This window comes from Streptomyces sp. NPDC030799, from assembly GCF_055572255.1.
On sequence record NZ_JBVIDS010000018.1, the window covers coordinates 167,001 to 215,509 of the forward strand.

The 48,509-nt window shown below is 73.7% G+C and carries 48 protein-coding genes and 2 tRNA genes; 31 read left to right on the top strand and 19 right to left on the bottom strand.

Translation table 11 applies throughout. The features are described 5' to 3' along the window. Positions 1-39 precede the first annotated feature (39 nt). From ACZ41I_RS36890 to ACZ41I_RS36925, 8 genes are all read left to right on the top strand, one after another. A complete protein-coding gene (locus tag ACZ41I_RS36890) occupies positions 40-735 on the top strand; it encodes a helix-turn-helix transcriptional regulator (RefSeq protein ID WP_363217417.1) in 696 nt (231 codons plus the stop codon). 194 nt (positions 736-929) lie between these two features. Then, positions 930-4,130 (top strand): hypothetical protein, encoded by a 3,201-nt coding sequence (locus ACZ41I_RS36895; RefSeq protein WP_468516202.1) that lies wholly within the window; start codon positions 930-932, stop codon positions 4,128-4,130. Further along, positions 4,127-4,831 (top strand): Pvc16 family protein, encoded by a 705-nt coding sequence (locus tag ACZ41I_RS36900; RefSeq protein WP_363217419.1) that lies wholly within the window; start codon positions 4,127-4,129, stop codon positions 4,829-4,831. The genes ACZ41I_RS36895 and ACZ41I_RS36900 overlap by 4 nt, the downstream gene beginning before the upstream one ends. Further along, positions 4,828-6,978 (top strand): ATP-binding protein, encoded by a 2,151-nt coding sequence (locus tag ACZ41I_RS36905; protein WP_468516203.1) that lies wholly within the window; start codon positions 4,828-4,830, stop codon positions 6,976-6,978. Before ACZ41I_RS36900 ends, ACZ41I_RS36905 begins: the two co-directional genes overlap by 4 nt. Positions 6,979-7,571: 593 nt before the next feature. Further along, positions 7,572-9,134: a phage tail sheath family protein gene (locus tag ACZ41I_RS36910; protein ID WP_363217423.1), complete on the top strand. Its 1,563-nt coding sequence runs from the start codon at positions 7,572-7,574 to the stop codon at positions 9,132-9,134. Between the two features lie 35 nt (positions 9,135-9,169). Beyond that, positions 9,170-9,610: a phage tail protein gene (locus tag ACZ41I_RS36915; RefSeq protein ID WP_363217424.1), complete on the top strand. Its 441-nt coding sequence runs from the start codon at positions 9,170-9,172 to the stop codon at positions 9,608-9,610. Next, complete coding sequence (locus ACZ41I_RS36920; protein ID WP_468516204.1) at positions 9,607-10,098, top strand: hypothetical protein; 492 nt, start codon at positions 9,607-9,609, stop codon at positions 10,096-10,098. Before ACZ41I_RS36915 ends, ACZ41I_RS36920 begins: the two co-directional genes overlap by 4 nt. Continuing rightward, positions 10,095-10,253, top strand: a complete 159-nt coding sequence (locus ACZ41I_RS36925; RefSeq protein WP_363217426.1) for a DUF6760 family protein — start codon at positions 10,095-10,097, stop codon at positions 10,251-10,253. Before ACZ41I_RS36920 ends, ACZ41I_RS36925 begins: the two co-directional genes overlap by 4 nt. Positions 10,254-10,866: 613 nt before the next feature. On the opposite strand, the gene ACZ41I_RS36930 is transcribed toward ACZ41I_RS36925, so the two are convergent. Continuing rightward, the gene (locus tag ACZ41I_RS36930; protein ID WP_468516205.1) at positions 10,867-11,529 is read right to left on the bottom strand and encodes a hypothetical protein; all 663 of its coding nucleotides are present in this window, start codon (positions 11,527-11,529) and stop codon (positions 10,867-10,869) included. 586 nt (positions 11,530-12,115) lie between these two features. Between ACZ41I_RS36930 and ACZ41I_RS36935 the strand changes: the two genes are divergently transcribed. The 9 genes from ACZ41I_RS36935 to ACZ41I_RS36975 are packed head-to-tail and all read left to right on the top strand — an operon-like array spanning position 12,116 to position 21,469. Then, the gene (locus ACZ41I_RS36935; protein ID WP_468516206.1) at positions 12,116-13,717 is read left to right on the top strand and encodes a hypothetical protein; all 1,602 of its coding nucleotides are present in this window, start codon (positions 12,116-12,118) and stop codon (positions 13,715-13,717) included. 24 nt (positions 13,718-13,741) lie between these two features. Beyond that, the gene (locus ACZ41I_RS36940; protein ID WP_360083165.1) at positions 13,742-14,167 is read left to right on the top strand and encodes a phage tail protein; all 426 of its coding nucleotides are present in this window, start codon (positions 13,742-13,744) and stop codon (positions 14,165-14,167) included. 36 nt (positions 14,168-14,203) lie between these two features. Beyond that, positions 14,204-14,926 carry a CIS tube protein gene (locus ACZ41I_RS36945; protein ID WP_363220307.1) on the top strand — a complete coding sequence of 241 codons (723 nt, stop codon included), beginning with the start codon at positions 14,204-14,206 and terminating at the stop codon, positions 14,924-14,926. Further along, positions 14,923-16,749, top strand: coding sequence for a VgrG-related protein (locus ACZ41I_RS36950; protein ID WP_468516207.1), 1,827 nt, complete (start codon positions 14,923-14,925; stop codon positions 16,747-16,749). The genes ACZ41I_RS36945 and ACZ41I_RS36950 overlap by 4 nt, the downstream gene beginning before the upstream one ends. Positions 16,750-16,809: 60 nt before the next feature. Then, positions 16,810-17,127, top strand: a complete 318-nt coding sequence (locus ACZ41I_RS36955) for a PAAR domain-containing protein (RefSeq protein ID WP_399765572.1) — start codon at positions 16,810-16,812, stop codon at positions 17,125-17,127. Further along, positions 17,127-17,549 (top strand): GPW/gp25 family protein, encoded by a 423-nt coding sequence (locus ACZ41I_RS36960; RefSeq protein ID WP_363220304.1) that lies wholly within the window; start codon positions 17,127-17,129, stop codon positions 17,547-17,549. The genes ACZ41I_RS36955 and ACZ41I_RS36960 overlap by 1 nt, the downstream gene beginning before the upstream one ends. Beyond that, on the top strand, positions 17,549-19,507 hold the full coding sequence (locus ACZ41I_RS36965) for a putative baseplate assembly protein (protein ID WP_468516208.1): 1,959 nt from the start codon (positions 17,549-17,551) through the stop codon (positions 19,505-19,507). The genes ACZ41I_RS36960 and ACZ41I_RS36965 overlap by 1 nt, the downstream gene beginning before the upstream one ends. Further along, positions 19,504-20,067: a phage tail protein gene (locus ACZ41I_RS36970; RefSeq protein ID WP_399765578.1), complete on the top strand. Its 564-nt coding sequence runs from the start codon at positions 19,504-19,506 to the stop codon at positions 20,065-20,067. Before ACZ41I_RS36965 ends, ACZ41I_RS36970 begins: the two co-directional genes overlap by 4 nt. 4 nt (positions 20,068-20,071) lie before the next feature. Continuing rightward, a complete protein-coding gene (locus tag ACZ41I_RS36975; protein WP_468516209.1) occupies positions 20,072-21,469 on the top strand; it encodes a zinc ribbon domain-containing protein in 1,398 nt (465 codons plus the stop codon). 72 nt (positions 21,470-21,541) lie between these two features. Here ACZ41I_RS36975 and ACZ41I_RS36980 read toward each other — a convergent pair. Continuing rightward, positions 21,542-21,615, bottom strand: a tRNA-Pro gene (locus ACZ41I_RS36980). Between the two features lie 115 nt (positions 21,616-21,730). Between ACZ41I_RS36980 and ACZ41I_RS36985 the strand changes: the two genes are divergently transcribed. Beyond that, positions 21,731-22,237: a DUF309 domain-containing protein gene (locus ACZ41I_RS36985; RefSeq protein ID WP_468516210.1), complete on the top strand. Its 507-nt coding sequence runs from the start codon at positions 21,731-21,733 to the stop codon at positions 22,235-22,237. A gap of 101 nt (positions 22,238-22,338) precedes the next feature. After that, positions 22,339-23,112 carry a precorrin-6A synthase (deacetylating) gene (cobF, locus tag ACZ41I_RS36990; RefSeq protein WP_468516211.1) on the top strand — a complete coding sequence of 258 codons (774 nt, stop codon included), beginning with the start codon at positions 22,339-22,341 and terminating at the stop codon, positions 23,110-23,112. Positions 23,113-23,131: 19 nt separating this feature from the next. On the opposite strand, the gene ACZ41I_RS36995 is transcribed toward cobF, so the two are convergent. After that, entirely contained in the window at positions 23,132-23,878 is a 747-nt protein-coding gene (locus ACZ41I_RS36995; protein ID WP_399765589.1) for a cobalt-precorrin-6A reductase, read from the bottom strand. A 69-nt stretch (positions 23,879-23,947) separates the two neighbouring features. Here ACZ41I_RS36995 and ACZ41I_RS37000 point away from each other — a divergent pair, with 69 nt between their 5' ends. Beyond that, a complete protein-coding gene (locus tag ACZ41I_RS37000) occupies positions 23,948-24,727 on the top strand; it encodes a TIGR01458 family HAD-type hydrolase (protein ID WP_468516227.1) in 780 nt (259 codons plus the stop codon). On the opposite strand, the gene ACZ41I_RS37005 is transcribed toward ACZ41I_RS37000, so the two are convergent. The 3 genes from ACZ41I_RS37005 to ACZ41I_RS37015 all read right to left on the bottom strand — a co-directional run bounded on the left by ACZ41I_RS37005 (position 24,716) and on the right by ACZ41I_RS37015 (position 28,382). After that, positions 24,716-25,492, bottom strand: a complete 777-nt coding sequence (locus ACZ41I_RS37005) for a sulfite exporter TauE/SafE family protein (RefSeq protein ID WP_468516212.1) — start codon at positions 25,490-25,492, stop codon at positions 24,716-24,718. The two genes, ACZ41I_RS37000 and ACZ41I_RS37005, sit on opposite strands and share 12 nt — an antisense overlap. A gap of 83 nt (positions 25,493-25,575) precedes the next feature. Then, positions 25,576-27,090 (bottom strand): long-chain-fatty-acid--CoA ligase, encoded by a 1,515-nt coding sequence (locus ACZ41I_RS37010; RefSeq protein ID WP_468516213.1) that lies wholly within the window; start codon positions 27,088-27,090, stop codon positions 25,576-25,578. A gap of 104 nt (positions 27,091-27,194) precedes the next feature. Beyond that, complete coding sequence (locus tag ACZ41I_RS37015; RefSeq protein ID WP_468516214.1) at positions 27,195-28,382, bottom strand: thiolase family protein; 1,188 nt, start codon at positions 28,380-28,382, stop codon at positions 27,195-27,197. A gap of 162 nt (positions 28,383-28,544) precedes the next feature. Between ACZ41I_RS37015 and ACZ41I_RS37020 the strand changes: the two genes are divergently transcribed. From ACZ41I_RS37020 to ACZ41I_RS37035, 4 genes are all read left to right on the top strand, one after another. After that, positions 28,545-29,354 (top strand): alpha/beta hydrolase, encoded by an 810-nt coding sequence (locus tag ACZ41I_RS37020; protein WP_468516215.1) that lies wholly within the window; start codon positions 28,545-28,547, stop codon positions 29,352-29,354. 134 nt (positions 29,355-29,488) lie between these two features. After that, complete coding sequence (locus ACZ41I_RS37025; protein ID WP_363219206.1) at positions 29,489-29,980, top strand: Dps family protein; 492 nt, start codon at positions 29,489-29,491, stop codon at positions 29,978-29,980. Positions 29,981-30,009: 29 nt separating this feature from the next. Further along, positions 30,010-30,351, top strand: a complete 342-nt coding sequence (locus ACZ41I_RS37030) for a DUF3140 domain-containing protein (RefSeq protein WP_363219205.1) — start codon at positions 30,010-30,012, stop codon at positions 30,349-30,351. A gap of 17 nt (positions 30,352-30,368) precedes the next feature. Continuing rightward, the gene (locus ACZ41I_RS37035; protein ID WP_363219204.1) at positions 30,369-31,016 is read left to right on the top strand and encodes an endonuclease; all 648 of its coding nucleotides are present in this window, start codon (positions 30,369-30,371) and stop codon (positions 31,014-31,016) included. A gap of 396 nt (positions 31,017-31,412) precedes the next feature. Here ACZ41I_RS37035 and ACZ41I_RS37040 read toward each other — a convergent pair whose 3' ends face one another. Further along, positions 31,413-32,267 (bottom strand): Cof-type HAD-IIB family hydrolase, encoded by an 855-nt coding sequence (locus ACZ41I_RS37040; RefSeq protein WP_468318977.1) that lies wholly within the window; start codon positions 32,265-32,267, stop codon positions 31,413-31,415. A gap of 184 nt (positions 32,268-32,451) precedes the next feature. On the opposite strand from ACZ41I_RS37040, the gene ACZ41I_RS37045 reads away from it, so the two are divergent. From ACZ41I_RS37045 to ACZ41I_RS37065, 5 genes are all read left to right on the top strand, one after another. After that, positions 32,452-33,261 carry an SAM-dependent methyltransferase gene (locus ACZ41I_RS37045; protein ID WP_468516216.1) on the top strand — a complete coding sequence of 270 codons (810 nt, stop codon included), beginning with the start codon at positions 32,452-32,454 and terminating at the stop codon, positions 33,259-33,261. A gap of 52 nt (positions 33,262-33,313) precedes the next feature. After that, on the top strand, positions 33,314-34,717 hold the full coding sequence (locus tag ACZ41I_RS37050; protein ID WP_468516217.1) for a type I glutamate--ammonia ligase: 1,404 nt from the start codon (positions 33,314-33,316) through the stop codon (positions 34,715-34,717). Between the two features lie 2 nt (positions 34,718-34,719). After that, positions 34,720-35,901, top strand: a complete 1,182-nt coding sequence (locus ACZ41I_RS37055) for an amidohydrolase family protein (RefSeq protein ID WP_468516218.1) — start codon at positions 34,720-34,722, stop codon at positions 35,899-35,901. A 7-nt stretch (positions 35,902-35,908) separates the two neighbouring features. After that, positions 35,909-36,445, top strand: a complete 537-nt coding sequence (locus ACZ41I_RS37060; RefSeq protein WP_363219199.1) for an NUDIX hydrolase family protein — start codon at positions 35,909-35,911, stop codon at positions 36,443-36,445. A 234-nt stretch (positions 36,446-36,679) separates the two neighbouring features. Next, positions 36,680-37,525: a putative RNA methyltransferase gene (locus tag ACZ41I_RS37065; RefSeq protein WP_468516219.1), complete on the top strand. Its 846-nt coding sequence runs from the start codon at positions 36,680-36,682 to the stop codon at positions 37,523-37,525. Positions 37,526-37,640: 115 nt separating this feature from the next. Here the strand turns inward: ACZ41I_RS37065 and ACZ41I_RS37070 are convergent. Further along, positions 37,641-37,714 (bottom strand) — tRNA-Pro (locus ACZ41I_RS37070). Positions 37,715-37,852: 138 nt separating this feature from the next. Here ACZ41I_RS37070 and ACZ41I_RS37075 point away from each other — a divergent pair. Next, positions 37,853-38,560, top strand: a complete 708-nt coding sequence (locus tag ACZ41I_RS37075) for a transketolase (protein ID WP_468516220.1) — start codon at positions 37,853-37,855, stop codon at positions 38,558-38,560. Between the two features lie 54 nt (positions 38,561-38,614). Next, positions 38,615-39,517, top strand: a complete 903-nt coding sequence (locus ACZ41I_RS37080) for a transketolase family protein (RefSeq protein ID WP_468516221.1) — start codon at positions 38,615-38,617, stop codon at positions 39,515-39,517. A 59-nt stretch (positions 39,518-39,576) separates the two neighbouring features. On the opposite strand, the gene ACZ41I_RS37085 is transcribed toward ACZ41I_RS37080, so the two are convergent. The 11 genes from ACZ41I_RS37085 to ACZ41I_RS37135 all read right to left on the bottom strand — a co-directional run. Next, a complete protein-coding gene (locus tag ACZ41I_RS37085) occupies positions 39,577-39,936 on the bottom strand; it encodes an MmcQ/YjbR family DNA-binding protein (RefSeq protein WP_399765625.1) in 360 nt (119 codons plus the stop codon). A 30-nt stretch (positions 39,937-39,966) separates the two neighbouring features. Continuing rightward, a complete protein-coding gene (locus ACZ41I_RS37090) occupies positions 39,967-40,482 on the bottom strand; it encodes a GNAT family N-acetyltransferase (protein ID WP_468516228.1) in 516 nt (171 codons plus the stop codon). Positions 40,483-40,484: 2 nt separating this feature from the next. Then, the gene (locus ACZ41I_RS37095) at positions 40,485-41,066 is read right to left on the bottom strand and encodes a helix-turn-helix domain-containing protein (protein ID WP_468516222.1); all 582 of its coding nucleotides are present in this window, start codon (positions 41,064-41,066) and stop codon (positions 40,485-40,487) included. 46 nt (positions 41,067-41,112) lie between these two features. Continuing rightward, positions 41,113-42,018 carry a LysR family transcriptional regulator gene (locus ACZ41I_RS37100; protein ID WP_399765631.1) on the bottom strand — a complete coding sequence of 302 codons (906 nt, stop codon included), beginning with the start codon at positions 42,016-42,018 and terminating at the stop codon, positions 41,113-41,115. Between the two features lie 31 nt (positions 42,019-42,049). Then, the gene (locus tag ACZ41I_RS37105; RefSeq protein ID WP_399765634.1) at positions 42,050-43,243 is read right to left on the bottom strand and encodes a glycine C-acetyltransferase; all 1,194 of its coding nucleotides are present in this window, start codon (positions 43,241-43,243) and stop codon (positions 42,050-42,052) included. 38 nt (positions 43,244-43,281) lie between these two features. Continuing rightward, entirely contained in the window at positions 43,282-44,310 is a 1,029-nt protein-coding gene (gene tdh / locus ACZ41I_RS37110) for an L-threonine 3-dehydrogenase (RefSeq protein ID WP_468516223.1), read from the bottom strand. A 189-nt stretch (positions 44,311-44,499) separates the two neighbouring features. Then, a complete protein-coding gene (locus tag ACZ41I_RS37115) occupies positions 44,500-45,075 on the bottom strand; it encodes a GAF domain-containing protein (RefSeq protein WP_399765639.1) in 576 nt (191 codons plus the stop codon). Between the two features lie 61 nt (positions 45,076-45,136). Further along, positions 45,137-45,736: a GTP-binding protein gene (locus ACZ41I_RS37120; RefSeq protein ID WP_363219847.1), complete on the bottom strand. Its 600-nt coding sequence runs from the start codon at positions 45,734-45,736 to the stop codon at positions 45,137-45,139. Next, on the bottom strand, positions 45,714-46,085 hold the full coding sequence (locus ACZ41I_RS37125; RefSeq protein WP_363219846.1) for a DUF742 domain-containing protein: 372 nt from the start codon (positions 46,083-46,085) through the stop codon (positions 45,714-45,716). Before ACZ41I_RS37125 ends, ACZ41I_RS37120 begins: the two co-directional genes overlap by 23 nt. A gap of 2 nt (positions 46,086-46,087) precedes the next feature. After that, positions 46,088-46,522 carry a roadblock/LC7 domain-containing protein gene (locus ACZ41I_RS37130; protein WP_363219845.1) on the bottom strand — a complete coding sequence of 145 codons (435 nt, stop codon included), beginning with the start codon at positions 46,520-46,522 and terminating at the stop codon, positions 46,088-46,090. A 95-nt stretch (positions 46,523-46,617) separates the two neighbouring features. Next, a partial coding sequence (locus ACZ41I_RS37135; RefSeq protein ID WP_468516224.1) for an ATP-binding protein occupies positions 46,618-48,509 on the bottom strand: 1,892 nt, incomplete at its 5' end.

The following is a 48,509-nucleotide window of genomic DNA, read 5'->3' on the forward strand; positions in this document are numbered from 1 at the left end:
CTCCTCTCCGTGTCCCCCGTCATGAATCAGGAATCCGCCATGTCCCGCTCCGCAGAAGAGAACGCTCTCAAGACCACCGGCACGCCGCGTCGTACCGCCCCCGCCGTCCACCCGCACCGGGTGACCGTCGCCGTCTACGCGCAGGATCTCGTGCTGCGCCTCGGCGTCGTCCACCAGTTGCGCCAGCGCCCCGAGGTGGAGCTCGTCACCGACGCCGAGGCGGACCGGGCGCGGACATCGCTCGTCGTCGTCGACTCGGTGGACGACGAGGTGATGGCCCTGCTGCGGCGGCTGCAGCACAACGGCGCCACCCGCACCGGCCTCGTGGTCGGCACGTTCGAATCGGCGGCGCTGCAACGGGTCATCGAGTGCGGGGTCGCGGCGGTGCTGCGGCGCGCCGACGCGGACCAGGACCGGCTGCTCCATCTGGTGCTCGCCCTGGTCAACGGCGAGGGAGTGCTCCCCGGTGATCTGCTCGGCAAGTTACTGAGCCACGTGGGCAGCCTCCAGCGTTCGGCGCTCGATCCGCGCGCTCTGGCCCTGTCCACGCTGACCCCACGCGAGGCGGACATGCTGCGCCTGGTGTCGGAGGGGTTCGACACCTCGGAGATCGCACAGAAGACCGCGTATTCCGAACGGACCGTCAAGAACGTGCTGCACGAGATCACCACACGGCTCCAGCTGCGCAACCGGGCACACGCGGTCGGCTACGCGCTGCGCAACGGGCTCATCTGAGGTCCTCCCCGCGGCACGTCCGGCGGGTGTCCGGCCCGGGGGCCCGACCGCCGCACGGGCGGCCCGGCCCCGGCCGCTGCCCGAAAGCGCACCCCGCACTTCCCCCGGGCACGGCCCCGCCGCCCTGACGTGCGCCGCGCCGACCGGCGCACAGTGGCGGGGCGACCCTGGTGTTCGAGACTGCGAGGTGGACCGTGAACGGCACCGCTGGCCCCGGCGGGCAGCGCCGGCTGGGGAGATTCGGCGCGTCGTTGCTCCTGCTGGCTCCCCTGCTCGCGGTGACGGCGGCCTCGGGGCCGGGCAGCGCGGCCCCGGCGCCGCGGGCAGCCGCCGCCCCCGCCACCCGCATCACCTACGCGGGCACCGGACACCGCAGCCTCGGCCGGGTCGCCACCACCACCTCCAGCAAGCCGCTGTTCGGCGCGGGCCCGGCGCACTACGACGTCCAGCCGTCCGCACGGGGCGATGCGCTGGTGTTCGCGAGCCGCCGCGACGACAAGCGCCCGCAGATCTATCTGCGGGCCCCCGACGGTGCGGTGCGCAAGCTGACCAGCGGCCGGGACGCGGCGCACCCGCGGCTGACCCCGGACGGCAAGGCGGTGGTGTTCGACTCGGCCGAGCCGGGTGGCCCGGACGGGAAGAAGCAGCGCGACCTGTGGCTGGTGCGCACCGACGGCACGGGGCTGACCCGGCTGACGGACACCCCGGCCGACGAGATCAGCCCCACCGTGTCACCGGACGGCACCCGTCTGGCGTACGCCGGTGACGGCGATGGGACGGCCGGGCAGCAGATCTATGTACGGCCGCTGGCCGGGGGCACCGCGGCCCCGGTCACCGGCGCGCTCGGCGGCACGGCGGCGGAACCCGTGTGGAACCCGGTGAACGACCCGGCGCACCGGGACCTCATCGCGTACACCTACACCGCCGACAAGGCGACGGGCCCGCGGCTGCGGGTGACCGGCACACCGGCCGGCGACCAGCCGCTGCTGGCGGGGGCGCAGGCACAGTGGCGGACCCACGGGGCAGCCTGGCTGCCCGACGGGGACGGGCTGCTGTTCCTCAGCCCCGACCGCACCTGCAACTGCGAGGGCGACTGGGACCATGTGTTCCGGGTGCCCGCCCACTCCGCGGACACCCCGCAGCTGGTGCTCAGCGAGGACCGCGCGGTCGGCTCGCCCACCTGGCTGGGCCCGCTGAACGGCGGCCAGGCGGTGGTGGACCGTACCTCGGCGGCCGGTCCGCACGTGGTGACCCTGCAGGACGTCCGCCTGGACGGCGCCGACCCGCGCGACCTCGGGCTGACCGTCCTGAAGGAGGACCCGGCGGCGGACACCAACACCGACCCGGCGAAGGATCCGCTGTTCAACCCGGCGGCCGGGTACGACCCGTGGACCGAGCGGCAGAACTACACGCCCGACGGCCGCCGTATCGTGGTGACCCGGTTCGAGGACGGCCCCGCCGGGCGGATCGAGCGGATCTGGACGGTGGACGCCGACGGCTCGGACCCGGCGCCGATGCCGCTGGCCGGACGCGGCCCGAGGAACTGGGACACCGACCCCACCTTCTCGCCCGATGGCAAGTACCTTGCCTTCACGCGGACTTCACCGGGTGGGGTCGGATCCGCCTCGGGTCCCGGCCGTATCCTGATCGCCGACGCCACCACCGGCGCGCTCGTCCACGAGATCGTGCCGCCGGCCGGGCAGCAGGCGGGCGGCGACGCCCAGCCCACCTGGTCCTCCGACGGCACCACCCTCGCCTTCACCCGCAACGAGGTGATCGACGGGGGCGGCGGCAACAAGCACATCTGGACCGTGCCGGTGAACGCCCTGGACCAGCAGCGCGATCTGAGCGCGCGGATCTGTCCGGGCACCTGCGCGGTCATCGACGACAGTCCCGCGTTCTCGCCGGACGGGCGCTCGATCGCCTTCAACCGGAAGAACGGCGGCGGCCGCATCGACGAGCACAACGGGCTGCTGGTCACCTCCGTGTCCGGCGACGACTGCCGGGCCCTGCTGCCCGCGGCTGCCCGGAACACCGCCGACGCCTGCCACCAGGAGCTGCCCGACACCTCGGTCACCGGCCCGCACCAGCCCCGCGACGCGGCCTGGACGGCCGACGGCACAGGGATCGTCTTCAGCTCGCGCAGCGATCTGCCCGCCGACTGCCCGGAAAAGCTCCTCCTGCTGAAGATCGCGACCGGCCGTCTGTCGCCGCTCACCACCCAGCTGCCGGGACGTCAGAAGGAGCCGGGCGTGCAGCAGTCGGTGAACCTGGCGGTGCACGCGCCGGGCACGGCGCCCGCGGTCACCGTCGGCACGGCCACGACGATCCGCGTCGACATCGTCAACAACGGCCCCGCCGCCTCTCCCGGCACCCGGCTGACCGTCGCGCCGCCGGCCGGCGTGACCGTCACCCGGGTCCGCCGTCCGGGCGGTACCTGCGACGCCGCCTCCCTCCAGTGCGACATCGGGGTGCTGCCGCCCGGCGCCACCGTGCCGGTGACCGTGACCCTGACCGGGCGCACCGTGGGCGACCAACCGGTGGACTGGTCCGTCACCGGCAGCGTGATCGACCCGGAGCCGGGCGACAACACCGCCCGCACCGTGGTGCCGGTGCGCCCGGCCGTCCCGCCGCACCCCCGCCCGACCCCGACCCCGCCGCACCCCGGCCCGACTCCCACCCCGCCGCACCCCGGGCCGACCCCGCCTGCCCCCAGGCCGACGCCCGTGCCGGCGCCGCCCGCGCCGGAGGCCGGGCCCGGTGTCCGGGTCACGGCCCAGCCCGACCCGGGCTATGTCGGCGGACGGGTGGTGGTGACGTACACCGTCCGCAACGGACGCAACGCGCTGGCCACCGGGCTGCGGCTGCGGATCGGGCTGCCCGCGGGGATCCCGGACGGCGGGCCGCCGCCGGGCTGTGACGCCGGCCGGCTGTGCGCGCTGCCCGACCTGGCACCGGGCGCCTCCGCCGTCGTACGGGTGGTACTCGCCCCCGACCGTGCGCTCACCGGCCGTGCCACCGGTGTTCTCACCACCACCGGGACGGACGCCGACCCGGGGGACAACAGGGCGCGCACGACCCTCCGGATCCTGCAGCCGCGGATCGTCGCCGTACCGCCGATCGGCAGGCCCGGCTTCGTCACCTCGGTGCGCGGCAGGGACTTCCCGCCGGGAGTCCCGGTGCGCTTCTCCTGGAAGCCGGGGATCACCGCGGCCGCGGCGCCGACCGTGCCCCAGCCGGACGGCACGTTCATCGGCCAGCTGCTCATCCTCGCCAAGGACCAGACGGGTCCGCGCACCATCACCGCGCGCGGCCCGGGATTCTCCCCCGTGAAGACCGGCTTCCTGGTGGTGAACGGCAGCGTGCAGCCGCCCGACGAGGTGACCCGCCGGTGATCCACGAGGTCGACGAGGCGCTGCGCGGCCTGCTCGGCGAGTCCGGCCTGGAGGCGTCCGGGGTCGAGATCGTCTTCGACGCGCCCACCCGCGACTGGGCGGCCCGCCGCAACGCGCCCACCGTCTGCGCCTTCCTGTACGACATCCGGGAGGACACGAGCCGGCGCGGCAGCGGAGCCGGGGAGATGTACGACGCGGACGGGTACGTGGTGGCGCGGCGCACCCCGCCCCGCTGGTTCGAGCTGACGTACCTCGTCACGGCGTGGGCGAGCCGCCCGCAGGACGAGCACCGGCTGCTGTCGCAGGTGCTGGCCGCTCTGGTGGCGGCCGAGGCGCTGCCGGAACGGCTGCTCACCGGCTCGCTGGCCGAGCTCGGTCTGACCGTCGGGCTGGAGACCGCCGGGGCCGCGCTCGACGCTCCGGCCGCCTCCGATGTGTGGTCGGCGCTCGGCGGAGAGCTGAAGGCGTCACTCGGGGTGCGGGTCCGCGCGCCGCTCGCGGGTGTGGACAGGGCCGCCGCGCCGCCGGTCACCGAAGGGCTCGTGGTGCGCGGCGCGGACCGTCGGCAGGACGCGGATCCGGTGCCGGGGCGCAGATTGCGCTACGAGGGGGTGAGCGACCCGGGTCCGGACGGCTTCGCCGGTCCGCGCGAGCGGCGCCCGGCCCCCGCCCGCCGCCGCCGAGGAGACCGCCAGGCATGACGTACACCACTGACACCGACCACCGCGGCGACGCCGGCATCAGCGGCCCCTCAGCCGTCGGCCATGTCGTGAGCACCGGCCGCGGGGCCGCCGCGGACGGAGCGGATCCGCTGTGGGGGCGGCTGCGCCTGGTCGAGGAGCGGGTGCGGCATGCGGTGGCGGCCCGGCGCGCCACCGACCCGGACCCGGACGATCCCTACCGGGGCCAGTACCTCACGCCCGAGGCCGTGGAACGGATCCTGGACGAGCCGGGCGGGCTCGCCGTACCGGGGTACGAGCCACCGCCCCCGCCGCCGGGGTCCGCGCTCGGCGCGCTCGCCGCGCGGTTCGGCCTGTCGCCGCTGGACACGGATCTGCTGCTGGTCGCGCTGGCCCCGGACCTGGACGCGCGGTTCGAGCGGCTCTACGGCTATCTCAACGACGACCTGACGCGCCGTCGGCCGACCGTCGGGCTGGCTCTGGAGCTGTGCGGGCTCCCGTCGGCGTCGGCCGCACGCTTCCGCCTCTCCCCGGGCGCCCCCCTCGTCGCGGGAGGTCTGGTGGAGGTCACCGAGCCGCACCGGCCGCCGCTGTCGCGGGCCCTGACGGTGCCGGACCGGGTGACCGCACATCTGCTGGGCGGGACCGAGCCGGACGCCCGGCTCGCCGGAGCGCTCGGCGAAACCGGGGACGACCCCACGGCCGACGCGGACGAGGTCGGCCGGGCGGCATCGGCGGCCCGCTCCGGGACGGGCCTGGTGCATCTGCTGGACCGGGGCGGTGACGCGCCGGGCCTCGCCGTCGCGGCCCTGCGCACGGCCGGACTGCCGTCGCTGGTCCTGGACGCGGCGGCGGTCACCCGGCGCCCCGGCGACGTACCCGCGCTCGCCCGGGTCGCGGCGCTGGAGGCCCGGCTGACCGGTGCGGGGGTCGTCCTCGGCCCGCTGGAGGCGCTGCCCGCGGAACCCGCCGAACAGGCCCGCACCCTGCGGGAGTTCTGTGCGGCGCTGCGCGGCACGCCGCTGTTCACGCACGGTAGGGCCGGCTGGGACCCGGCATGGGCGGCCGACACCCCGGTCGTCCTGCCGGTGGCCCCGCCCTCCCCCACGCGGCAGGCCGCGCGCTGGCGGCACGCCCTCACCCTGGCCGGCGCCGACGACCGTGTGCACGGTGACGCCGACGTGCTCGCCCGGGCGGTCGCCGCGCACCGCCTCGACGGAGGGCAGCTGCGCCGCGCCGCCGAGGCGGCGGTGCGCGGTGCCGCCCTGGCGGACCGCCCGCTCCGTCCCGACGACCTGCGCTCGGCCGTGCGGGCCCAGAACGGCGCGGGCCTTGCCCGGCTGGCCCGCAGGGTGGAGCCGGGCGTCGGCTGGGACGATCTGGTGCTGCCCCCGCAGGTCCACCGCAGGCTGCGGGAACTCGCCGTGCGCGCCCGCCACCGCGAGCAGGTGCTCGGGCAGTGGCGGATGCGGCCGGGCGGCGGCCGGGGGCGGGGGGTGATCGCCCTGTTCGCCGGCGAGTCGGGCACCGGCAAGACGATGTCCGCGGAGGTCGTCGCGGCGGATCTCGGCATGGACCTGTATGTGGTCGACCTGTCCACGGTGGTCGACAAGTACGTCGGCGAGACCGAGAAGAACCTGGAACGGATCTTCACCGAGGCGTCCGCGGTCAACGCGGTCCTGCTCTTCGACGAGGCCGACGCGATCTTCGGGAAGCGTTCGGAGGTCAAGGACGCGCACGACCGGCACGCCAACATCGAGTCGGCGTACCTGCTGCAACGCATGGAGTCCTTCGACGGGATCGCCGTGCTGACCACGAATCTGCGGGCCAACCTGGACGAGGCGTTCACGCGGCGGCTCGATGTGGTGGCGGAGTTCCCCGTGCCCGACGCGGCCCACCGGCTCGCCCTGTGGGAACGCTGCCTGGGCGACCGGCTGCCGCGCGCGGCAGACCTCGATCTCCGTTTCTGCGCCGACCGTTTCGAACTGGCCGGCGGCTCGATCCGGGCCTGCGCGGTGACCGCCGCCTACCTCGCGGCGGAGTCCGGGGAACCGCTCACCATGCGGCAGTTGGTGTCGGCCGTGGTGCAGGAGTACCGCAAACTCGGCCGGCTGGTCCTGGAGAGCGAGTTCGGACCCTGGACACGGGAGCTGCTCACCGAGTCCTGAGCGGGGCGAGACCGGTGGCGGCGTGCGCACCGGAGCCTGGGACGCTCGGCTCCCTCCCGAAGCCGGACAGGCGCTGCACGACCCCGGGGTGTCCGCGCCGGTGTGCCCCGGCGCCTGCGTGAACGGCGTCAGGGCCGGCAGCGCGGGCACCGGCACCCGACCCGGCCTCACCCGCCGGGCTTCGGCCTCCGCCGTCCCCGACGACCCGTGGTTGCCGCAGGTGCGGGCGCGGACGCCGACGGCCGCGCGCCGAACGGTCGGTGGACCCCGTGGACAGCCGTACGCCGGAGGAGTCGGCGCCCAGGCGGGCCCCATCCGCCGGCCCACCGGTCCGGCCTGACGTCTGCTCCCTGCCGCCTCCTCGTCGGCACGCCTGTCGCGTCCTCCAGTGGACTGGGCCGCACGCTTCGGTGTCCAGGCCCGCACGGGCAGGAGGGAGCCGCCCGGCGAGGCGCCCGGACGGTCCGCGCGAACGTACCAAAAGGCAGCGGGGTTGCCCCCGGCCAGGTACCCCCGCCCCTGTCGCGGGGCCGCAGGTGCCTCGGAAACTCGGCATCGACGCAGGTGACCCGATGGAACCCGAAGGAGCGAGCATGCCGACGTACCTCACCCCGGGCGTGTACGTGGAGGAGGTGCAGTCCGGTGCCCGTCCGATCGAGGGGGTCGGCACCGCCGTCGCCGCGTTCGTCGGGTTCGCCCAGAGCGGCCCCTTCCACGAACCGACACTGGTCACCACCTGGGACCAGTACACGCAGCTGTTCGGCGGCTTCACCGAGGGCACCTACCTCGCGCACGCCGTGTACGGCTACTTCTCCAACGGCGGCGGCGCGGCCTACATCGTGCGGATCGGCGGCTCCGGCGCGAGTTCCTCCGCCACCGTGGCAGACCGCGGACGCGACTCCGGAGAGGTCCGGGCGGCCGAGCCCGTGTCCCTCGGCGGGTTCCTGGTCGCGGCCCGGCCCGGTGCCTCGGGAGTGTCGGTGGAGATCGCCGACCCGGAGGGCGAGAACCCGCCCGAGGACCGCTTCAGGCTGCTGGTCCGCCAGGGCGACCAGGTGGCCGAGACCTACGACGTCTCCACCCGCAAGAGCGTCAAGGGCTATCTGGTCACCCAGGTCCGCGCCTCCCGGCTGATCGAGGTCACCGAGCAGCGCGGCGCCGCCCAGACGCGTCCGGCGAGCCAGACCGTGGCCCTGCCCGACGCTCCCGCCTCGCCCGCGGCGACCGGCTCGGCGGAGGTGTCGCGGGTCGATCCGGCCGAGTACGTCGGTGACGCCGCCGCCCGGACCGGGTTCGCCGGCCTGGAAGCCATCGACGAGATCACCATGGTCGCGGTGCCGGACCTGATGGGTGCCTACCAGCGGGGCGACCTCGACGCCGAGGGCGTGCGCACGGTCCAGCTCGCGGTGATCTCGCACTGCGAGCAGATGGGCGACCGGGTGGCCGTCCTGGACACCCCGCCGGGGCTCACCGCGCAGCAGGTGCGCAACTGGCGCAACGACGAAGCCGGTTACGACTCCCGGTACGCCGCCCTCTACTACCCGTGGGTGCGGGCCTTCGACCCGGCGGCCGGCCGCAACACCACCGTCCCGCCGAGCGGTCACGTCGCGGGTGTGTGGGCGCGCAGCGACGCCGAGCGCGGTGTGCACAAGGCGCCCGCCAACGAGGTGGTCCGGGGCGCGGTGGATCTGGAGATCCGGCTCGGCAAGGGCGAGCAGGACCTGCTCAACCCGATCGGCGTGAACTGTGTGCGCGCCTTCCCGGGCCGCGGCATCCGGGTGTGGGGCGCCCGCACCCTGTCCTCCGACCCGGCCTGGCGCTATCTGAACGTCCGGCGGCTCTTCAACTACCTTGAGGAGTCGATCCTGTTGGGCACCCAGTGGGTGGTGTTCGAGCCGAACGACGACCGGCTGTGGTCGAGCATCCGGCGCAACGTCACCGCGTTCCTCACCGAGGAATGGCGCCGGGGCGCGCTCTTCGGCCGCACCGCCGAGGAGGCGTTCTACGTCAAGTGCGACCGCGACAACAACCCGCAGGAGTCCATCGACCAGGGCCGGGTCGTCTGCGAGATCGGCGTCTCCCCCGTCAAGCCCGCCGAGTTCGTGGTGTTCCGGCTGGCCCAGTTCTCCGACAGCACCAGCCTCATCGACGAGTGACCCGCGGGTCTGGCAAGGGAAGGTGACAGACAGTCATGGCAGAGGGCGATGCTCTTTCCACTCACGTCTTCGGCGTGCAGCTCGGCGGGTACATGGTCGAGTCGATCCAGGAGATCAGCGGGCTGACCGTCGAGGAGGAGGTCGTCGAGGTCAAGCAGGTCAGCTCGCGGGGCAAGCAGATCATCCGCAAGCAGCCCGGCGCCCGCCGGGCCGGCGAGATCACGATCACCCGGGGACTCGACAAGAGCAGCGAGTTCACCAAGTGGATCAAGGAGACCCTCAACAACGGCGCCGTCGACACGGCACGCCAGAACCTCACCATCGAGATCAAGGACTCCAAGGGGGACACGGTCCGCCGTATCCAGCTGATGAACGGCTGGGCCTCCAAGTGGGAGGGGCCCTCCCTCAAGGCCGGCGAGTCCTCCGCGGCCACCGAGTCCGTCACGATCGTGTTCGAGGAGATCGTCGTCGAATGAGGCGTCGTACGGTCACGGCGGGCAGCCTGGAGGAGATCCTGGAGGCGACGGCGCCCGCCCCGGCGGCCGAGCAGCCGCCGGCCCCGGCCGCCCGCACCGCGGGCCCCCAGGAGCACGGGCTGCGCACGGAGTTCGAGTTCGAGCTGCCACGCGGGTACGTGGACGAGGCGGGCACGGTGCACCGGCAGGGCGCGATGCGCCTGGCGACCGCCCGCGACGAGCTGCGGCCCCAGATCGACCTGCGGGTCAAGGAGAACCCGGCCTACCTGAGCGTGGTGCTGCTGAGCCAGGTGATCACCCGGCTCGGCACCATCACCGATGTGCACGCGGGGATCGTCGAGCGGATGTACGCCACCGATGTCGCCTTCCTCCAGGACTTCTACCGTCGCGTCAACAGCGAGGGGCACACCCGCGCGGCGGTGACCTGCCCGCACTGCGAGGGCTCCTTCGAGGTCGACCTCTCGGGTGGGCGCCTGGGGGAATCGTGACGTACGCGCTCCCCCGGCTGCGGGAGGAGATCGCGTACATCGCCTACCACTTCCACTGGCCCCGCGAGGAGATCCTCGACCTCACCCATGGTGAGCGGCAGCAGTGGGTGACCGAGATCGCTCGCATCAACACACGTATCAACGAAGGCGGTTGAATTCCATGGCGTGGCGCGACGCACTGCGCCGCCGGGCCGGCACCGGGTCCGCGGGGGCTTCCGCGCGCGGGGCGGCCGACCGGTCCGTGCCGGGTCCGGCGAGCGCGGCGCCTCCCGGTCCCGCCGCGGCGTCGGTGCCGGGCGACTGGGACGGCGGCTGGCGCCGCACCCCGCCGCCGGCCCTGACCGTGGCCCGCGCTCCGCTGGGCGTCAGCGACGGGCTCGCCTTCCGCTCGGGCCTCGCGTCCTGGCAGGACCCGTCCTTCGACACCGGGCTCGGCCATGCGCTGCTGCCCTCCGCGCCGGTGGGCCTGATCCACGGCGTCACCCGCCCGGCGACGCCGCGCGGCGTCCGCGCCGACGGCGGCCCCCTGTTGCTGCGGGTGCCACGGCCGGACACCGAGAAGGCCACCGAGGCCGGCCCCGCCGCCCCGCTCACCGGCGACCGCCGTACGGGGAGCCCGGACGCCGGCACGGCCGGCGGGCGGGGAGACGCCCGGACCACCGCTGGCTCCGGACGGACGAGGACTGCCGCGGCCCCTTCGACGCAGCGGCCGTCCGGGACCTCACCGAACCGTGTGGCCGTGGCCTCCGCCGTGCCCCGGGCACCGGTTCAGCGGTCCACGACGGCGGCCGGCGACCAGGCGGTACGGCCCGCCCGGCCCGAGGACCCGGCGGTCGCACCGGAGATCCCGGTGGTACGACGGGTCGCCGTGGTGCCGCACACCTCGGGCGACGAGGCCGGGCGCCGCACGTCGCCGAGCGGACCGGACCACGCTCCTCCCGGCCGCCGTACGCCCCCGCAAACCGGCCCCGCCCGCACACCGGGCACCGGCCGGACGGGACGCGCACCCTCCGGTGGAGTGACCCGACGCCCCTTCGCGACGGAGGAGCCGGGGTCCGCCGGGATGGACGAGCCGGGGTCCGCCGAAACCCGCGGCACGAGCGCCGCGCCGGTGCGCCCCCGTGCGCTGGGCCCCGCGTTGACCGTGGCCCGGCGGACGATCGGACCGGTGCGCCGGATCGCGGTGCTGCGGCCCGCCGCCCGCCCCGGCACGGCCGCGGAGGCACCCGGGGCGGCCTCGGACACGGCGTCCACGCCGGCCTCGACAGGGACCGCCCGGCACACCACACGATCGGCACCGGCCACACCGCCGACACCGGCCACACCACCAGTCCAGCGCGCCGAGTCTCCCGGCCGGCCGGCGACCCGCGCACCCCTGGGCACCCCGTTGCCGGAACTCCCCTCCACCGCCATGTCGTTGCCTGTCGGCACCAGCCCGACAGACCGGCAACCCGAGCTCCCCGACGAGTCGGTCACCCGGCCGCCGCAAACGGAACTCACCGTCACGGTCCATCCCTTGACTCCCGACGCCGACCCAGCAGTCCAACGAGCTGAGCCCTCCGACGAACCGGCCCCCCGGGCACCCCTGGGCACACCACTTCCAGAACTCCCCGTCGCCGACCGCCCCTTGACTCCCGACCACCACCCAATAGTCCAGCGAGCCGAGTCCTCCGGCGAACCAGCCACCCAGGCACTCCCGCCCGCAGCCCGCCCATTGACCGCCGACAACCACCCGACGGCCCAGCGCACGGAAACCCCCGACGAGCCAGCCGGCCGGGCGCCCCTGGGCACACCGCTGCCTGAACTCCCCACCACCGCTCGCGCATTGACCTGGGGCGACCACCCAGCAGTCCAACGCACTGAGTCCTCCGACGAACCGGCCACCCGGGCACCGCTGGGCACACCACTTCCAGAACTCCCCGCCGCCAACCGCCCCTTGACCCCCGACGACCACCCAGCAGTCCAACGAGCCGAGTCCTCCGACGAACCGGCCACCCGGGCACCCCTGGGCGCACCGTTGACCGAACTCCCCGCCGTCGCCCGTCTGTTCACTGCCAATGACCGACCGGAGGCCGGACCGGCGCTTCCGGTCGTGCAGCGCCAGGCGGACTCCGGCGCGTCGGTGCCGGACCCGCGCGGCGGCAACCCGGCAACCCCGTCGGGGGACCAAGCCGGGGTGCCGACCCCGGCCCAGCGGTCCCGCCGGGACAACCGGACCGGGGCGTCCGGTGCCCGGGCCCGCGGCGGTCTGGGTGCGCCGCTGCCCGCCATGCCGCCGACCGCCGAGCCACCCCGCCCGGCCGGCCCGGACCTGCAGCGGGCCCCGGTACGCCCGGCCGGCGCTGCTCCGGGCACATCTCATCCCCCTTCGGGGACGGCTGGCGGCACGGTCCCTCTGCTCGGCGTGGCGGACACCGGACAGCGCGCTGTGCTCGCCGGCTCCTCACCCTCCGGCGGCCTTTCAGCCGCGCCGACGACGGCCGCCCCGCCCGGGGTGCCGGTCGTCGCGCGGCCGACGCCCCCGGAGCGGCCCGAAGGACCGGCCACCGCACACCCACGGTCGGCGGACGGCGCCGCCGTCCCTCCTGCTTCTGACGCGTCTTCTGCCGCCGCCGCACCCGGTACCGCGGGAACAGCGGCACCGGACGCGCCGCGCCCCGACGGACCGGCGATCAGTGGCCGAGTCGTGCCGGGACCGGCCGTCGTCGCCCGAGCTGTCGCCACGCCCGTCGTCACACCCGTCCTCACGCCCGTCGATGCGCCCGGCGGTGTGCCTCACCGTGCGCCCGGCGGTGTGCCGGGAACCGGTCCGCGGACGTCCGGTGTCGTCGTCGGGCAGCCGCCGACCGCCCAGCGGTCGGCGGCGTTCTCCGCGCCGCGCACGCTCTCCCTGCTGGCCGCACGTCCGCTCACCGTCAACACCCGTGTCCCCCAGGGCGTTGCGTCGCCACGCGTCGACGTCGCCCGCGCCGCCCGGCGTCCCGTCGTAGCCGCGACCTGGCAGCGCGAACCGGACCCTGCGCAGGGTGCGGGGCCTGCCACGGCGGTGCGGGAGTCCACGCGGCCGACGCCACCGGTACAGCGGCGGACCACTGCCGCACCGGCAGGCCCTCACCACTCGCCGCCGTCGAGCGCAGCGCCCCGCCACCGGGCCGTTCCCGTCGTGCGGCCCCATCCGCTCGTCCAGCGGGCCGGGGCCGACGAGCACGACGCCGTACGCCCGGCCGCGATGCCGCTGACCGACGCGCAGGCCTCCCCGCTCCAGGACCGCCCCGTGCCCCCGGCCGCGCCCGGTCCGGCCGCACCCGTGGTCCGCGCCGGCCGTCCGGGGTCCGCCGGGGTCCAGGCGGTGCCGCTCCTCCAGCGGGACGCGGCCGCCGCGCAGGTGCCGGTGACGGCGGTACCACCGCGGGGACGGCAGCGGTCGGCCTCCGCACCCCCGCAACCGGGGGCGGCCACCGGCACGGATGCGGACCGGTCGTCGGGGGTGCCGCACGAGCCCGGCATCGACCTGGACGAGCTGGCGCGGCGCCTGCTGGACCCGCTGGCCCGGCTGCTCCGCGCCGATCTGCGGCGCGGCCGGGAACGCGCGGGCCGCCCCTACGACGGACGCCGCTGAGGACAGGGAACGGATGACCAACGGATGACGGACAACATCTTCGCGACGAGCGTGTTCTTCCGGCTCGCGATCGGCGGCAACGACCTGGGGGCCTTCCACACCTGCTCCGGCATGGGAGCCGAGGTGGAGATGGAGAGCTATGCCGAGGGCGGCAACAACGGCTTCACCTGGCAGCTGCCCGGCCGCGTCACCTGGTCGAACATCACACTGACCCGGCCGGTCACCGCCGACACGGCGAAGATCGGACGCTGGCTGGACCAGACGCTGCGGCGCGTGGAACCCAAGGACGGGGAGATCGTGGCGCTGAGGCCGGACCTGACCCGGATCATCAGCTGGCAGGTGCTCGGCATCGTGCCGGTGCGCTGGCAGGGGCCGTCCTTCGACCCGTCGTCCTCCGAGGCGGCGGTGGAGACGCTGGAGATCGCCCACGAAGGTCTGCGGCCTTCCTGACGTTCCCTCACCAGCGCACGGAAGGAGTGCCCTCGTATGTCCCCTGCGGTCCGCACCAGCCGGGCCAGGGCGCAGCTGACCCTGAAGGAGCCCCCGGCAGCGGTCGGCGCCCGGCCCGGCGGCACGCTCGCCCGGCTGGACCTGCAGTTCAACCCCTCCAGCCTCCAGCTGCGCAAGACGACCGAGTGGCGGCGCAGCCCGTCGCGGATGGCCGGGCAGTCGGCGCTGCCGGAGTTCGTGGGCAGCGGGCCGCGGGAACTGAGCCTGGAGGTCTTCCTCGACGCGACCTCGACCCACGACGACTCGGTCGAGCAGGCGGTGGAGAAGCTGATGAAGGCCTGTGTGCCGACCCCGGCGAGCCTCGCCCGCAAGAAACCGGCCAGCCCCTGGGTGCGGTTCGAGTGGGGCACCGCCCGGACGACCTCGTTCGACGGGGTGCTGTCGAGCCTGTCGGTGACGTACACGCTCTTCGACGTGGACGGCAAGCCGCTGCGGGCGACCTGTGCGCTGTCGGTGTCGGAGGCGAGCGTCGACCCGCCGGGGCAGAACCCCACCTCCGGCGCGCGCACGGCCCGCAGCACCCACACCCTGGTGGCCGGGGACAGTCTGGCGCTGCTGGCCTGGCGGGAGTACGGCGACGCGACGGCCTGGCGGGCCATCGCCGAGGCCAACGGGATCGACGACCCGCTGGCCCTGGTGCCGGGCACCGAACTGGTGGTCCCGGCACTGGGCGACGCGGGCGGTGAGGAGGAGCCGTGACCACACCCGAGGCGCGGGGCGGCCGGTCCTTCGCGGCGGACCCCGTCGTGGAGGCCCCCGGCGAGCTGCCGCCGGTCTGGACGGCGCAGCTGGTGAGCTGCGTGGTGGACGAGAACGTGGGCCTGCCGGACACCGCGGTGCTCACCTACCGCGATCCCGACCACGAGTTCCTGAAGTCCACCGGTATCACCCTCGGCACGCCGCTGCGGGTGTCGGTGGTGACGGTCGCCGGGCAGGCCCGGGAGCGGCTCTTCAACGGCGAGGTCACGGCGGTGGAGATCGACCGCGACGGCACCGGGTCGTTCACGGTGGTGCGCGCCTATTCCGTCGCCCACCGGCTGCAGCGCGGCCGGAAGGTGGTGGCGTACCGGAACATGACGGCCGCCGCCATCGTCCGCAAGGTGGCCGCCGGTGCGGGGCTTTCGTGCGGGAAGGTGGAGGCCGCGCCGGTCACCTACCGGCAGCTGTCGCAGGCCAATGTCTCCGACTGGGAGTTCCTGCGGTACCTGGCGGGCGAGCACGGTGCCCAGGTGCGGGTCGACGACCAGGGGGTGCTGCAGTTCACCCGGCCCGAGAAGGCGTCCGGTGCGCCCGCGCCGTCGACCCCGGCCACGCAGAGCCCGATGGTGCTGGAGTACGGCCGGAACCTGCTGGCGCTGCGGGCCTCGCTGTCGGGGGCGGACGGCGCGTCCTCGGTCGAGGTGCGCGGCTGGGACGTCACCACCAAGAGGCCGTTGGTCGCCCGGCACCAGTCGGTGACCAGCGAGACGGTGCTGCCCGGTCTCGCGCCGCAGTTCGCCGCCCGGTTCGGGAAGTCGGCGAAGCTGACGGTGACCGACACGCCGTACCGCACGCAGGCCGAGACGACCGCGGTCGCGGATGCGACGGCCGCGCAGGTCAGCGCGGGCTTCGGCGAATGGGAGGCGGTCGCCGAGGGCAACCCGCGGCTGCGGGCCGGCCGGCCGGTCGCGCTCGGCAACGTGGGGCCGGCCTTCTCCGGCCGGTACACGGCGACGGCGGTGCAGCACAGCCTGGAGCCGCACGGCGGCTACCGGACCACGGTCTGGGTGAGTGCCAGCCCCGACCGGTCCCTGGCCGGCCTGGTGACCGGCGCTAACGCGCCCGACCGCGGGCCGCGCATACCGGGCCTGGCGATCGGCGTGGTGACGGACGTACGGGAACCGGGCGGCGCGCAGAGCGGCGGCGTCCGGCTCAGGTTCCCCTGGCTGGACGACACCTACGTGACCGACTGGGTGCGGACCGTGCAGTGGGGCGGCAAGGGCGGGGGCGGTGTGGTGAGCCCCGAGGTCAACGACGAGGTGCTCGTCGGTTTCGAGCAGGGCCTGCTGGACAGCCCGTACGTCATCGGCGGCCTGTACAACGGCGTCGACCGGCCCTCGCCGCACGACGTGCCGCTCGTGGACGGGACCAGCGGCAAGGTCAACCGCCGTTCGGTCGTGTCCCGTTCGGGGCACCGGCTGGAGCTGCTCGACGCGCGGGCACCGGGTCCGTCCGGGGTGCGCTTGCGCACCGCGGACGAGCGGCTGGAAGTGCTGCTGGACGACCGGAACAACCGGATCGAGCTGACGGTGTACGCGGCCGGCGGCCGGCGGGCACTGTCCTTCGTACGGCTGGACGGCCAGGGCATCACGCTCGACGCGAAGACCGGCAAGGTCAGCGTGCGGGGCGCCTCCGTGGAGATCGACGGCACCACGGCGGTCCGGGTCGGCGGCCGGTCGGTGAGCGTCACCGGCCAGACCGACGTCACACTGGACGGCGGCCTGCTGGGGGTGCTGAAGGCGGACCTCGTACGCATCAACTGACGTCAATTCCCTTATTGCACAAGGCCCTTGGGGCCGCGACCGTTCTTCGAGGAGCCCGGCATGCCCGCCGCAGCCCGTACCGGCGACCCCACCAGCCACGGGGGTGTGATCGCCACCCCGCCGCCCGGCGCCGCCACGGCGGTGGCGCGCGTGCTGATCGGCGGCCGTCCCGCCGCCGTCGTGGGCAGTCTGCACACCTGTGCGATGCCGCCGCACGCCGCCATGGGACCGGCCAACGTGATCCTCCCCGCCCCGGCCGCGCTCGTCGCGGGCGAGGTGCTCATCGGCGGGTTGCCGGCCGCGCGGGCGGGCGACGCCACCGCGTGCGGCGCAACGGTCCAGATCGGCGCCCCGAACGTCCGGATCGGGGGTCTGTGATGAGCGAGCGGTTCATCGGACGCGGCTGGGCGTTCCCGCTGCGGGTCGGGCCGACCGGCGGGATCGCCATGGTGGAGCGCGAGCGGGAGATCGAGGAGGCGATCCGGCTGGTGCTGGGCACCGCGCCCGGCGAGCGCCCGATGCGCCCGGAGTTCGGCTGCGGCATCCACGACTACGTCTTCGCGCCCGGCGACGGCGCCACCGCCGGGCGGATCGCCCAGCAGGTGCGCGAGGCGCTGGAGCGGTGGGAGCCGCGGATCGGGGTGGACGAGGTGATGGTGGCCTACGACGCGGTGGACGCCGGAACCCTCTACATCGACGTGCGCTACACGGTGCGGTCCACCAACGACCGGCGCAACCTGGTGTTTCCCTTCTACACGATCCCCTCCGAGGAGGGGGCCGAGGAAGCGGTCGCGGACTGATGGCCCTGCCCTCCCCCAACCTGGACGACCGGCGGTTCCAGCAACTCGTCGACGAGGCGAAGCGGTATGTGCAGCAGCGCGCCCCGGAGTGGACCGACCACAACGTCTCCGATCCGGGCGTCACCCTGATCGAGACGTTCGCGTACCTCGTGGACCAGTTGCTGTACCGGCTGAACCGGGTTCCGGACAAGAACTACACGGCGTTTCTCGACCTGCTGGGCATCCGGCTGTTCCCGCCGTCGGCGGCCACGGCCGAGGTCGACTTCTGGCTGTCGGCGCCGCAGCCCGACACGGTGGCGCTGCCCGCGGGCACCGAGGTGACCACGGCGGACGGGGAGGCGGAGCAGCCCGTGGTGTTCGCGACCACGGACGAACTGCGCATCGTGCCCAGCGAGTTGATGCGGTTGGTGACCGCGCCCCGCACGGGGGAGCACGCCGACCGGACCGGTGAACTCGCCGAGGGCCGCGACGTACGGTGCTTCCAGGTGTCCCCCGAGCCGGGTGACGCGCTGCTGTTCGGGCTGCCGACGGCGGTGCCGCGGTGCGTGGTCGCCGTACGGCTGGACAGCCGGGTGGAGGGCGTCGGAGTGGACCCGCGCCAGCCGCCGCTGGTGTGGGAGGCGTGGGACGGCGGCCACTGGCAGGAGTGCGAGACCGGCTCCGACACCACCGGCGGGCTGAACCGGCCCGGCGAGGTCGTCGTGCACGTCCCGGCCGGGCACACGGCGTCCGTGATCGGCGGGACCCGGGCGGGCTGGCTGCGCTGCCGGGTGACCGAGCCGGAGCCGGGCCAGCCGTTCTACTCGGAGTCCCCGACGGTGCGCGAGGCGAGCGTGTTCACGGTCGGCGGCACCATGGCCGTCGAGCACGCGGAGACCGTCACCGACGTTCCGCTCGGCACGTCGGAGGGCGTGCCGGGGCAGACGTTCCGGCTCGGCCGGCCGCCGGTGCTGCTGGACGGCGAGCCGCCGGTGGTGGAGGTCTCCTCGGCCGACGGCTGGCGCCGCTGGGAGGTGGTGGAGCACTTCGGCCGCTCGGGCCCCGGGGACCGGCACGTCCACGTGGACGCGACCACCGGCGAGTTCGCCTTTCCGCCGGCGCTGCGGGAACCGGACGGCACGCTGCGGCTGTGCGGCGCCGTACCGGAGAAGGGCGCACAGATCCGGGTGGCCCGGTACCGCACCGGCGGCGGCCCGGCCGGCAATGTGGCGCGCGGCGCGATCTCCGTGCTGCGCAGTTCCGTTCCGTACATCGCGCGGGTCGGCAACCGGGAGGCCGCACGCGGCGGGGTGGACGGGGAGACGGTCGCCAACGCGAAGCTGCGGGCCCCGGACGCGCTGCGGATGCAGGAGCGGGCCGTGACCGCCGAGGACTACGAGATCATCGCCCGGCAGGCGGCGCCCTCGGTGCGCCGCGTGCGCTGTCTGCCGGCGGCGGACGGGGCGGGTGCGGTACGGGTGCTGGTGGTGCCGGACGCGGTGGCCGACGACGGCGACCGGCTGCGGTTCGAGCAGCTCATCCCGTCCGACCAGGTGCTGACGGCGATCACCGGGAGCCTGGACGAACGGCGGCTGATCGGCACCCGGCTGGTGGTGGAGCCGCCGGTCTACCAGGGGGTCACCGTGGTCGCGCGGCTCGGTGCGGCGCCCGAGGACGCGGACCGGGTGCGGGAGGCGGCGCTCGCCGCGCTGTTCCGGTACCTCAACCCGCTGCGCGGCGGGCCCGACGGCACCGGGTGGCCGTTCGGGCGGCCGGTGCAGTACGGGGAGGTGTTCGGCCTGCTGCAACGCGCCACCGGCAACGCGCTGGTGGAGGAGATCCGGCTGTTCGCCGCCGACCCGATCACCGGGCGGCGCGGTGCGCCGGTGGACCGTATCGATGTGACCGCGGGCGCGCTGGTGTTCTCGTACCAGCACCAGGTCGTCGTGCAGCCCCTCGACGAGGAGGCCCGCGCATGAGCCGCGCCGCCGTCCCCGGTCTGCCGAGCCGGCATCCCATCGGCGGGCTGCTGCCCGCGCTGTACGCCGACGACGACTTCGCCCAGCGGTTCACCGCGGGACTGGACACCGTCCTCGCCCCGGTGTTCGCGACCCTCGACAACCTGCCCGCCTATCTCGACCCCCGGGTGGCGCCGCTCGACTTCGTGGTCTGGCTGGCCTCGTGGGTGGGCGCCGCCGACGATCCGGAATGGCCCGCGGAACTGCGCCGCGAGGCGGTCGTACGCGCGCTGGAACTGCACCGCTGGCGCGGCACCCGGCGTGGTCTGGTGGAGCGGCTGCGGCTCACGCTCGGGGTGCACGCCGATGTCGTCGGCGACGGCGGGGCGGTGTGGTCGCGTACCGCGGGCGCCGCGCTGCCGCCGGAGCCGTCCGGCGAGGTGGTGGTCCGGGTGTGGCCGGGCCGCGATCCGGAGGTGGACGAGGGCCGGGTCCGGGAGCTCGTCCGGTCGCTGTGTCCGGTGCATGTCTCATGCCGGGTGGAGGTCCTGCCCGGCCCGCCCACCGGCGAAGGGAGGTGACGTCGTGCGCGCCTGTCCCTCGTGCGGGGCGTCCAACGACCCCACTGACGACTTCTGCGGCAACTGCGGCGCCTACCTGGGCTGGTCGGAGGGCGGCACGCGCACCGCGTCCACGCCGTCGACCGTCCCTGCGCCGGGCGATGCGGCACCGGACACGGTGCCGCCGGAGGGCGAAGGACGGACGCCACGTCCTGCTCCGTCTCCGTCCGCGGTCGTCGACGCGGGCGCCGACGGCGACCCCGGCCGCGGCTCGGCCCGGCGCGACGACCCGTCGCCCACGACGCGCACCACGACCGGGACCGGCACCGACTCGGCCGGCCGGAACGGCACCGCAGACCGAACCAGCGGCACCGACACCCGCACCGGCACCGGTGCCGACAGCCGGAACGGCACCGTCGACCGGACCCACGGCCACGACACCGCGGACCGGACCAGCGGCAGCGGCAGCGGCAGCGGCAGCGGCAGCGGCAGCGGCAGCGGCAGCGGCAGCGGCAGCGGGGACCGTACCGGCCGGGAGGGCGGTGACGGTGTCGGCGGAGGCCGCGGCCGCACGGGCCGCCCCGCCGTACCCGCGCGGCCCCCGGCCCCGGAGGGGGCGCGGCCGGCCGGGGCGCCGCAGCCGGAACCCGTGCTGCCCGTGCGGCCCGCGAAACCCGTCGCGCCGCGTCCCGTCGTACGGCCCGTGGCGGAACCGGAGGAGGTGTCGGGGCTGCCGTGCCCGGTGTGCGGTGCGCCCAACCCGTCGGACCGCCGGTTCTGCCGACGCTGCGCCAGTCCGCTGGGCCGGGCGGCGGACCGCGCGCCGCTGCCGTGGTGGCGGACGGTCTGGCCGTTCCGGCGACGGGTACGGGCGGGCTCCGGGCGGGCGGCGCGGCTCCTGGTGACCCTGGCCGTGGTGCTGGCGCTGTGCGCGGCCGGATTCCTCCTGCTGCCGGCCGGCCGCGCCCTGTTCGAGGACACCCGGGACAAACTCGGCGGGGTCAAGGCGGTCACCCCGGCCGCGGTGAAGGCCGGCGCCCAGGTGCCCTCGCATCCGGCGACGAACACCACGGACGGCCTCAGCAACCGCTATTGGGGCGCGCCCGGGGCGGGTGCCTCCGTGACGTACACCTTCGGCACACCGTTCCGGCTGGTCGACCTCATCATCACCAACGGGGCCTCGACGTCACCGCAGGAGTACGCCGGCGAGGCCCGGGCGCTCCGGATGGATCTGGAGGTCACGTCGGCGGACGGTGCGGTGCACCGCAGGGAGCTCACGCTCAGCGACAAGCCGGGCCCGCAGACCTTCCCGACCGGGATCGGCGACGTGGTGCGGGTACGGCTGGTGCTGCGGTCGGTCACGGGGCTCACGGCGCATCGTCATGTCGCGGTCGCGGAGGTGGAGTTCTTCCAGCGCAGCTGACGTTCCCGGGAAATGACCGAGGGGCCGCTCCAGATCTCTCTGAAACGACCCCTGACCTGCGACTTCACAAAGTCGGGACGACAGGATTTGAACCTGCGACCCCTTGACCCCCAGTCAAGTGCGCTACCAAGCTGCGCCACGTCCCGATGCGCTCACTCGCGGTGATCCGCGTGATCGCGCGAACAGAACTTTACCCCACCTCCGGGTGTGGGCCGAAGAGGGCCCGGCAGGCATGGCGGGAGGCGGGGGACAATCGGCCGTATGACGAGTGCGGGTGGATCGGATGCCAGGGACCGGGACGGGGAGGGGCGGGCGCGCAACGCCCGGCCCCGGGACGGGCTCGGTCGCCCGCTGCCCTACGGCGCGGAGGGCGTACCGCGACAGCCGGAGGGGGTTGAGCGGAGGCCGGAGGAGACCGTCGCCCAGGCGCAGGAGCTGCTGGACGCGGGTAAGCCGTTCCACGCGCACGAGGTGTTCGAGGACGCCTGGAAGTCGGGCCCGCAGGAGGAGCGGGTGTTGTGGCGGGGCCTGGCCCAGCTGGCGGTCGGGCTCACCCACGCGGCCCGCGGCAACGCCGTGGGCGGTGCGCGTCTGCTGCGGCGGGGCGCCGGGGCACTCGGGCAGTGGGAGACGGCGCAGGGCGAGGACCGGCCGTACGGGATCGATCTCGCCGGGCTCACCCGGTGGGCGCGGGAACTGGCGGCGCGCGTGGAGAGCGGGGGGCGCCCCGTGGACGCGCCGGCCGAGGCACCCCGGCTCCGCTCCTGACGCATGCGCTGATCCACTCCGGACGCGTGTCCTGACGCGGGCCGGCACCGGCGGGCGGAGGCGCCGCACCCGCTGTCCGTGGCATGCGGCAGACTCGGGGCGTGCGAAAGATTCATGTCATCGGTATCGGCGCGGGCGACCCCGACCAGCTGACCCTGCAGGCGGTCAAGGCGCTGCGGAGCACGGACGTGTTCTTCCTGCTCGACAAGGGCGAGGTGAAGAGCGATCTCACCCAGCTCCGCCGGGACATGCTGGAAGCTCATCTGCCCGAGGGGTCGTACCGGGTGGTGGAGGCCCGTGACCCGGAGCGGGACCGCAGGGCGGGCGGGCCGGCGTACTCACCGGCCGTGGAGGACTGGCGCAGCGCGCGGGCCGGGATCTACGAGCGGCTGATCATCGAGGAACTGGGCGAGGACGCCACCGGTGCCTTCCTGGTGTGGGGCGATCCGGCGCTGTACGACAGCACGCTGGGGATTCTGCAGGAGGTGCTGGAGCGGGGCACGGTGGAGTTCACCTACGACGTCATCCCCGGCATCAGCAGTGTCTCCGCGCTGGTCGCCCGGCATCGCACGGGACTGAACCGGGTGGCCCGTCCGGTGCAGATCACCACCGGGCGGCGGCTGGCCGAGGGCTTGCCCGAGGGCGTGGACGACGTGGTCGTGATGCTGGACGCCCACCAGGCCTTCCGGCGGTACGCCGGGGAGGACATCGACATCTACTGGGGCGCGTACATCGGCACCCCGGACGAGATCCTCGTCTCCGGCCCGATCGGCGAGGCCGGTCCCCGCATCGAGCAGGTGCGGGCCGAGGCGCGCGAGCGCAAGGGCTGGATCATGGACACGTACCTGCTGCGCAGGAACCCCGGCGACGGCTGAGGCCCCGGCTGCCTCGTCGTCACGCCGGGCCGAGGCCCAGCCACTGCAGTGCGCCCGCCACGTCGGGCACCGTCGTGACGCCCCGGGGCAGCGGCGGGCGGTGTACGACGATCACGGGCAGGCCGAGTCGCCGGGCTGCCGTCAGCTTCGCGGCCGTCGCCCGGGCGCCGCTGTCCTTGGTCACGAGGACGTCGATGCGGTGCCCCCGCAGCAGCTCGGTCTCGTCGGCGAGCGTGAACGGGCCGCGGGCCAGGACGACTTCGGTGTCCGGCGGCAGGGGCGGCTCGGGTGGGTCGACCGACCGTACGACGAAGTGCAGGCCGGTCAGGTGGGCGAAGGCCGCGAGGCCCAGGCGTCCGGTGCTGAGGAACACCCTGCGGCCCAGACCCGGCAGCGCCTCGGCGGCCGCGGCCAGGGACGGGACGTCGTGCCAGCGGTCGCCGGGGCCCGGCTGCCAGCCGGGGCGGCGCAGCACCACGGCCGGCACTCCGGTGGCCGCTGCGGCGCGGGCCGCGTGGGCCGTGATGGCCTCGGCGAAGGGGTGGGTGGCGTCGACCAGGGCGTCCACGTGGTGGGCGCGGAGCCAGTCGGCCAGTCCTTGTGCGCCGCCGAAGCCGCCGATCCGTACCTCGCCCGCCAGGGCTCCCGGGCGGGCGACACGGCCCGCCAGGGACGTGGTGACCCGGACGCCGGGCCGGGCGGCGAGGTCGGCGGCGAGGCGGCGGGCCTCGGTGGTGCCGCCGAGGACCAGGACATGCGCGGGCATAGGGGTGAGGGTACGAGGTCGTGCGGGACGCTCCACCGTGCGGGTCGCTACCGTCGAGCCATGCGATCCGTGGAGTCCGTGCGTGCCGTGCTGATCGACATCGACGGTGTCCTCACCGTCTCCTGGAAGCCGCTGCCGGGTGCCGTGGAGGCGCTGCGCGCGATCCGCGCGGCGGGACTCGGTGTGGCACTGGTGACCAACACGACGTCCCGTACCCGGGCGTCGATCGCCGAGACGCTGTCGGGGGCCGGGTTCGAGGTGAGTGCGCAGGACGTGCTCACGGCGCCCGCCGTCACCGCCGCCCACCTCGCCGAACACTTCCCGGGTGCCCGCTGTGCCCTGCTCAACAGCGGGGACATCGGGGAGGACCTCGGTGACCTCGTCCTCGTCGAGGAGCGTCCGGACGTGGTCGTCCTCGGCGGTGCGGGGGACGGGTTCGACTACCCGGCGCTCAACCGGGCCTTCGGGCATCTCCAGCGGGGCGCCCGGCTGATCGCCATGCACCGCAACCTGTACTGGCGCACCGACGAGGGGCTGCAACTCGACTCGGGCGCGTTCCTGCTCGGGCTGGAGAAGGCCGCTCGGGTGGAGGCCGAGGTCACGGGCAAGCCGTCCGCGGCGTTCTTCGAGACGGCACTGGCCGGGCTCGGGGTGAGCGCGGACCGGGCGCTGATGGTGGGCGACGACATCGAGTCGGACGTGCTCGCGGCGCAGCGGGCCGGGATCACGGGGGTGCTCGTCAGGACGGGCAAGTACCAGCCGGAGGCCCACGAGAACGCGAGCGGGACGCCGGACCACGTGCTGGACTCCTTCGCGGACCTCCCGGCCCTGCTGGGGCTAGCGCAGTAGCAGTTGCACTCCGCCCACGACGGTCGCCGCGATCACGAGTTGTTCGAAGAGTCGCTGGTTGATCCGGCTCACAGCCCACTTGCCGAACAACGCGCCGGGCACGACGAACACCGCGAGTGCGGCGTCGAGGAGCAGCGAACGGCCGTCGATCAGGCCGAGACCGGCGCTGAACGGCACTTTCGAGACGTTCACGATGAGGAAGAAGAACGCCGATGTGCCCAGGAAGCCCAGCTTCCGGAAGCCCGCCGACAGCAGATACAGCGACATCACCGGGCCGCCCGCGTTGGCGACCATCGTGGTGAATCCCCCGAGCACGCCGTACGAGCGGGCCTTGGCGCGACCCGCCCGGGTGGTCACCGTGTCCGGCGCGTCCCCGGCCCCGCCGTTCTCCCGGCGCCGCCACAGGGTGACACCGGCCATCAGCAGCAGGATCGCACCGATCGAGGTCCGTACGATCCCGTCGTCGGCCCACATCAGGAACAGCGTGCCGGCCACCACACCGGCCGCGACGGCCGGGAACAGCCGCCACAGGGTGGGCCAGTGGGCGTGCCGCCGGTAGGTGAGGACGGCGAGCACGTCCCCGGCGATCAGGACGGGCAGCAGCACGCCGGTGGAGGCGCGGGCCGGCAGGACCGCCGCGAAGATCGCGAGGCTCACCGTGTTGGCCCCGCTCACCGCGGTCTTGGAGAAGCCGACGAGCAGGGCCGCGCAGGCGAGCGCCGCGAACCCCCAGCCGGACATGTGCCAGAGCGTCATCGTGTTCATGCGGGGACCGATGCTATGTCCTGACAACCCTGAGGAGTAAGGACCGTCTCGCCAGGTGATCCCTGCCGCGGTCTCCTCGCCCGCTATGACCGTGGTGCGTACTGCTCCCGGAGTTCCCGCTTGAGCACCTTCATGCTGGGTCCGAGCGGCATCGCGTCCGTGAACTCCACACGCCGCGGGTACTTGTGCCGGCCGAGGTGCTCCTTGGACCACTCGGTGATGGCTGCGGCGTCGGGGCCGGTACCCGGTGCGGGTACGACGACGGCGCAGACCTCCTCGCCGTGCAGCTCGTCGGGCAGGCCGATGACCGCGACCTGGGCGACGCCCGGGTGGCGCAGCAGGACCTCCTCGACCTCCCGCGGGTACACGTTGTAGCCGCCGCGGATGATGACGTCCTTCTTGCGGTCGACGATCCTCAGGAAGCCGTCCTCGTCCTTGGTGCCGAGGTCGCCGGTGCGGAACCAGCCGTCGACCAGGACCTGGGCGGTGGCTTCGGGGCGGCCGAGGTAGCCGGAGAAGACGTTGTGGCCGCGGATGACGACCTCGCCCAGTTCACCGGGCGGCAGCAGCTCGATGCGGTCTTCGGCCTCGGCGCGGGCGATCTCCACGTCGACGCCCCACAGCGGGTGGCCGATGGTGCCGGCCCTGGTGCCGAAGTCGGGCTGGTTGACGGTGGCCGTCGGGGAGGTCTCCGACAGCCCGTACCCCTCGTGGATCTTCGCCCCGAAGGCGGCCTCGAACCGCTCCAGTGCGGCGACGGGCAGCGAGGCGCCCCCGGAGACGCACACGCGCAGTTCCGGGAGCGGCCCGGCGTCCCGGGCCGCCGCCGTCAGGGCGACGAACATGGTCGGCACGCCGTGGAAGGTGTTCACGCCCTCCTTCACCATCAGCTCGATGGCGCGGGCCGCGTCGAAGCGGGGCAGAAGCACGAGCGTGGCGCCCGCCCGCCAGGTGGAGTTGAGCGACACCGTCTGGCCGAAGGCGTGGAACAGCGGCAGCGCGCCGAGGGCGATGTCGTCGGCGCGGATGTCGTTGGCGTCGAAGGCGTTGACCGTCGCGTTCATCACGATGTTGAAATGGCTGAGCACGGCACCCTTCGGGACGCCGGTCGTGCCGCTCGTGTAGAAGATCACCGCCGGGTCGTCGACGGCGCGGGTGACGTACGACGGCAGCGGCTCGGCGCCGTCCGTGAGCCTGTCGAACTCCTCGCCCAGGGTCACGGTCCGGATGCCCAGGGCGTCGGCGGCGGGCCGTGCGGTCTGTGCCTGCGCGGGGTGCACCAGCAGCAGGGTCGCCCCGCTGTCCTTGAGCACGTGCTCGACCTCCCCGGCTGACAGCAGCAGATGCACGGGTACGACGACTCCGCCCGCCGCGGCGATCGCGTAGTAGGCGACCGGGAACTCGGCGGTGTTGGGGGCCATCAGCGCCACCCGGTCACCCGGTCGTACGCCGAGCCCGGTGAGCGCACCCGCCCGGGCCAGGGCCCTGCGCCACACCTCGGCGAAGGTCAGCCGCAGCTCGCCTTCGACGAGCGCCGTCCTGTCGGGACGGCGCCGGGCGTTCTCGGCGAGGATGGCGGCGACGGACAGGGTTGCCATGGAGTGCTGCTCCGTTTCCTTGCTGCGGCTCGACCGACCGGATCCCCCCTTGTTAAGCGGGGTGGGGGGTGTCGTTTGGATCATCCCGGCGAGAACGACACCCTCTAGTGCCTCTCGACCAGCACCGCGCTCCCCTGCCCCACCCCCACGCACATGGTCGCCAGCCCCCGCTCGGCGCCCGTGCGCCGCATCCGGTGCAGCAGCGTCGTGAGGATGCGGGCGCCCGAGCAGCCGAGGGGGTGGCCGAGGGCGATGGCGCCGCCGGTCGGGTTCACCAGGTCCGGGTCGATGCCGAGCTGTTCGACGCAGGCGAGGGCCTGTGCGGCGAACGCCTCGTTGAACTCGGCCTCCTGCAGGTCGGCGACGTCCCAGCCGGCCCGGGCCAGTACCTTGCGGGTGGCGGGGACGGGGCCGATGCCCATCACATCGGGGTGGACCCCGGCGGAGGCACCCGCGACATAGCGGCCCAGGGACTCCAGACCCAGCTCGTTCAGGGCCTCCTCGCTGACCAGGAGCAGTCCGGCCGCGCCGTCGTTCATCGGCGAGGCGTTGCCCGCCGTGACCGTGCCGCCCGGGCGGAAGACCGGCTTGAGGCGGGCGAGCTTGTCCAGCGAGGTGTCCTCGCGGACGCATTCGTCCTGCTCGACCACGATCCCGTCCGGGCGCTCCACGGGCAGGATTTCGTCGTCGAAGTGGCCGTTCTTGCGTGCGGCGGCGGCGAGTTGGTGGCTGCGCAGGGCGAAGGCGTCCTGCCGCTCGCGCGAGATGCCGTACCGCTCGGCGACCTCCTCGGCGGTCTCGCCCATGGACAGCAGGCCGTGCAGCTCCTTCATCGCGGGGTTGACCAGGCGCCAGCCGAGGCGGGTGTCGTACGTCTCGATGCGCTGGGGCAGGGCCTCGTCGGGGCGGGGCAGCACGAAGGGGGCGCGGCTCATCGACTCGGAGCCGCCCGCGATCACGATGTCGGCCTCGCCGGCGGCGATGGTGCGGGCGGCGGTGGTGACCGCTTCCAGTCCGGAGGCGCACAGCCGGTTGACGGTGGCGCCGGGTACGGAGTCGGGGAGCCCGGCGAGCAGGGCGGCCATGCGGGCGACATTGCGGTTGTCCTCGCCGGCCTGGTTGGCCGCACCCCAGTAGACGTCGTCGATCCGGGCCGGGTCGAGCTCGGGCACCTCGGCCACCAGATGGCGGATCACGCCGGCCGCCAGGTCGTCGGGGCGGACCGAGGAGAGGGCTCCGCGCAGCTTGCCGATGGGGGTGCGGCGGGCGGCCGCGAAGTGGACGGGACGCACGGCTTGGACTCCTGACCTACGACTGATCCACGACGCTGTGGACCAGCGACCACACGGGACACTTAATTAGCACTGCTAGTTTTGGACTATAGACCTCCGACCGGCCCCCTGGGAAGATCCCACCTGACCTTCACCGAGTCGGCGGAGGAGAGCGGAGGAGACATGCCCCACGTCCGCCAGCACACCCTCGACGGCACCCGTGGCCCGGTCGCCGTACGCGAGTGGCCGCACCCCGCACCCCGGTACCTGGCGCTGATCGTGCACGGATACGGCGAGCACGCGGGCCGGTACGACGAACCGGCCGCCGTCCTCACCGGGCACGGGGCGGCCGTGTACGGGCCCGATCACATCGGCCACGGCAGGTCGGCCGGGGAACGGGTGCTGATCGAGGACTTCGAGGACGTGGTCACCGATGTGCACGCGGTGGCGGACCTCGCCCGGGCCGCGCACCCCGGGCTGCCGCTCGTGATGGTCGGCCACTCCATGGGCGGACTGATCGCCGCCCGCTACTCCCAGCGGTACCGGGCCGAACTGAGCGCACTGGTCCTTTCGGGGCCGGTGATCGGCATCTGGGAGCTGCCGGGGCGGCTGCTGGCCCTGCCGGAGATCCCGGACACCCCGGTCAGCCCGGCCGCGCTGTCCCGGGACCCGGCCGTCGGCGCCGCCTACGCCGCCGATCCGCTGGTGTGGCACGGGCCGATGAAGCGGCCGACGCTGGAGGCGTTCACCCGGACCCTGGAGGCCGTCGGCCGGGGCGGGAACGTGGGCGACCTGCCGCTGCTGTGGCTGCACGGGGACGACGACCGGCTGGTGCCGCTGTCCGGCAGCCGGATCGGCGTGGAGCGGCTCGCCGGCGGCCGGCTGACGGAGCGGATCTTCGCCGGGGCGCGGCACGAGGTGTTCCACGAGCTCGGCAAGAAGGAGGCCTTCGCGGAGGTGATCCGCTTCCTGGACGCGGCACTCCCCCACTGACCAGGCCTGTTTTACCTCTCAGGGCGCTGGGCACCCGCCCCTTCGGACCCGGGCGACTGAACACAGACGACTGGAAACAGACGACTGGGCACAGACGATTCCTGACAGACTCGACGGAAGGGGACGGACGCACCATGGCCGTGGTGAAGAGCACGCTGCCCGAGGAGGCGCTCGGGGTCACCGGGACCGCCCTGCAGGAGACCCTGGTGGACCTGCTCGGGCTGTCACTGATCGGGAAGCAGGCGCACTGGAACATCGTGGGTCCGCGGTTCCGGTCGATCCACCTCCAGCTCGACGAGGTGGTCGCGACGGCGCGCGCCCACTCCGATACCGTCGCCGAACGCGCCGCCGCGCTGGGCGTGGCCCCGGACGGCCGGCCCGAGACGATCGCCGCGACCTTCGCGCTGCCCGGCACCAAGGACGGCTGGCTGCGCGACACCGAGGTGGTGGAGCTGATGGTGTCCGCGCTGGAGACGGCCGTCGGCCGGCTGCGCGAGCGGATTGCGGCGACGGAGAAGCCCGACCCGGTCACCCAGGACCTGCTGATCTCCGTCACGGCCGACCTGGAGAAGCAGCGCTGGATGTTCCAGGCCGAGAACCACCCGCGCGAGAACGCCCCCAGCTAGACGACGCCCCCGCACGGAAGGGGAAACCCATGGCCGACGCCCTCGAAACCGAAGCGCTGTGGGAGGACTTCCACCGCGTGGTGAACATGACCTCCGCCGAGCTCGCGGCCTGGCTCCGGGTCCGCGACGCCGACGAGGAGGCCGAGCCGCTGCCCGAGGAGGCCGGCACGCCGACCGGGCAGCATGTTCTCGCCATCCTCCAGAAACGCCGCACCGATCTCACCGACGACGACATCCGCGTGATGCACAAGGTCGTCGACACGGTCGGGGACCTCGTGGACATGGCGGACGAGCCGGAGCGGGAGACGGCGGCGGACGACGCCCGCCGGCACCGCCTGATGACCCTGGGCCACGACCCGCTCAAGCCGTAGACCGGGAGGGCCTGGTCATGAACCGCGACGAAAGGGTCCTGCGCGAGCTGGTGTCCGAGTACGGGCAGACGTACGCCGAGGAGGCGGGCATCAAGCTGAAGGACACCCCGCAGCCGCTGTACCGGCTGCTGGTGCTCGCCCTGCTGCTCAGCGCCCGGATCCGCGCCTCGGTCGCGGTGGCCGCCGCGAAGGCCCTGCACGAGGACCACCTGGACAGCCCGCGCCGCATGGCCGACGCCGACTGGCAGCAACGCGTCGACGCGCTCGGCCGCGGCGGCTACCGGCGCTACGACGAGCGCACCGCCACCCAGCTCGGCGACGGTGCCGAGCTGTTGCTGGACCGCTGGGCCGGAGATCTGCGCCGGCTGCACGAGGAGGCGCACGGCGACACCGGCGAACTCAAGCGGCTGCTCCAGGAGGAGCCGGGGATCGGTCCGGCCGGCGCCGACATCTTCCTGCGCGAGGCCCAGCGCATCTGGCCCGAACTCGCGCCCTACATCGACGGCAAGGCGCTCGACGGAGCGCGGCGTCTCGGGCTGCCGAAGGATCCCGAGAAGCTGACGAGGCTGGCCAAGGACACCGAACCGGCCACGCTGGCCGCCGCGTTGGTGCGTGCCGCACTCGACAAGGAGGTGGCCGAAGACTGTCTGCGCCGCGCCGGATGATCGTGTCGGACTGCGCCTCGCATCGGGTGGGAGCGAAGGAGCAGCAGAGGGAGCCGTCCGGGCGGCGCGCGCCAACCGGGCGTTCAAGGTGGTGTCGACACTCGTCGACGCGCTGGCGCCGGGCAGTCTGCTGGTGCTGTCGACGATGACGGCCGACTTCGAACGGAGAACGTCGAGAAGGGCATCGCCGCCTGCGCGGCGGGCGGAGTGACTCTCGTGGCGCGGGGCTCGACCTGCTGGAGCCGGGCGCCGTACCGGTCGACGAGTGGCGCAGGGCCGAGGCCCCGGACGGCGCGGGACCGGTCTCCCTGTACGGCGCCGTGGGCCGCAAGCCCCAGCGCTGACAAGCCGTGGGCCGCACGCCCAGGCGCTGCTGCCGACCAACAGCCCGGGCCGCTACAGGCCGAGCACGCGGGAAACGGTCCGCAGCACCCCGTCGTCGTTGTTGGACGGCGCGAGGTGGCGGGCCCTGCGGACCACCTCCGGATGGGCGTTGGCCATGGCGAACGACCACTCGGCGGCGTCGAGCATCTCCAGGTCGTTGAGGTAGTCGCCGAAGACCATCGTCTGCGCGGGCGTGATGCCGAGGGCCCGCTGCAGGCCGCGCAGCGCGGTGCCCTTGTTGGCGGTGCGGTTCATGACGTCCACCCAGTGCTCGCTGGAGACCACGACCTGGTGGGTGGCGGCGAAGCCGGCGAGGGCCGGGGCGGTGGTCTGCTCGGCACGCCCGAAGTCGATCAGCGCGACCTTGATCACCTCGTCGTCCACGGCGGTGACGTCCTCGACGACCTGGTGCGCGACGTAGTACTGGCGGACCTCGGCCAGGAACGCCTCGTCGGTCCGCTCGACGTACGCCGCCCGCTTGCCGCACACCACGGCGCCGACGTCCACACCGTCCGCGACCAGCCGCCGTACCGTACGGGCCACCCCGGCGGCGACAGATCTGTCCATCGTGTCGGAGCTCAGCTCCACGCCGTCGCGGACCACGTACGTGCCGTTCTCGGCGATGAACACCATGCCTTCGGCGACATCCGCGAACTGCCTCGCCAGCGTGGCGTACTGGCGGCCGCTCGCCGGGCTGAACAGCACTCCGCGCCGGCGCAGTTCGGCGAGCATCGGCCACAGCCCGTCAGGGATCCGCCGGGCGTCGTCCAGCAGGGTGCCGTCCATGTCGGTGACGATCAGCCGGATGTCGGCGGGGCCTGCGGGCAGGCCGGGGACGTTCAGGAGGGGCGCGGGCGTGGCGGTCATGTCCTGCTTCCGGTCGGGGACGGCGTACCGGTCCAGTGTTCCTCATGCGCCGAGACGGCCCGTCGGCCGCCCGGAAACGCCTGGAACCGTCTGGAACCGCCCAGGGTGCGCGTTTCCCGGGACAGCGCGATCAACGGGCGGCACAATGACGGCGGAACACCGAGAACCGGAGAAGGGCGCCCACGTGACCGAGAGCCACTCCCCGACGTCCGGGCCGGGGCAGCTGAACACCTCCGTGGCACACAACGCCCGGGTGTGGAACTACTGGCTCGGCGGCAAGGACAACTACGAGATCGACCAGCGGGTCGGTGAGCACGTCGCCGGGATGTTCCCGGTGATCCGGGAGGTGGCCCGGGCGGACCGGGAGTTCCTGGCCAGGGTGGTGCGGTTCCTCGCGGCCGAGCGGGGGACACGGCAGTTCCTGGACGTCGGCACCGGCCTGCCGACCGTCGACAACACCCACGAGATCGCGCAGCGGATCGCTCCCGAGTCCCGGATCGTGTACGTCGACAACGACCCGATCGTGCTCGTGCACGCCCGCTCGCTGCTCACCAGCTCGCCCGAGGGCGCCACGGACTACGTCGACGCCGACGTCCGCGACCCGGACGGCATCCTGCAGCGCGCCGCCGACACCCTGGACCTGTCCCGTCCGGTCGCGTTGATGATGCTCGGCATCCTGAACTTCGTCCTGGACACCGACGAGGCCCGGGACATCGTGCGGCGGCTCATGACGGCACTGCCCCCGGGCAGCCACCTCGTCCTCACCCACCCGACCTACGACGGTGACGTGGGAGGCGAGGGCAACGTGGCCGCGATGGAGTTCTGGAACGCCAACGCCACCCCGCCGATCACCGCCCGCAGCCGCGCGGAGATCGCCGGCTTCCTCCAGGGCCTGGAGCTCGTCGAGCCGGGTCTGGTGCCCTGTTCGCAGTGGCGCGCCGGGGCGGAGGCCGCCGCGGTGCCGCAGTACGGCGCCGTGGCCGTGAAACGCTGACGCCGGCACCGGCGGGCCGGCGCCGAGGACGAGAGATGGCCGAGGAGGACGGATGACCACCCTTGCCGACCCCGTGCCCGGCGGGCGGCCGGAGGATCTGCGCCGGGTCGCCGGACTCACCGCGCGCCTCGCCGCGAAGGACGTGCGCGGGATCGTGCTGGCCTACGTGGACACCGCGGGTGTCTGCCGGGTGAAGACGATCCCGGCGGCGCGGCTGGAGGCGGCGGTCTCCTGGGGCGTCGGCATGTCCCCGGTGTTCGACACCTTCCTGGCCGGCGACTCGATCGTCGGCACCGACGTCCTCGGCTCCCCCGACGGTGACCTCCGGCTCTATCCGGACCTGGACCAGCTGGTCGCGCTGGCCGGTCAGCCCGGGTGGGCGTGGGCGCCGGTGGACCGGATCACCCAGGATGGCGAGCGGCACCCCGGCTGTGCCCGGACGTTTCTGCGCCGGATCGTCGCCGGTGCCGCCGAACGGCACGGCCTCGCCTTCAAGGCGGCGGTCGAGGTGGAGTGGACGGTCGGGCTCGGTTCGGCGCCGGCCGGGGAGTTCGTGCCGGCGGTGTCGGGTCCGGCGTACGGCGGGATCCGGCAGGTGGAGCTGAGCGACTGCGCCGCCGATCTGCTGGCCGCGCTGGCCGCGCAGGGTGTGGACGTCGACCAGCTGCATCCCGAGTACGCGGCAGGGCAGTTCGAGGTCTCGGTGGGCGCGCTGGACCCGGTGGCGGCGGCCGACCGGAGCGTGCTGGTACGGCAGACGATCCGGGCGGTCGCCCAGCGGCACGGCCTCAGGGTGTCGTTCTCGCCGGCGGTGTCCGCCGAGGGCGTCGGCAACGGCGGCCATCTGCACCTGTCCTGCTGGCGCGGCGGGGTCAACCTGCACGCGGGCGGGGAGCGCCGGTACGGCATGACACCGGAGGCGGAGTCCTTCGCCGCCGGAATCCTGGCCCGCCTGCCCGCGCTGACGGCCGTCACCGCGCCGAGCCCGGTCAGCTATCTGCGGCTCAGGCCGTCGCAGTGGGCCGGGGTGTTCACCGCCTGGGGCCGGGAGACCCGCGAGGCCGCGCTGCGGATGATCACCGGCACGGCGGGGCGCGGGGCGCAGGACGCCAACCTGGAGGTGAAACCGGTCGATCTGGCCGCCAACCCCTATCTCGCCCTCGGCTGCGTCATCGCCGCCGGCCTGGACGGGATCGACTCGTCCCTCACCCTCCCGGAGGAGATCACCGGCGATCCGGCCCGGTACGGCCCGGACGAGGCGGCGGCCCGCGGCGTACGGCGGCTGCCGCAGTCGCTGCCGCAGGCCGCCCGGGAGTTCCGGGCCGACCAGGTGCTGCGGGCGGCGCTGGGCCCGGTCCTCGCCGACGCGGTGACCGCCGTACGGCTCGGCGAGGCGGCGGCCGTCGAGGGGCTCGACGACGCGCGGGTGGCGGCGGCCTACCGCTGGGTGTACTGACCATGGCCACGCCGGGGCCGGTGCACGAGGCGCTCGCCGAGCTGGAGCTGGTGGACCACCACTGCCACGGCGCGGTGACGGCCGACCTCGCGCCCGGGCAGTTCGCCTCGCTGCTGACCGAGGGCGAGGCCTGGCCCGGTGTCTCGCCCTTCGACACCCCCGTCGGTGTGGCCGTACGCCGCCACTGCGCGCCCCTGCTGGGCCTGCCCCGGCACGCGCCGGCGGCCGACTACGTGGCGCGCCGCTCGGCCCTGGGCTGGCGGGAGGTCAACCGCCGTTTCCTGCGCGCCGCCCGGGCCGGGGCGTTCCTCGTGGACACCGGCTACGCCCCGCACCCGCTCACCTCGCCCGCCGAGCTGGCCGAGGCCGCGGGCGCCGCCGCCCACGAGGTCGTACGCCTGGAACGGCTGGCGGAGGCGGTGGCCGCGCGGGGGGTCGAGCCGGACGCGTTCGCGACCGCCTTCCGTACGGCCGCCGAGGAGGCCGTACGCCGGCCGGGTGTGGTGGCGGTGAAGTCGGTGGCCGCCTACCGCACCGGGTTCGCCCTGGACCCGGCCCGGCCGACGGACAGCGAGGTGACCGGCGCCGCCCGGCACTGGCTCGCGGGCGGCGGCCGTCTCGCCGACCCGGTCCTGGTACGGCACCTGCTGTGGACCGCCGTGGACCTCGGCCTGCCGCTGCAGCTGCACACCGGCTTCGGGGACGCCGACCTGCGGCTGCACCACGCCGACCCGGCCCTGCTGACCGACTGGCTGCGCCTGGTCTCCGGCACGGTCCCGGTGCTGCTGCTGCACTGCTGGCCGTACCACCGCCAGGCCGCCTACCTGGCCGCGGTGTTCGAGCAGGTGTACCTGGACGTGGGTCTCGCTCTGCACCACACGGGCCCGGCCCGCTGCCGGGCCGTGCTGGAGGAGGCGCTGGAGATCACCCCGTTCCGCAAACTGCTGTACAGCTCCGACGCCTACGGAGTGGCCGAATTCCATCACCTCGGCGCTCTCTGCTTCCGCCAAGGGCTCGCCGATCTGCTCCAAGCGCGCGTCGACGCGGACGAATTGAGCCTGCCCGACGCCCTGCGGATCGCGGCCTGGACCGGCCGCGACAACGCCCGGCGCGTCTACGGACGGCCCGTCGGGGACGACGCCCCGGCCCATGACCCCGGCAAACGCCCCACCCGGAAAGTATGATCAAGCAATGTCTGACATGACTGAGACGACGCCCGGCTGGCTGACTACGGACGAGCTGGAATTGGCCAGGGCCCGGATGCCGATCCTGTACGTCGAGGCCGTACCCGTGCGCGTGGACGACAGCGGCGAAGTCACCAGCATCGGACTGCTGCTGCGGATCGGCCCCGACGGGACGGTCAGCCGGACCCTGGTCTCCGGCCGCGTCCTGCACCACGAGCGGGTCCGCGACGCCCTGCTGCGCCATCTGGAGAAGGACCTCGGCCCGGTCGCACTCCCCCGCGTCCCGGCGTCACTGCAGCCCTTCACCGTCGCGGAGTATTTCCCGACGGCGGGCATCACGCCGTACCACGATCCGCGTCAGCACGCGGTGTCCCTCGCCTACATCGTCCCGGTCTCCGGCGACTGCCGCCCCCGGCAGGACGCGCTGGACCTCGTCTGGTTCAGCCCGCAGGAGGCCGCCTCCCCGGCCGTGCAGAGCGAGATGCCGGGCGGACACGGGGTCCTGCTCAAGCAGGCGCTCGCGCACGTGGGTCTGACGTACTGAGGCCGGCGGCCACCCGACCCGCCTGTCCATCAGGCCGGTCGGGCCGCCGTCCTGCGCCCCCTTGACCGTCCGGACCGACGGTCAAGGGGCGCCTGGCTGACGCTCGCTCAGCTCCCGAACTCCCTTGCCCGGACGCGGTGCTGACGGATCCGCACAGGCGGCCCCGGCACACGAGGCGCCTCGCGCATTGCTTAGGCTTGACCTCGGCCGGAACGGCAGCGACACGGGGGAAGTATGCGGAAAGAGGCGGCGCGCTACCTTCGTTGTCCGCACTGTTCCGGCACGGTGACGATGGCCGGGAACACACTGCGGTGCGCCGAGGGACACAGCTTCGACATGGCGAAGCAGGGTTACGTGAACCTGCTGCGCGGGGCCGCCAAGTTCAGCGCGGACACCGCGGAGATGGTCGCGGCCCGCTCGGACTTCCTGGCCGCCGGTCATTACGCGCCGATCGCCGAGTCGCTGGCTGCGCTGGCCCGCGAGACGGCTCCGGCGTCCGGGGACGCCGGCTGTGTGGTCGACATCGGCGGCGGCACGGGCTACTACCACGCGCGGGTGATGTCGGAACTGCCGGACGCCGAGGGCATATTGCTCGACATCTCGAAGTTCGCCGCCCGCCGGGCCGCCCGGGCGCATCCCCGCATCAGCGCGGTCGTGGCCGACGCCTGGGACCGGCTGCCCTTAGGCGACGGGGCCGCGTCGGTGGTCCTCAACGTCTTCGCGCCGCGCAACCCGGCCGAACTGCGCCGGATCCTACGACCCGACGGCGTCCTTCTGGTCGTGACGCCGCAGCCCGGTCATCTGCGGGAACTGGTGCACGCCCTCGGGCTGCTGCGGGTGGACGAGCAGAAGGACGAGCGGCTGGCGGACCGGTTCGCGGCGCACTTCACCGAGACGGCCCGGACAGCGACCCACGGCACCATGACCCTTGACCACCAGACCCTGCCCCAGCTGGTGAGGATGGGCCCGAACGCCTGGCACCAGCTCGACGGGCAGCTGGAGGAACGCATCGCACGGCTGCCCGAGCCCTGCGAGGTGACGCTGACCGTGACACTGACCGCCTACCGTCCGCCGGCCTGAACCACACCGGGCGGCCGGAGCGCGCGGTGCGGGGGCGGGGGCGGGGGCAGCGGAAACGATCAAAGGGCCGCTCCAGATACCTCTGAAGCAGCCCTTGACCTGCGACTTCGCAAAGTCGGGACGACAGGATTTGAACCTGCGACCCCTTGACCCCCAGTCAAGTGCGCTACCAAGCTGCGCCACGTCCCGGTGCCGTTTGACCTGGGGTTTCCCCGGTCGAAACGCGCAGAGAAACAATACCGCACTCGGCTCGGTGGTCGCGCACGGCTTTTCCGGTTGACGGCTGTCGATTGACCTCAAGCTAGGTTGAGGTTGCACGATCACGGCATGACGATCACAGCGAACCACAGCCGCACCTACGGCTATGACGACCTGCCCGGCCTGATGAGTCTCATGACGGGCGACGAGAAGCACGGCCCGGCGGCCACCTCCACGCTCGATGTGCTGTGGGTGCTCTACGACCGGGTGCTCCGGGTCACGCCGGAGCGGCGGGAGGATCCGGGCCGGGACCGGTTCCTGCTGAGCAAGGGGCACGGGCCCATGGCGTACTACGCGGTGCTGGCCGCGCGGGGCTTCGTGCCCGTCGAGTGGCTGCCCGGATTCGGGTCCTACGACTCCCCGCTCGGACACCATCCGGACCGGGTGCTGGTGCCGGGAGCCGAGATCGGCAGCGGGTCGCTCGGGCACGGGCTGCCGATCGCCGTGGGCAGCGCGCTGGGTCTGCGGGCTCAGGGGCTGCACGACCCCGCGGTGTGGGTGCTGATCGGGGACGCCGAGCTCGACGAGGGCAGCAATCACGAGGCGATCGCCTTCGCCGGGCCCGCCGGCCTGGAGCGGCTGCACTCCGTGGTGGTCGACAACTCCTCCGCCAGCCACGCCCGCCCCGGCGGCATCGCCGCCCGTTTCGAGGCCGCCGGCTGGTCCGCGGTGACCGTCGACGGCCGCGATCACGAGGCCCTGTACACCGCGTTCACCGCACCGCACCCCGGGCGGCCGCACGTGGTCGTGGCCCGGGTGGAACCGAAGAACGCCTGACTCTGCACCGTAGCCCCCTGACCCTCACCTGCTCTCCCGAAAGGGCACCCCTTCATGGACACCATGCGTGACCGTTTGGCCCCCGTCGTCTCCCGGCTGCTGGACGAGGATCCCCGGGTCGCGGTGGTCCTCGCCGAGATCGGCAAGGACAGCTTCCGCGAGGCCATGGCCCGGCACCCCGACCGGGTGATCAACGTCGGCATCCGCGAGCAGCTCCTGGTCGGGGCGGCGGCGGGGCTGGCGCTCACCGGGCTGCGGCCGGTCGTGCACACCTTCGCCAGCTTCCTCGTGGAGCGGCCGTTCGAGCAGGTCAAGCTGGATCTGGGACACCAGGACACCGGGGCGGTGCTGGTCAGCGCCGCCGCCTCCTTCGACTGGCCGGCCGGCGGCTTCACGCACATGGCTCCCGGTGATGTGGCACTGCTCGACACGCTGGACGGCTGGACCGTGCATGTGCCCGGGCATCCCGACGAGGCCGAGACGCTGCTGCGCCACGCGGTCGCCGCGGGCGACGACAAGGTGTACGTACGGCTCTCCCTGCAGGCCAACCGGCAGGCCCGGGAGACCGACGGCAAGCACTTCGTGACCGTCCGCGAGGGCCGCTCGGGTGTCGTCGCAGCCGTCGGACCGGTGCTGGACGCCGTCCTCGCCGCCACGGAGGGTCTGGACATGACCGTCCTGTACGCGACGACGGTACGGCCCTTCGACGCGGCGGGGCTGCGCCGCGCGACGGAGCTTGCGGGTACCGACGTCGTGCTGGTCGAGCCGTATCTCGCGGGGACGTCGACGGCCGCGGTGAGCGAGGCGCTCGCCGACGTGCCGCACCGGGTGCTCGGCCTCGGCGTCGGCCGCCGCGAGCTGCGCCGCTACGGCACCATCGAGGAACACGTCGCCGCCCACGGCCTGGACCCGGCGAGCCTTCGGGAGCGGATCAGGCAGTTCGTGCGGGCCGCCTAGCCGCGGCGGTCGTACCCGCACACGGCGGCACCCGGCGACTGCGGCCGGTGCGGGGACGTTCACTCTCCGGGCGGCAGCCCCAACTCAGGGTGGGCGTCGAGGAGTCGGGGCGTGGCGGCCTGCCGCCAGGAGTCGGTGAGGATGTCGCGCAGCTCGTCCTCGTCCTCCAGTGCGGCGAGTCTCGCTCTGACCCAGGCGAACTGGGCCTCGTGGTCGGCGATCCAGAACTTCTCCGGCTCTGCCAGCACCAACTCGTCGCGCTCGACCTTGGGGCAGCGCACGGCGATGGACGTCTCGTCCTCGGGCAGGGTCGCGAACATCTTCCCGGCGACCCGGAACGTGGGCATGCTCCAGGCGATCTTCTCCGTGGTGTCCGGCAGGGACAGAGCGATACGGCGTACGTCTTGTGCGTCCGGCATGCAAGGCACCGTAGCTCCTGCCACTGACAGTCACCCGCCGAGCCGCTTGTAGTAGAGCGTCGTGGGCCGCAAGTCGCCCGCCGGGCTCGCCGCGTAGTCGGGGATGGTGCCGGCCCGGGTCCAGCCGGCCGAGCGGTAGAGGTGCTCGGCGGGGCTGCCGGTCTCGGTGTCCAGGTGGAGCAGGGTGATGCCGGCGGCAGCGGCGGCGGTCTCGGCGGTGCCGAGGAGGCGGCGGCCGAGCCCTTGGCCGCGCACGGAGCGGTGCACCATCAGCTTCACCAGTTCCGCGCGGTGGCGGCTGTTCGGCTTGTCGGGGTGGACCAGACTCACGGTACCGACCGGCCGGCCGGTGTCGTCGAGGGCCGCCCACAGGGCGAGCCGGCCCGCCGCCGTCGCCTCCGCCCGCTCCCGCCACCAGGCGGCGGCGTCCGCGTGCGCGAGCGGGGCGAGGAAGCCGACCGAGGCACCCCCGGCCACGGTGTCGGCCAGCAGCTCCGCCAACTCCTCGGCATGCGCGCGCACGTGTGTGCCGGTCCAGCGCTCCACCCTCACGGCCGCACCACCGCCAGCACGTACCGCGCCCCGACCGCTCCGCCGCACCGGAACCGGGTCGGGCCGAAGACGCGCATCCGCAGGCAGTCGCCGGTGCCGAGGTGGTGGACCTGTTCCCCGACGGTCACCTCCAGCGCGCCGTCGAGGACCCACAGATGCTGTTCCAGCCCGGTCACGGGCGGGCGGTCGTAGGCGATGTCGGCGCCCGGTGCCAGCCGGCCCTCGACCAGTTCGCCGCGGAGTCCGGTGTGCGGCGGGGACACGGCCCGCCGGACGAAACCGGAGCCCGGGTCCTGCCAGATCTGCTGGTCGGCGGCCCGGACCAGCGGCTCGGGGGCCGCCTCGACCTCGCTGAGCAGCTGGGACATGGTGCGGCCGTAGACATGGCAGAGCCGGTTCAGCACGGCGGCGGTGGGGCTGATCTCGGCGCGCTCGGCGCGCGACAGGGTCGACCGGCTCACTCCGCTGCGCTCGGCCAGCTCTCCCAGGGACCAGCCGTGCTGGGTGCGCAGTGCGGCCAGCCGGGCGCCGAGCCGGGTGTCGAGTCCTGTGTCGAGGGGTTCCTGCGCGTCTCTCATATTCGGGACGATATCCCTGATATGAGACAGCTGCGTTACCGAAACCTCACGCCTCCTGCGCCGCCCGGCCCAGCGCCTCCAGCACGGGCCGGATCAGGGGGTGCCCCTCGGCACCGCGCCGTACGGCGGCGAAGACACGGCGGGTGGGCGCCACGCCGTCGACGGGGCGTACGACCACGCCGGTGAGGTCCATGCCGTTCAGGGCGGAACGCGGTACGAGGGCCACACCCACGTCGGCCGAGGCGAGGGCCACGACGGCGCGGAAGTCGTCCGAGGAGTGCTCCAGACGGGGCTGAAAGCCGGCGTGCTCGCAGGCGAGGACGACCACGTCGTGGCAGGGGTTGCCGGGGTACGGGCCGATCCAGGCGTCCTTGGCCAGCTCGGCCAGGGGGATCTCGGCGGCGTCCGCGAGGCGGTGTCCGAGGGGCACGACCGCGTCGAACGGCTCGGCGTACAGCGGCAGGTGGGCGAGCCGGGGGTCGTCGGCGGGCGGGGCGCCGCGATACTCCACGGCGACCGCCACATCGACCTGCCGGTCCAGCACCATGGGCAGGCTCGCGTCACCCTCGGCGTCCTGCACGCGGATGCGGATGCCGGGCGCGGTGTGCGCCAGCCGGGCCACGGCCGGGGCCACGACCTGGGCGATGCCGGTGGCGAAGGCGGCGACGGTGACCGTGCCCGCCTCGCCCGAGCCGTAGGCCGCCAGCTCCGCCTCGGCCCGCTCCAGCTGGGCGAGGACGGCGTTGGTGTGGCTGAGCAGGATCTCGCCGGCCGGGGTGAGCCGTACGCCCTTGGCACCGCGCTCGACCAGCCGGTGTCCGGTCTCCTGCTCCAGTGCGGTCAGCTGCTGGGAGACCGCCGAAGGGGTGAGATAGAGCGCGGCGGCCGCCGCGGTGACCGTGCGGTGGTCGGCCACCGCACGGAGGATGTGGAGCCGCCGTGCTTCGATCATGCCCTCCATTATCCCAGGGCGTACGCCCTGGTCAGGCCTCCAGTTCGGCGCGCGCCGCGACGAACGCGTCGACCGCGCGGTTGACGTCGTCCATGGAGTGCGCGGCGGACAGCTGGACGCGGATGCGGGCCTGGCCCTGCGGGACGACCGGGTAGGAGAAGCCGATCACGTACACGCCCCGCTCCAGCAGCAGCTCGGCCATGCGGGCCGCCTTCGCCGCGTCGCCGATCATCACGGGCGCGATGGCGTGGTCGCCGGGGAGGATGTCGAAGCCCTCCTCGGTCATCCGGCGGCGGAACAGCGCGGTGTTCTCGTTCAGCCGGACCCGCAGGTCGTCGGCGGACTCCAGCAGGTCGAGGACCTTCAGGGAGGCCGCGGCGATCACCGGCGCGAGGGTGTTGGAGAACAGGTACGGCCGGGAGCGCTGGCGCAGCAGGGCGACGATCTCGGCGCGGGCGGCCACATAGCCGCCGGACGCGCCGCCGAGGGCCTTGCCGAGGGTGCCGGTGACGATGTCGACGCGGTCCATGACGCCGTGCAGCTCGGGGGTGCCGCGGCCGGTCGGGCCGACGAAGCCGACGGCGTGAGAGTCGTCGACCATGACCATCGCGTCGTAGCGGTCGGCGAGGTCGCAGATCTCGCGCAGGGGCGCGACATAGCCGTCCATGGAGAAGACGCCGTCGGTGACGATCAGGCGGCGCCGGGCGTCGGACGCCTCCTTGAGCTTGGCCTCCAGGTCGGCGAGGTCGCGGTTGGCGTAGCGGAAGCGGCGGGCCTTGGACAGGCGGATGCCGTCGATGATCGAGGCGTGGTTGAGGGCGTCGGAGATCACCGCGTCCTCCTCGCCGAGCAGCGTCTCGAAGACACCGCCGTTGGCGTCGAAGCAGGAGGAGTACAGGATCGTGTCCTCCTGGCCGAGGAACGCCGACAGCCGGGCCTCCAGCTCCTTGTGCACCTCCTGGGTGCCGCAGATGAAGCGGACGGAGGCCATGCCGTAGCCCCAGCGGTCGAGCGCGGCGTGGGCGGCGGCGATGACCTCGGGGTGGTCGGCGAGGCCGAGGTAGTTGTTGGCGCAGAAGTTGAGGACCTCGCCGGGCCGGCCGCCGGCGGTGACGTCGACGGTCGCGGACTGCGGGGTGCCGATGACCCGCTCGGGCTTGTGCAGTCCGGCGGCCCGGATCTCTTCGAGGGTGGTACGGAGGTCGTCGCGGACGGTGTCGAACATGGGGGTGCTCTCCTGAAGGTGCTTGCGGGTGAGGGGAGTTACGCGGTCCAGTCGAGGATGACCTTGCCGCCCTTGCCGCTCGCGGCGTCCGCGAACGCGGCCTCGAAGTCGCGGTAGCCGTACCGTCCCGTGATCACGGGGGCGAGGTCCAGGCCGCCCTCCAGGAGCACCGACATCGCGTACCAGGTCTCGAACATCTCGCGGCCGTAGATGCCCTTGATGGTGATCATCGAGGTGACGATCCGGGACCAGTCGACCGGGAACTCCTCGGCGGGCAGGCCGAGCATGGCGATGCGCCCGCCGTGCGTCATGTTGTCGATCATGTCCCGCATGGCCTCGGGGCGGCCGGACATCTCCAGGCCGATGTCGAAGCCCTCGCGCAGGCCCAGCTCCCGCTGGCCGTCGGCGATGGTGGACTCGGCGACGTTCAGCGCCAGGCTCGCCCCTATCTTGCGGGCCAGCTCCAAGCGCTCCTCGCTGACGTCGGTGACGACGACGTTGCGGGCGCCGGCGTGCCGGGCGACGGCGGCGGCCATCAGGCCGATCGGTCCGGCGCCGGTGATCAGGACGTCCTCGCCGACCAGCGGGAACGACAGCGCGGTGTGCACGGCGTTGCCGAACGGGTCGAAGATCGCGGCGACGTCGAGGTCGACGGGCACGCGGTGCACCCACACGTTGGAGGCGGGCAGGGCGACGTACTCGGCGAAGGCACCGTCGCGGCCCACACCGAGGCCCACGGTGGCCCGGCACAGGTGGCGGCGGCCGGCCAGGCAGTTGCGGCACTTGCCGCACACCAGATGGCCCTCGCCGCTGACCCGGTCGCCGATACGGATGTCGGTCACGTCCCGCCCGACCTCGACGACCTGCCCGACGAACTCGTGCCCGACCACGAGCGGGGTGCGGATCGCCTGCTGCGCCCAGCCGTCCCAGGCCCGGATGTGCAGGTCGGTGCCGCAGATACCGGTCCGCACGACCTTGATCAGTACGTCGCCCGGACCGATCTCGGGCTCAGGGACGTCCGTCAGCCAGAGCCCCGGCTCCGCCTTCTCCTTGACCAGCGCCTTCACGCGTGCCGCTCCTGTGGGTGAGGTCCCGGCCCGCGGGCATGCCGAAGAAGCCCGCACCGGGTCAGAGGGGTGGAATCACCCTGCAATCTGCCGTATGCGCGGGGCGCGGGTCCATCGAGCTTTTCTTAACCGCCGCCTCAGCTTTCCTTCACGCCCCGGGTACCGGGAGCCTAGGCAATGCCGGTGCTCTCACAGCGGCAGGCCGTCCTCGGCGCTTCGTTCGAGGCGTACGACGAGGTCGGCGGCCAGCGCCTTGATGGCCTCCAGGCCTTCCCTCCCCCAGGTCCGGGGGGCCGTGTCGGCCGCGCACAGGGTGCCGAGCGCCATGCCGGAGCTGTCGATGAGCGGGGCGCCGAGATAGGAGCGGATGCCGTACTCGTCCACGACCGGGTTTCCGGCGAACCGCGGATAGTCGCGGACGTCCTCGAGCACCAGTGCCTTGCGGCGGACCACCACATGGGGGCAGAACCCGTGGTCGCGCGGCAGGACCCGGCCCAGCTGCGGCCTGCTGCCGTCCTCCCGGACGAACGGGGCGAGGAGGGGGACGCACAGGCCCGCGAAGAACTGGAGGTCCTCGCCGATGAAGTTGACCATGGCGTAGGGCGCGCCGGTGAGCCGGGCGAGATGGTCCGCGAAGGCGTCCAGCGCCGGGTCGGGACGGTCGGCCAGGCCGAGCAGGCGCAACCGGTGGACGCGCGCGGGGGCCTCCTTGTCCTCGGGGGTGAGCAGCAGACCCCGGACCGGCCGGGGCGGCTCGTAGGTCATGGCCGGGCTCCGGCGCTGTGGGCGTACCTCATGGGGCGGCTCCGTGGGCTAGAGGGCGGGATCACATGTGGGCGCCATGGCTCGGCGCGGGCGCCGGGGCGTGGGCGAGCAGGTGGCGTACGAGGGTGAGCAGGGTCTGCACGCCCGAGCTGGAGATCCGGGCGTCGCAGCGGACGACGGGGACCTCGGGGTCGAGGTCGATGGCGGCACGCACCTCCGCGGGGTCGTAGCGGTAGCCGCCGTCGAACTCGTTGATGGCGACGATGAAGGCGAGCCCGCGCTCCTCGAAGAAGTCCACGGCCGCGAAGCAGTCCTGCAGCCGACGGGTGTCGGCGAGGATCACCGCGCCGAGCGCGCCCTCGGACAGCTCGTCCCACATGAACCAGAACCGCTCCTGCCCCGGTGTGCCGAACAGGTAGAGGACATGGTCCGGATCGAGGGTGATCCGGCCGAAGTCCATGGCTACGGTGGTCTCCATCTTGTTCTCGACGCCGTCGAGACTGTCCGTGCCGACACTGACCGTGGTGAGCAGCTCCTCGGTACTGAGCGGCGCGATCTCGCTGACCGCGCCCACGAAGGTCGTCTTGCCGACCCCGAACCCGCCCGCCACCAGGATCTTCAGCGCGGTGGGGAACGGGTCAGAGCTGTCGTCGTAGTCCATCGAGCACTGCCTCCAGCAGAGACCGGTCAGTGGGTGTGTGGTGGAAGACGGGGGGCTTGGTGGTCAGCGCCCCGCAGTCGACGAGGTCCGAGAGCAGCACCTTGGTGACCACCGCGGGCAGTTTGAGATGTGCGGCGACCTCGGCGACCGAGACCGGTGACCGGCACAGGTCGAGCGCCTGGGCGTGCTCGGGGCCGAGGTAGCCGAGCGGGGTGACGCCGGTGACCATCACCTGTGACATCAGGTCCAGGGCGATGCTGGGCTTGGTACGTCCGTTGCTGACCGTGAACGGGCGCACCAGCCGTCCGGCCGCGTCGTCCAGCCAGGGCCCGTCGCCGGCTGCGGCCACCCTCAAGGCCTCGTCGCCGTGGGTTCGGCGGCGTGCTGCCGGGGCGCGGTCACCAGGTAGGGCCGGACGCTCTTGACGAGCATCGCCATCTCGTAGCCGAGCACGGCGGCGTCGGCCTCCCGGCCGGCGAGCACGGCGAGACAGGTGCCGGAGCCGGCGGTGGTGACGAACAGCAGGGTCGAGTCGAGTTCGACGACGACCTGGCGGACGTCGCCGCCGTCACCGAACCGGACGCCCGCGCTGCGGCCGAGGGAGTACAGGCCGGAGGCCAGGGCCGCCATGTGGTCGGCGCTGTCGATGTCGAGACCGTGCACGGACTTCACAAGCCCGTCGCAGGACAGCAGCACCGCGCTGGTGGTGTGCGGTACGCGCTGCACGAGGCCGCTCAGCAGCCAGTCGAGGTCGGACGCGTGGGCGGTCGGCGCATCGCTCGCCATGGTGGATCGACTCCTTGGGTTACGTAAGGTCTGCGGGAGCGCTGGGTGCGGATGGGTCGGGGTGGTGGGGGTGGGGGCGGGTACGGTGCGGGTGGTCAGCTGGCCGGGGCGCTCCCGTCGGACCGGCCGGCACCGCGAGCACCGTCGGATGCGGGCGCGGGGGCGCGTTGCTGGGATATGGGGGGCACTGGGTCGGTGAATTCCAGCGGTGCCGACTGAAGTTGATGACTGATCAGGTGGGCGGAGTCCGTGTGAGCGGACTCCATGTGGCTGGAATCCACGTGGCCGGACTCCACGTGGCTGGACTCCATGTGCGCGGACGGCATGTGGGCTGAGCCCGTGTGGGGGGAGCCCATGTGTGCCGGGTCCGGGTGGCTGCTGGAGTTCAGGTGGCCGGAGTCCAGGGCGGTGCGCTCCTGGCTCTCCATGTGCTCCATGTGCTGCTGTGCCTCGGCGAGTCCGACCCCACGCTGGAAGGCGGCCATCAGCCCCGGGTCGTGGCCCGGCACGGTGTCCATGTCCTGGCGCGGCGCGGGGCCGCCGCGCAACTGGGGGACGATGTGCTCCTGGGCACGGCGGCGGGGCAGCGGGGGCTTGCCCATGGTCCCGCGCACGGTGCCGGTGCGTGGCGTGGGCAGGATGCCCGCGTGGGCTTCGACCGCCGCCCGGTCGGCGGCACTGACGCCGGGTACGGCAGCGGCGGGGGTGGGCCGATCCTGACGGACGCCCCGCACGGGAAGCGGCAGCGGGGCACCGTCGTTCCGCCCGCTGTCACCGCTCGCCGTACCGCTCTCCGTGCCGCGCCACCCGCTTTCGTGCTGGGCGTGCCGCCGCCGAGCCTGTCCGGTACCGGAGCCGGCCCCGCCCGTGGAGGCGAGCGGTGCGCCGGAGGCCGGCAGGGTGTCGGAGGCCGGTGGGGCAGCCCCGGTCCCCAGCCCGGTACCGTCCCCGTCCTGCGCGGGGCTCGCCTCCGCGGGACGCACTCCCGGCGGCGACGCGGGAACAGGCCCCTGCGCCCGGCCGAACCCGTGCCCCTGTCCGAGCACATGTCCCTGCTCCTGCGCGTACCCGTGCTGGTGCCCCTGGCCCGGCGCCTGTGTCTGCCCCTGGAGCCGCACAGGGCGCGCCGCACCGGCGCCGGCCGCAGTGTGCGGCTGGGAGACGCCGGTTCCGGCGGCCGCGCCGGGCACACCGGGTGCCGTACCCAACAGCGCCTGCGGGACGACGAGTACGGCCTGCACACCGCCGTAGATGTTGCTCTGCAGGCGCACATGGATGCCGTGCCGCCGGGCGAGCTGGGAGACGACGTAGAGGCCGATGCGGCCGTCTGCCAGCAGGCTGGCGACGTTCACCTGGTCGGGGTCGGCGAGCAGGGCGTTCATCCGGTTCTGTTCGCCGACGGGCATACCGAGTCCGCGGTCCTCGACCTCCACGGCGAGCCCGGAGGTGACCAGGCCCGCGCGGAGCAGCACCTGGGTCTGCGGGGCGGAGAACACCGAGGCGTTCTCGATGAGTTCGGCGAGCAGATGGATGACGTCGGCAACGGCGTGGCCGCGCAGTTCGCCGTCGATCGGCGGCACCAGCTTCACCCGGGAGTACTGCTCGACCTCGGCGATGGCGGAGCGCAGGACCTCGGTCATGCTGACCGGGTTGCTCCACTGGCGCCGGGAGACGGCGCCGCCGAGCACGGCGAGGTTCTCGGCGTGGCGCCGGATGCGGGTGGCCAGGTGGTCCACGTGGAACAGACCCTTGAGCAGGTCCGGGTCCTCGATCTCGTTCTCCAGCTCGTCGAGGATCGAGATCTCCCGGTGCACGAGCGACTGGAGCCGGCGCGCGAGGTTGACGAAGACCTCCAGCTTCTGCTCGCTGCCCGTCTGGCTGGAGAGCTGGGCGGGGGGGGGGGGGGGGGGGGGGGGGGGGGGGGGGGGGGGGGGGGGGGGGGGGGGGGGGGGGGGGGGGGGGGGGGGGGGGGGGGGGGGGGGGGGGG

Coding starts and splice junctions, on each gene's coding strand:
- ACZ41I_RS36920 (WP_468516204.1), top strand. CDS start 9,607: ATGAGGCGTCGTACGGTCACGGCGGGCAGCCTGGAGGAGATCCTGGAG.
- ACZ41I_RS36995 (WP_399765589.1), bottom strand. CDS start 23,878: ATGCCCGCGCATGTCCTGGTCCTCGGCGGCACCACCGAGGCCCGCCGC.
- ACZ41I_RS36965 (WP_468516208.1), top strand. CDS start 17,549: ATGGCCCTGCCCTCCCCCAACCTGGACGACCGGCGGTTCCAGCAACTC.
- ACZ41I_RS37085 (WP_399765625.1), bottom strand. CDS start 39,936: ATGCCGGACGCACAAGACGTACGCCGTATCGCTCTGTCCCTGCCGGAC.
- ACZ41I_RS36985 (WP_468516210.1), top strand. CDS start 21,731: ATGACGAGTGCGGGTGGATCGGATGCCAGGGACCGGGACGGGGAGGGG.
- ACZ41I_RS37080 (WP_468516221.1), top strand. CDS start 38,615: ATGGACACCATGCGTGACCGTTTGGCCCCCGTCGTCTCCCGGCTGCTG.
- ACZ41I_RS37130 (WP_363219845.1), bottom strand. CDS start 46,522: ATGGCGAGCGATGCGCCGACCGCCCACGCGTCCGACCTCGACTGGCTG.
- ACZ41I_RS36945 (WP_363220307.1), top strand. CDS start 14,204: ATGTCCCCTGCGGTCCGCACCAGCCGGGCCAGGGCGCAGCTGACCCTG.
- ACZ41I_RS37095 (WP_468516222.1), bottom strand. CDS start 41,066: ATGAGAGACGCGCAGGAACCCCTCGACACAGGACTCGACACCCGGCTC.
- ACZ41I_RS36910 (WP_363217423.1), top strand. CDS start 7,572: ATGCCGACGTACCTCACCCCGGGCGTGTACGTGGAGGAGGTGCAGTCC.
- ACZ41I_RS36890 (WP_363217417.1), top strand. CDS start 40: ATGTCCCGCTCCGCAGAAGAGAACGCTCTCAAGACCACCGGCACGCCG.
- ACZ41I_RS37030 (WP_363219205.1), top strand. CDS start 30,010: ATGGCCGACGCCCTCGAAACCGAAGCGCTGTGGGAGGACTTCCACCGC.
- ACZ41I_RS36970 (WP_399765578.1), top strand. CDS start 19,504: ATGAGCCGCGCCGCCGTCCCCGGTCTGCCGAGCCGGCATCCCATCGGC.
- ACZ41I_RS37075 (WP_468516220.1), top strand. CDS start 37,853: ATGACGATCACAGCGAACCACAGCCGCACCTACGGCTATGACGACCTG.
- ACZ41I_RS36940 (WP_360083165.1), top strand. CDS start 13,742: ATGACGGACAACATCTTCGCGACGAGCGTGTTCTTCCGGCTCGCGATC.
- ACZ41I_RS36960 (WP_363220304.1), top strand. CDS start 17,127: ATGAGCGAGCGGTTCATCGGACGCGGCTGGGCGTTCCCGCTGCGGGTC.
- ACZ41I_RS37040 (WP_468318977.1), bottom strand. CDS start 32,267: ATGACCGCCACGCCCGCGCCCCTCCTGAACGTCCCCGGCCTGCCCGCA.
- ACZ41I_RS36955 (WP_399765572.1), top strand. CDS start 16,810: ATGCCCGCCGCAGCCCGTACCGGCGACCCCACCAGCCACGGGGGTGTG.
- ACZ41I_RS37035 (WP_363219204.1), top strand. CDS start 30,369: ATGAACCGCGACGAAAGGGTCCTGCGCGAGCTGGTGTCCGAGTACGGG.
- ACZ41I_RS37050 (WP_468516217.1), top strand. CDS start 33,314: ATGACCACCCTTGCCGACCCCGTGCCCGGCGGGCGGCCGGAGGATCTG.
- ACZ41I_RS37060 (WP_363219199.1), top strand. CDS start 35,909: ATGTCTGACATGACTGAGACGACGCCCGGCTGGCTGACTACGGACGAG.
- ACZ41I_RS37120 (WP_363219847.1), bottom strand. CDS start 45,736: ATGGACTACGACGACAGCTCTGACCCGTTCCCCACCGCGCTGAAGATC.
- ACZ41I_RS37105 (WP_399765634.1), bottom strand. CDS start 43,243: ATGTTCGACACCGTCCGCGACGACCTCCGTACCACCCTCGAAGAGATC.
- ACZ41I_RS37100 (WP_399765631.1), bottom strand. CDS start 42,018: ATGATCGAAGCACGGCGGCTCCACATCCTCCGTGCGGTGGCCGACCAC.
- ACZ41I_RS36905 (WP_468516203.1), top strand. CDS start 4,828: ATGACGTACACCACTGACACCGACCACCGCGGCGACGCCGGCATCAGC.
- ACZ41I_RS37115 (WP_399765639.1), bottom strand. CDS start 45,075: ATGACCTACGAGCCGCCCCGGCCGGTCCGGGGTCTGCTGCTCACCCCC.
- ACZ41I_RS37010 (WP_468516213.1), bottom strand. CDS start 27,090: ATGGCAACCCTGTCCGTCGCCGCCATCCTCGCCGAGAACGCCCGGCGC.
- ACZ41I_RS37055 (WP_468516218.1), top strand. CDS start 34,720: ATGGCCACGCCGGGGCCGGTGCACGAGGCGCTCGCCGAGCTGGAGCTG.
- ACZ41I_RS37005 (WP_468516212.1), bottom strand. CDS start 25,492: ATGAACACGATGACGCTCTGGCACATGTCCGGCTGGGGGTTCGCGGCG.
- ACZ41I_RS36915 (WP_363217424.1), top strand. CDS start 9,170: ATGGCAGAGGGCGATGCTCTTTCCACTCACGTCTTCGGCGTGCAGCTC.
- ACZ41I_RS37025 (WP_363219206.1), top strand. CDS start 29,489: ATGGCCGTGGTGAAGAGCACGCTGCCCGAGGAGGCGCTCGGGGTCACC.
- ACZ41I_RS37065 (WP_468516219.1), top strand. CDS start 36,680: ATGCGGAAAGAGGCGGCGCGCTACCTTCGTTGTCCGCACTGTTCCGGC.
- ACZ41I_RS37020 (WP_468516215.1), top strand. CDS start 28,545: ATGCCCCACGTCCGCCAGCACACCCTCGACGGCACCCGTGGCCCGGTC.